Source organism: Robinsoniella peoriensis (genome assembly GCF_000797495.1).
GTDB classification, from domain to species: domain Bacteria; phylum Bacillota; class Clostridia; order Lachnospirales; family Lachnospiraceae; genus Robinsoniella; species Robinsoniella peoriensis.
In genome coordinates this window covers 1-57671 of the sequence record NZ_JTGN01000024.1, presented here as the reverse complement: position 1 = coordinate 57671, position 57671 = coordinate 1, and the positions used below count along the sequence as shown (strand labels likewise).

Here is a 57671-nt window from a genome sequence, read left to right as displayed (position 1 = left end):
CCACTTATGAAGCCGGCAATTGCCACCATGGCTATTATTAATTTTATTAATACCATGAATGAGTTTATGATACCGCTGGTTTTTACCAACAGGAAAGCAACACCGCTGAGTGTGGGGCTGACATTGATCCCAAGAATAAACCAGTATAACGTACCATGGGAGAAAATCAGTGCTCTGGCAACTATTATGATGATCCCCATTGTATTATTTGTTATATTGTTTGAAAAAAATATTATAGACGGTCTGACTGCGGGCAGTGTAAAGCAATAGCGGGAGTGTGAGCGGTAAATGCCCGGTAAAGGTAGTAAAGGTAGCAAAAGCAAAGGCAGTAATTAAATGAGATAAAAGTCAGGAGGATGGTATCATGAATGGAAGAGAGCGGGTATTGGCGGTGGTGAACAGAAAGGTTCCGGATAAAATTCCAAAGGATTTAAGTTGGGGATTGTGTCCGGCGCTGGAAGCAGAATTCCGTAAAAGAACGGGATGTGATGATTATTTTGAATACTTTGGCTTAGATATCCGGTTTTTGGATTTTGCACCAACAGAAGTAAAAAGGGATTTCTCGGAATATTATGCGGGCAGAGACCAGGAACCAGGATTTTCTGTCAATGAATGGGGCGTGGGAAGCGGAAAATCCAGGGATACGAATTTACATTTTGAACATATTATCTCCCCTTTTAAGGCCGGCATGACAGAGCGGCAGGCAGAAGAATTTCCGTTGCCGGACTTTTTAGAACCAAGGAGAAGTGCACATTTTAAGTCTTATGTGGATAAGTGCCATGAAAAAGGGCTTGCAGTGTGCGGAAGCCTGACCCAGACAATTTTTGAAAAAACCTGGGCTATCCGGGGATTTGAAGAAACTATGATGGACATGTTAACAGAGCCGGAGGCGATTACGATATTAATGGAGCGCATCACCCGGATGCGTATGGAGCAGGTAGTACTTATGCTAAAGGCCGGAATAGATGTGCTTATGCTGGGGGATGATGTGGGGATGCAGACAGGAATGCTGATTGGAGTGGATACCTGGCGGGAGTTCCTTAAGCCCAGACTGGCACGGATTATTGCGAGAGCAAGGGAGATAACCCCTGATATACCGGTCTTTTACCATTCCTGCGGTAATCCGTGCCAGATTATTCCGGAATTAATTGAGATAGGGGTCAACATTTTAAATCCGATCCAGCCTGAATGCATGGATTTGCAGAAAATAAAGGATACCTATGGAGATAAGCTGGCGTTTTGGGGAGGGGTTAGTGCCCAGACCAACCTTTCTTTTGGTACGCCGGAGCAGGTGAAGAAAGAGGTTAAACGTTGTATTGAAATCCTTGGAAAAGACGGTGGATATCTCATTGGACCCAATCATATGGTGGAGCCGGAAGTGAGCTGGGAGAATCTGATTGCTTTCTTCGAGGCAGTGGAAGAATATGGGGCTTATTAGGGGAGATATCATAAAAGGGGGCTTAAAATGATTCACATTGATAACTTTGATAAGATCAAAAAACGCTATGATGCCTATTGGGCAAAGGAAAATCATGATAGGCCGCTAATGGACATACGGGCGCCGCGATATGATTACCGATCTGTATTTTCAGAAAAAAGAGAAAATCTGTATGATCAGTGGATGGATACTGAATATGTGGTAAGAAGAGAGCGGGCACTTCAGGAATCCTTATATTTTGCAGGAGAAGCATATCCATTGGTATGTCCAAACCTGGGACCTGACGTATTTGGCGCATACTTTGGATGCGGCATTACTTTTGGGGAAGATACCAGCTGGGCATCCAGCCATGTTGAAAAACTGGAGGATATTGATGTAAGCTGCATAAAGGAAGACAATATCTGGTTTCGTAAGACTGTGGAACTGACGAAAGCGATGCTGGATGACAGCCGTGGAGATTATCTGGTTGGAATTACAGATATCCATCCGGGATTAGATGGGCTGGTATCATTACGGGGACCACAGGAATTGTGCTTTGACATATTTGAAGAGCCGGAGCTGGTACAGAAATTGAATTTTGAAATGTGCATGCGGTTTAAGGAGGTATATAACAGTCTGAATGATATTCTGCAAGAAAAGCAGCAGGGGAATTCCAACTGGATGGGGATTTACCATCAGCAGGGCTGGTATGTGACATCCTGTGATTTTGGAGGAATGATTTCTGAAGAAATGTATCAGAAATTCGTGATTCCTGAGTTAAAAGAAGAAATCGGGTTCCTGAAACATACTATTTTCCACCTGGATGGACCCGGCGCATTACGGCAGCTGGACAGCCTGCTGGAGCTGGAGGGGCTGGATGGCATTCAATGGGTATACGGAGCTGGTCAGCCTACGGCGGCTTACTGGATTGAAACGCTGAAAAAGATACAGAATGCGGGGAAGATGATCCACATCGATATTGTTAAGGAAGATCTGCCGGTACTGTTGGAGCAGTTAAGGCCAGAGGGTGTATTATACCGCATGAACTGCAGTACTCCTGAGGAAGCGGATTATCTGATAAAGACAGCCGAGGAGTACAGAGGCAAAAAAGTATTTTAATGGAGAAATCATAAAAATCCACTTGCTTTTATGCGCTGCTTTGGTACAATAAGAATAACAAAGAGGGAAACACAAATAGCTGTTTTCCCGGATAATGAGTCTGTAAAACAGACGATGACAATGGGGGATTTTACATGAGAGATCTGGAAGAAGTATTAAGCAAATGCAAGGAAGCGGGGGTACACGAGGCAGCGGTGGTACCTGTGGAGAAGATTGTATTTTCGGATGAAGTGAGAGAAATGTGCGCAGTCAACCAGTGCGGGCAGTATGGGAAGACCTGGGCATGTCCTCCGGGGGTTGGAACACTGGAGGAATGCAGGGAACGGGCTATGAAATACAAAAACGTGGTAGTTTTTTCTACGGTTTCAAATCTGGAAGATTCCTTTGACTGGGATGGGATGATGGATGCGAAAAAAAGGCATGAAGAGGTGAGTAAAAAGGTAAGGGAAATCTTCCTGGAAGACAGGGATGATATCCTGATGCTGTCATCGGAAGGGTGCCAGAATTGCAAATCCTGTACCTACCCGGATGCACCGTGCCGATTCCCGGATCAGATGTTTCCCTCAGTGGAAAGCTTTGGAATCTATGTGAATAAAGAAGCCTCTGCGGCAGGGATCCATTACATAAACGGCGCAAATACAGTGACTTATTTCAGTAATATATTTTTTTAAATATAGAAAATGCCTGAGAAGATGAATCAGGAGATTATATAAGCCCCCGGAGTATTGGATAAATCGGATACTTCGGGGGCTTATAATAATATGGCACTGCAGATAAATGAGTGCCTCATTAATCATTCATTTTAAGCAATTGGTGTTGCTTCTTCCAATCCTTTCTGAAGCCGTGTAAGTTCACGCATTTCCCGGATCAGGAAGTAAATGCAGACAACCGCTGCAGCCGCATCTGCTATGGGGCCGGCATACATTACGCCGTCGATTCCCAGGAAGATAGGAAAAATGACAAAAAGCGGAAGCAGGAAAATAATCTGTCTGGTAAGGGACATGAATACACCCAGTACGGATTTCCCAATGGAGGTAAAGAAATTGGAAGTAACCGGCTGTATGCCATTTATAAAAGTCAAAAACAAAAAGATTCTGAAATACCGTTCCGCGAATTTAAAATAGGTCTCGCTTCCGTTTCCAAAGATGGAAATAATCTGCCGCGGGAAAAACTGAAAGCAGAGGAATGCCAGAATAGAAATTAGCGTTGCACTGAAAACTGCCAGTTTATAAGTCTCTTTGACGCGTCCGTATTCTTTTGCTCCGTAGTTGAATCCTACAATGGGCTGGGTTCCCTGAGAGATACCGATGACAAGCGCCATAAAAATCATATTTACTTTTATGATAATACCTGCGCAGGCAAGGGGAATTTCGCTTCCATATATAGATCTTGCACCATAATAGGAGAGCACGTTGTTCATGACAATCTGAGTTACGGTCATGGCAATTTGATTAAAACAGGCGCTGGCTCCAAGGGCAAAAATATTTCTGCAGTATTTATACTTTAGCTGAAAGCTTTTGCGTGTCAGTGTAATATGATGAAAATGGAATGCATATTTTACGCTGATGCAAAAGGAAATGATCTGTCCGATTATGGTTGCAAGAGCTGCGCCTGCCATACCCATATCGAATACAAAGATAAAGATAGGGTCCAGGATGGTATTGATAACGGCGCCAACCAGCATGGAGGTCATGGAATATTTGGGACTGCCGTCCGCCAGGATCAGTTTACTGATTGCAGTGTTGATAATCAGAAATGGAAATCCAATGGAGGTAATCCGGGTATAGGTCTGGGCATAAGGAAGAACATCATCCGTGGCACCAAAGAATTTCAGCATGGGAGTCAGGAAGATTGTTACAATCACAAAAAGTGCGATTCCACATACTGCCATCATGGTGATTGCATTTCCAGCGGACTTCGCCGCATCATCCTTCCTGCCGGCACCCAGTTCCAGTGAAAAATTAGAGGCGCCGCCGATACCAAGCAGCAGAGCAATTGCAGTGCAGGTAGTGGACAATGGAAAAGCAATGTTTGTTGCGGCGTTTCCTAAAACGCCCACACCCTGCCCGATAAATATCTGATCCACTATGTTATAAAGTGCGGTAACCAGCATGGAAATGATACAGGGAATGGCATATCCGGTCAAAAGCCTGGATACTTTACGATATCCCAGGGGATTATTTGCTTCTTGTGAAACTGGCTTCATTTTGGTTCCTCCTTTTTCTTTTGTTTTATCATAATATCTCTGAATAGCTGTGATTAACACAATTTCTCCATAGTATTCCCGGACTTTTACTGTTGGATACCATATAAAAGGCTGGAATTAGCGGGATGTGAGATTTCGTGTTTAAACTGAATAGGCTATATGATAAAAATTGCGCACGCAAATAACCATTTGCGTGCGCAATTAGTATAGAACTTATTTTAGAAAAAGTCAAGATGATACTTTTGGCATTCCGACAAAATATTCCTTTATTTTTTTACGGTTGATGTCTTTTCCAATAATATTCAGCAATGCATCTCGGGGACGGCAGGAAGTGACGAGTAATTCGTTTGCGGAACAATTCACTTCGTAACAATTGCCGTCCAGAGTGGGAATATAGCCTTTTATGCGGAGTATATAGCCACAGCGCCCACTCATAATCTGTTTCAATGCATGAAGGAGGTCTGCCTCATTCTGACAGAAATCGGCAAGGGTAGTGCTGGAATAGAGGCGGCTGTGGTCAAAGCGTTTCTCTTCGTGCCAGTGAGCCTGACAGCCGACGTTTCGAAAACTTTCAAAATCATCATCCGTAAAATCAGACCAGTTTTTGATACAGACGTCCGTTCCAAATATCCGGTCACTTTTGTAATGCTTCATGAGATCATTTAAATCTGCAATAGAAGATAAGATCTCTTCGGGAGTTACATTCCCCGTTTTACTTAAAATTACCTTTCCGGTATTCAACAGCTGGGAATACATAATATACATTGCATCCTCCGACAGGTCAGTCAGAGGATGCGGATCAGCAATGGTCAGAATGCTTCCCACTTTGCAGCAGGACCGGACGGCAGGGCTGTTCACAATATCAAAAAATTCGTCCATATTATATATGCCAGAGGGTTCCACAATAATATGGGAGCAGCCTTGATGGGACAGTTCCAGCAGCATATCATGAAAATTGACTTTCTGGGAACAGCAGATACAGCCACCTGTAAGCTGATTGATTTTTAACCCCCGGCCCTGGAGAAAAGCGGTATCTACCCCAGCAGCACCAAATTCGTTTTCTATAATTGTCACAGATTCCCCGATGCGGATCAGGTAATCGGCATAGTATTTAATAAATGTAGTTTTACCGGCGCCTAAAAATCCGGTGATCAGATCAATAACGGCCATAAGTTTTTGCAATATCTACCATGCGCTTTGCCCGGTCAAATGAGGCATTTGCGGGGTATTCACAGCCGGTCGCCAACATAAAGCCGCCGCCTTTTGCCATGGCATCAATGTTGTTTTTACATTCCAGATCCCACTCCTCATCGGTTCCGATAACCGCACTTGCAGGAGTAACGCAGCCGATCAGGGTAACCTTATCGCCGTATTTAGCTTTGCATTCCTGAAAATCTGCACAGTCATCCGGCGGATAAAGGAAGGAGATTGCCGTGGGATTCATTGTTTCTATCTGAGCGTCAAAATATATTTTCTGCCCGCAGTTGTGAATCATTACCAGACATTCTCTGGCATGAACCACATCAGCCAGTTCTTTTACAAGATCCCCTTCCATTTCCATCCACATGGTTTTACTCATAATTGCCCCGGATGAGAACAGCGTGTCGAACATAATACCGTTGACTCCGGTGTCCATGAGTGCGTTGCAGTAATCCTTCAGGGTTTCGTTTACTTCCCTCGCAGCATCATGTACGGCATCCGGATCGTCATAGAGATCCATATACATATCCTGCTGGTTACGGAGCATGGAAAGCGTTCCCAGTGGACCGAAGACAAAAGCGACCACCGGGTATTCGCCGTTAGCAGCTTCTACCAGTTTCTTACAGGTATCAATGTGCATCATCATACGTTTTGATGTACGGTAATCCACTTTTTTTATCTTGGCATAGTCCTCGATTTCCTGAACGACACAGTTGTTGTAATTAGGATGTGCCGCTTCGTCCTCCGGATAGACCAGTTCCTGTCCCCATGCATCACATTCAATGGAGAGGTCAATGAGTGTTACGATACAATCCAGGTCAAATTCTTCCTTTGCTTTTAACAATGCTTCCGCACAGATATCAGCATCGTTGGACCAGTCCTTATAAGATGCACCGATCAGCCTTCTGGAAGCTCCGCTGATGATGGGATAAACCGGTACCCGGTCTGGTTCTTTGTGCTGCAATGCAGTGACTACACGTTCCATAGAATTCATAATAAATACCCCGCTTTCTATTTGTTCCGGTTCAGGTGCTCTATCCAGCTGTGATTACGCTGGTAACAGTACTCGCCGTTTCATTTTCATGAGCAAAGTATAGAATATTTCAAAACAAAATTTTAGAAAAAAACATAGAAAATTTGTAAAAAATATGGAATTCATACTGAAATGATAATATACTATAAAGGGTATAACTTTGGATTATCGAAAAAAATTACTAAATACAATCATTGAAAGGTTATAGGGAAATAATTCTGCCTATGGCATGGCCCACAATCATTTCACCCAGGAATAAGTTGTTTTCCCCAATTGCAGCCTCAGAAATGCTGCTTTCGTAAGATGTTGTGATTTCTCCTACAGCCCCTCTCTGGTAAGCTTCTGATCTGGCGCCATCCAGTGCTTCTTCAATGGCTGTTTCCCTGGCGGCATCGTAATCTTTAAAGCTCAGGCATCCGCTTCGCGTGAAGACCTGGTAACCGGTCAAATCGGATGAGTCGTAAAGTGGTTTGATCTCTACATCGTAAGATGCAGATACATTACCTACCACGGCACCCAGTGCATTTGCTACGGCTGCATTTCTGGGAATGACGGCTTTTGTGCCCAGCAGTTTTGCCACGTCCTCTAAGAAGATGTGGATCGGGGCACCAACGCCAATCAGCGTAGCATGGGTCTGAAACTGTGTGGAAAAGAAACTGGACGTTTCATGGGTTACGGCATCTTCGTAGCTTTCTTCAATCAGGCTGTTCAGCATATCCGGGTTCAGGTGTTTATGCTTTGTGGAATTATGGTCGCTTAGCAGGATGCGTACAAGGTTGCAGTAAAGTTTCTTTTTTACCAGATGGTAGACTTTATCGGTCAGACGGTCCGCTGTAATCTCCACGGAGCGGGCTATGAACTCTGCGCCCAGCACGGAAGCCTTCCGGTCAAAGGGCGTGTAGTCCTTTCGGATATGCATAATATCAGTTGGCGTAAGACCGGAACGCATGACAATTCCTTCCTGTTCCAGCCGTTTCATACTGAAGTTATAAGTATCCTTATGAATGGCTGCGGCCGCTTTTGTAAAAATCAGGGGACCATCTGACAGAGCAGAGCAAAAGTCCAGTTCTACCTGTGTGTAGCTGCTTTTGTTCCTGGGTTCTTTCATTAATACAAAGAACTCGTGGAGGAAATGGCTGTGGGGCTTGCCCGTCTGATTTAATTCTTCCAGCTGTGCCAGCACGCCAGGGAACTGGGAAGAAAGGGTACAAAGGGGGATAACCCGTTCCGTATCCAGATAGAGCCTGCCGTTTTCATAGCGGATGGCACTGTCGCCGCCCAGGCCGAAAGTATCTACATACAGGCCCTTCACAAAGGTTTTATAGATCCCGATCTGGATTCCTTCCCGGACGGTAACGGGGGTATGGTTTTTCACAATGGCGATATCAGAAGTCGTACCCCCCATATCCACGATCAGGGCATTTTCTTCATCCGCCAGTTCCACGCCGCCCATTACGCTGGCAGCCGGACCGCATAACAGCGTTTCCACCGGCCTTGTGGAGGCAAATCCCTGGGACATGAGCGAACCGTCGCTTCTAACAATTACGATAGGAAGAGACAGCCCCAGATTTTCAAGTGAAACTTTGATTGCCTTGAAAAATTCCTTCATTACCGGCATCAGCCGGGCGTTTAACAGGGCACTGGCACCCCGGCGCAGGACGTTTAGGTCATGGAACAGTTCGTAACCTGTAATACATGGGACATCCAGTTCCTCCGTAATAATCTGAAGAGCCGTTTTTTCATAAGCAGCACCGTTGTCTTTGGGATGAATCTGCACCACGGCTATGCTGTCACAATCGGTAAAACAGGTGCGGATATCCTGGCGGAATTTGACCCAGTCCGGCTTTATCTCAGGGCGCAGTGCATCAGCCGGATCACCATCCATAAAATATATTTCCCGGGAGGGAGGCAGCCCGTAAGAGAGATAAGTCTCATCTACCGTTCCGGGATTCACCCCGATAAATACTAGCTTAGCCCGTCCGCCTTTGCCTTCCACGCAGGCATTTGTGGCAAGGGTTGTAGACAGTGCCATAAACGATGCAGACTGAAGAGCTGTCTGTGATAACTTTTCCAGTACATTTGTAATGCCTGTTTCCAGGCGGCTTTTTGTCGTCAGGGATTTTGCGCTTTCTAATATCTGTTTGTTCTCCAAATCATAGATGACAGCATCTGTATAAGTGCCCCCTGTGTCAATGCCAATTCCAATCATGATAATCTCCTCCATTCATGAGCTTGTTTAAAATTTATTCCTGCATCAGTAAGCAGGGTTAAGTTTGTCAGGATGTATATAAACCTGATCCTAAACGGAATCTGCTGTTTCTACATATATTATAGCGTTTCCGGCAGCAGGGATATTTTCATAATTTTGGATTTTTAGTAAAATTTCTATGAATTTAAAATAAGATTTTGATTATCTCTTTATAACTTTTTATATGTCCGCTAATCCTTATTCTATAGGATTTACGGGCATTTTTACTATCCGTTGATATTTGCCTTTGGAAAGGAACGCTTGTAATTGTTGATGGTCTGATAGGCGTAGCCGTTCTCTTTTATTCTGACAGCCCATTCTATAGCGTCTGACGGTTTTATTGTGTCAATGCTCCTGTGCCCAGTTTGTCCGCTTTTAGTATCTCCATGAGTTGTTCACGCTGTTTCTGTGTGCTTTTCTTCACGTTGCCCCTTGGGCGTTCTGTATGGCGTAAAGCTGGCACAGCGTCATTTTCTTGCCTACAGCGTCTATGCCGTCCTCAAGGTCTTTGCGTATCTCCGCTTCTTTTTCCCGAAGCGATACACAGTCACGCTTTCCTTTCGGCACCCTGTCCGTAGCCACCAGTTTCCATGAATATACCGATTGCTGTTCTCCAAAGTTATCTATGATTTTCTCAAACTATTTCCGTTTAATCTGAATGCGGTTGCCGTTCTGAATGAGCCAATTTGCATGTTTGTTTTCATCTGCCAGTTTCCGCAGTTTGTTTTCCCCCTGTTTCAGCATATCCTCCACTCGTTCCAAATCGCCCAATGCCTGATTGACTTCTAGGAATAAAATATCACGATGTTTTCAAATATGTTATTTTAATGTTATAGCATTGGTTTAAAATCAGACGGTAAAATTTGTAGAGATTTTCTAGCTAAAGATTGGGGATTAATCTTCATTTCAGAGTCAAACCATAATAAAAAAGTATTGAATATTCCACCTGTATGATAATATATTTCAAAATTATCTCTTACATTGATTGGATTGAGATTCGGATTTTGGATAGCAAAAAAATTATTAAGAGATTCCAATAATAAATACGATAAACTATTTTTATGTAAGCAGAGTAAATCATCTTTATATAATAGGAATTGTTCAAAAATATTGATTAAATGCTGTTCAATATTATTATCAGTTTTGTTAGAAATACAATTTTCAAGGATCTGATAATAAAAAAATTTGATAATATCTTCTTTACAGTTGAAATTGCGATAATATGTTGAACGGTTTACCCCTGCTCTTGCTGTTATTTCACCTATTGTAATTACATTAAACGGTTTATTATGCAGTATCAAAAGAAATGCTTCTACAATATATCCTTTCATAGTTTCTGAAATTTTATTTTTTTTCATTAGCAACAATACCTCCTGTTTTGTTGCAATTAAAGGTTATAAACTTGACCAATTCATCTTATTTAGATATAATCCAAGTGCAACAAATGTTGCACTTACTATATTATATTTTTAATTATATGTCAAATGGAGGATAAAAAGATGTTTAAAGATTTAAGACGTCAAGATAGGGTTTTGAGTAGTGAAGAAGCAAAGGCAATCCTCAAAAGAGGAAAGTTTGGTGTTCTTTCTGTTATTGGAGAAAATGGCTATCCTTATGGAGTACCTGTTCATTATATCATGTTGGAAAATTCTTTATATTTTCATTGCAGTTCAGCAGGTGGACATAAAGTTGATGCTTTGAAGAATAATCCTAAAATATGTTTCACGGTTATAGAAACAGAAGATGGAATAAAAAGCCAAAGTGTGATTTTTTTTGGTACAGCCAATGAGGTTAATGAAAAACGAAAAATGGTCTTAGAAAAACTTGTAGAAAAATTTGTTCCAGAAATTGCATGGGAAAATGCGAAGCAGGGAATACCACATGCCCTTAATAATATATTTGCCTTTGAATTAAATATAGAGCATTTATCAGGAAAATGGATTGATAAACCAGAAGGACGCTAATGTATTCATTTACCACTCCACTTCAAGAAGGAATAATTTTGAAACGCAACAGTCAGTTTACAATGGATGTTTTATTAGATGATAAGATTGTGAAATGTCATTGTCCGACAACAGGGCGTATCGGTGATATAGATGTAAAAAACATTTCTTGTTTAGTATCTCAAAGTAATAATACTAAAAGGAAATTACTATATACTGTGGAAGCAATTTCTTGTGATGAACTTGATACAAAAGAAAAGAACTGGATAGGTATAAATCAAATTTTATCAAACAAGTTAGTGGAATATTTTTTAATCACTCATCAATTAGGCAATATGATTTCTGGATATGAAAATATAAAACGTGAAGTTCCTCTTGGAAATTCCAAATTAGATATTCTTGTTGATAATACATACATTGAAGTTAAAACACCATTAACTACAATTCATGCAAAATATGGAACAGGTATCAAAACGAAGCCAATTACACCTTTTTCATCTACAGAGCGTTTTACAAAACACATTAATGCGTTAGCCAATTTATTAAAAGAACAAGAGAGAGCAATTTTGTTGACTGTTTACCAATACAAAATCACTTGCCCCAAATCACATCAAAAAAGCACACACTACAGAGAAGTGTATAATGCAATGAGCAATGCTATTGAAAAGGGAGTAGAAACATGGGATATGGAATTATCGTTTACACCGTACGGTGTTTCGTTGATTAGATGTGAAAACACATCTCAATTACTAAAATAATTTGTTTGTCTGAAAATTTAATCTGTGTTCCCTCTATTCTTACAGAGCAAAGCCATGAGTTTTCCATAGACCCATTTACTAGAATCTTTACGAATAACAAAGGACAAGAGATATATCTGACTGCTAAAAAGTTTGACCTGTTCTATTTCCTGTATTCGCATCGAGGGCAGGTATTCAGCAAAGAGCAGATAATCAGCTTTTCTGTTTTAAATTTATCTTAAATCTAAAAATTTTCCCAATAATCCAGGTTTTTTACTTTTTTAATCCGGGCAGTGAGTTTATAATAAATACAGAAAGGGCAGGATAGCAGGACGCGTGCTATATGCAAAGGGTAAAGTATATGGGAAATTACAGTGAATTAGATGTTTATTATGATAAGATGACAGAGAAACTAATTACATATTATGAATCAGATGAAAACAAGACAATCTGGGAGCTGGCGGAAGAACTGATGGATCTTGATGGACTTCCCATGCACTGCCCGCCCCACCACTATCTCATGCCGGGGGTGCTTTTAACCGCCTGCCATAAGGAAGAAGGGGATGAGATAGAGATTCTCAAAGAGGATTTAAGGGAAGCGCTGTCCAGGGCTAAAAATGTACTTGGCGGGTTTTGCGGACTCTATGGCTCCTGCGGTGCTGCTGTGGGAGTGGGAATCTTCCTGAGCATTTATACCCAGACAACACCACTGTCTAAGGGAACCTGGGCATGGACCAACCATGGAGTAGGCAAGGCTCTTCTTGCTATCTCCGGTGTGGACGGACCCAGATGCTGCAAGCGGAATACTTATCTGGCTTTAGAAAGTGCGGCGGAAAGTATCCGGGAATACCTTGGGATTGAACTGGAAAAGCCGGAAAAGGTTACTTGCAAATACTATAAAAACAATAAAGAGTGTAAGGGAAAAGCTTGTCCATATTTTGAGTAGGCATTCCAGCCATCTGCACACCCCGCTTCGCGGTATATTAGCACCAAATTCAGGTTACATAGCCCGCTATGTGCCCTTCATTTGGTACTTATCTCTAATAAAGTGTGGCGCAGTTGTCATCAATCAATTTTAATACACGTTCCAGGAGGAAATTATGTCAAGAATTGAAATAACCGTACCGAAAAAGGCAATGCCAAAAAAGGATCCGGTGCACCCATGTCCGTGTCAGGACCGCCCGGTGAACCTGACTTTTAAAACGGGTACGCTGACCTGGCTGAAAGAGATAGGGGAAGCAGTTGAAGAAGGGGAGACTGTATGCGAGGGAGAAGTAGAAAAAAAGGCGTTGGAATTTACGGCACCCTGCAGCGGTATCCTGTGTGAGATTTGTATCGAAGATGAAGAAGAGTTTGCATACCAGGAGATACTGGGCTATATCGAGGATGGAAAGGAGCAGGAATGAAAAAAGAGATTGATTTATATCTGATATCAGGATTTCTGGGGGCGGGAAAGACAACCTTTTTGCAGAAACTCCTGCAGGCATTGCCGGATAAGAAGATTGGAGTCATTATTAATGAATTCGGCAGCCTGGGAATTGACGGCATGCTGGTAGAAAAAGAGGGCATTCAATTAGTAGAGATCAACAACGGCTCTATTTTCTGTGCCTGCTTAAAAGGGGGATTTGTAAAGACGCTCATTGGGTTTTCTAAGGAAGAAATTGATATCCTGCTCATTGAGAATTCAGGAATGGCGGATCCTTCTAATATGCATTTACTGTTGCAGGAGATGGAAAGTATGGTGAGCCATTCCAGGGAAGATTCTAAATTCCGCCCCTATCAGTACCGTGGAGCAGTCTGCATTACGGACAGTGTTACGTTTCTTAGGCATGTGCAGGTATTGGCACCGGTGCAGAACCAGATTGCAACCAGTAATTTTATTGTGATTAATAAAGTGGATCTGGTGAATCAGGTGACTATAGAAAAAATAAAAGAAAAAATACATGAATTAAATCCGGAAGCATACCTGTATGAAACGATGTTTGCACAGGTCCCGCTGGGGCTACTGGATGAAAAACTGATTGATAACGGATATGTGGGTGAGACCAGTAATCAGCCATGGAACCGGCCGGCTACTTATTCCCTGGAATGCGGGACACAAGTAAATAAGACAGCTTTAGAGCAGTTCGTGAAGAAAATGCAGCCCCTGGCCTTGCGGATCAAAGGTATTGCAGAAACGCAGGAGGGATGGATACAGGTAGATTCCGTAGGGGATTATCTGGACATAAAACCTTTTAAAGCCGGTAAAAGGGATGTGATCACGCATACAAAACTGGTAGTTATCGGCAGTGGACCGGAGGAATTTGAAGAGAGACTGGAAGATACCTGGAAATCAACCTGTATGGAAGCGTGTGAGATATATGAATAATGATACCAGGCAGTTAGGAAATGGTATGTTGTATGTGGAAAGTCCATTTACGGACCCCTATAAAAATCTGGCGCTGGAAGAGTATTTGTTTTATCAAAACATAGCAGGGGATCCGGATGCTGACATTCTGATGTTATGGCAGAATGAAAACAGTATCATCATTGGCAAACACCAGAATACTCTGGAAGAAATAAATGAAGAAGCAGTAGAGAAGCACGGCACAAAAGTAGTGCGCAGAAATACCGGAGGGGGAGCCGTCTTCCACGATCTGGGGAATATGAACTTTTCATTTATTACCACTGCGAATGAGGAAGTGGATATATCCTATGAGAGATTTCTGAACCCAGTCATTCATGCACTGCAGGCATTGGGAATTCCGGCTGTGAAAAGCGGCAGAAACGATATTACCGCAGATGGGAAAAAGATATCCGGCAATGCCCAGGCTCAGCATCGAAACCGGATACTTCATCATGGTACGCTTTTATTTGATGCAGATCTTGCCATGGCAGGGGAACTCTTAAAGGTCAGTCAGGACAAGTTATCTTCAAAAGGTGTGAAGTCGGTGAGAAGCAGGATTGGAAATATAAGGGACTACCTGAATGATCCAAGGATGAGTGTACTGGAATTTCGGGATTACCTGCGCACATATTTTGAAAAGGAAGCAGGAGGGATCACAAGGGTAACAATTACACCGGAGATCATTGCCGCTGCGGAAGAACTGGCACTTCATAAATATGTCTCCAGGGATTGGAATTACGGCAGGTCCCCTATGTTTAACCACAGAAAAGAAAAGCGGTTTACAAATGGAAAAGTGACGGTGGAGATGCTGATAAAGAAGGGCAGGATTACCGAATGTAAAATCAGCGGTGATTTCCTTGCACTCTGTCCGGCCTCTGATCTTGAAGATCAGCTAAGGGGTTTGGAATACAGGCGGGAGGCGGTGGAAGGAATTTTGGACCACACACCTCTTGTAAAGTATTTTGGCAATATTACAAAAGAAGAACTGATGGAGTGTTTTTACTAAAATAATTACCAAATTACTATGATTATTTCAAAAAATATTTTGACATGCTGGTATAATGAGTGTATGGTTGATGCCGTTAATCCGCAGGCGGCATCAGAGCGTATGAAGCGCACAACTGTCAGAAAGGATTTTTAAATAAATTCTGACAGACGGTATAATGGAACAGTAGACAATAAATTACAAAAAGGAGAATTAATAGAATGAATTCAAGAGAATTAGTTTTTCGTGCAATGCAGTGCAAAGAAGTTGACCGTATACCCTGGGTTCCTTTTGTAGGATGCCATGCAGCAAGTCTGATAGATGTAAATTGTGAGGAGTTTTTTAAAAGCGCAGACCATATCGTAAATGGTGTATTAAAAGCAGTAGAATTGTATCAGCCGGATGGCATTCCCGCGTTATTTGACCTTCAGCTGGAAGCAGAAGCAATGGGATGTAACCTGACGTATGCAAAAGATAACCCTCCGGCAGTATCCAGCCATATCTTAGAGCAGGGTAAGACCTTGGAAGATTTGAAGATTCCTACAGAGGAAGACGGACGTTTCCCTATAGCAATGGAAGCCACAAGACGTATTGTGGAAGCAATTGGTGATAAATGTGCAGTTTACGGATTAATCACAGGTCCGTTTACCCTGGCACTTCATTTAAAAGGAACCGACATCTTTTATGATATGTTAGATGAACCGGAAGAAGTGGAAGAATTGATGGAATTCTGCCAGAAGGTAGCAATCAATACTGCTAAAATGTATATTGATGCAGGTGTGGATATCGTGGCAATCGTAGATCCTATGACATCCCAGATTTCTCCGGATAACTTCGAAGAATTTGTAACGCCTTATGTAACTCCTGTATTTGATTATATCCGTGAAAGAGGCAAATTAGGCTCCTTCTTCGTATGCGGAAATGCAAAACGTAATATTGAAGCGATGTGCCAGACCCATTGCGACAACATCTCCATTGACGAGAATATTCCGTTGGAGTACGTAGTGGAAACCTGTAAACCATACAATGTATCAGTTGGAGGAAATATCAAGCTGACGCTGACCATGCTGTTTGGTACTCCTTATGACAACGTGCGGGATGCTACAAACTGTATGAATATCGGTGGCAAAAAAGGATACATTCTGGCTCCTGGCTGTGATATGCCTTATGCAACCCCGGTTGCCAACGTTCAGGCTGTTACCAGCACTGTGCACGGCAATATTGAAGAGATTTTTGAAGGCGAAGACGTTATGGCTGGTGTAGACTATGAATTACCGGATTATGCAAGTGAAAAACAGGTTATTATAGACTGTATTACACTGGATTCTGAATCCTGTGCTGCATGTCAGTACAATATGGAAGCAGTTTATACTGCAGCTGCACCACTTGGTGATAAAGTAAAGATCATCGAGCATAAGATCAAAGAAAAAGAGGGCGTTGCCTGTATGATGAAATTAGGTGCTAAGAATGTACCGACGATCTGCGTGGACGGCGAAGTGAAATACGAGAGTATTCTGCCGGATAATGCGGAGCTGACCGCATGTTTCCAGGCAGCAGTGGATAAAAAAAGCTGTTAATATTCCATAAAGTGTGGCGTAAAGCTGTCAAAAGACAGTTTGATAACACACTCTGAGTAGAAGATAAGTGAGAGCTGTTCCCCCGAATGAATATGGGGAGGAGCTCTTATTTTTATGGAAATTTATATCCGGACATGGTAAACTGGTTGGGAAAGAGAAGATAGAGAAGATAGAGAAGATAACTGCAATTTTATATTATATAAGGAGGTCAAAGGTATGGAATACAGATTGATAGGAGAGGTTATGCCGGCAGTTGAAATGCGCCTCAGACAGGGAGAAGCAATTTATACCCAGTCAGGCGGCATGTCCTGGATGAGCGAAGGAATTGAGATGTCTACAAATGCCCGTGGAGGGATTATGAAAGGATTGGGACGGATGTTTTCCGGGGAGTCCTTTTTTATGACCACTTATTCTGCCATGCAGGATGGCGTCACCATAGGGTTCTCGGCTACGGTTCCGGGAGAGATCCTGCCTGTGGATTTAAGTACATATGGAAGCCTGATCTGCCAAAAGGGTGCATTTTTGTGCGCACAGAACGTGGTGGATGTCAAAGCTGTCTTCACGAAAAAAATGTCAGCCGGTTTCTTTGGCGGCGAAGGATTTATCCTGCAGGAAATGTCCGGAAATGGCATGGCATTTTTAGAAGTGGATGGCAATAAGGTGGAAAAAGTGCTGGCACCAGGCGAAGTTCTTAAGGTTGACACCGGCAATTTAGTGGCATTTGAGAACACAGTGCGGTATGAGGTGGAAATGATGCGCGGCGGTATGAATATTTTCCTGGGTGGGGAAGGCCTGTTTATTACAAGGCTCACAGGACCTGGAAGAGTCGTGCTGCAGACACAGAATTTTTCGGAATTCGTGGGCAGGATACGAACTTATATCCCGAACCAGAGCAGCTGAAGCTGACAGGAAGATACAGAGAATACAGAGAATAAAGATAATACAGATGATACAGATAATACAGATAATACAGAGACAAAGCAGCAGTTATGTTATTGCAGATGAAAGCCCCGGTTTTTCTGCTGTTCCAAGGGAGTTTTGGAACAGAAGAAGATATCCGGGGCTGAATTTATGAAAATATTTATGAAAATAAATGAACCTCTAAAAGAGTTGTGACGATTATATAATAGCAGGGTAAAAAGGAGGTGTGGATGTGCTTGCAGATCAGGTAGAGGTTTTGATTGAACAATATGGAACGGATATATACCGGTTTTGTTCCAGACTATGCAGAAACAGGTCAGATGCGGAGGATTTATATCAAAAGACTTTTTTAAAAGTTCTGGAACTTTCCATGGAATTGAACCGGGATGGAAATCCGAAAGCATTTTTGTTTTCTGTTACAAATGGACTGTGGATGAATGAGGTCCGTAAAATGGCAAGGCACAGCCGGATTGCACCAAGTGTTTCCCTTGATGATGACAATGAAAATCTGGCGGCTGGCCAGGTTGATCTGGAAAGTGAAGTACTGGCACGAATCAGAGATGGAGTGCTGAGAAGGATCATGGAGGAGCTGCCGGAGAAATTCCGGATACCGGTTATTCTCTATTATACCTGTGATGTTACACTGGAGGAGATCAGTAAGATTATGAAAAAACCCGTCGGTACTATAAAGAGCAGGCTGCATAAAGCCCGCAGTATCATTAAGAAAAGATTGGAGGAACAGGGATATGAATAAGAAGGATAATAGTAGCCAGGATAATAGCCAGGATAATAGCCTGGAATATGAAATCCGGGATAATCAAGAGCCGCAGTTAGATGACCCTTTGGGACAAGGGATTAAAAATGTCATGGCTTCTTATGAAACACCGGATGAGAATCTCAATAAAATCCTGATGAGGCAGATCCGGGAAAAAGAAGCATATCTAAAAGAGTCTTCCGGTGCCAGAACCATTTCACTGTGGTATCTTCCCATGCTATTAAATGGACTGCTATTTGGCATGCTGGCTTTTCTGGGGTACTATCTGATTCCAAGCGTGTTACTGGCAAAGCTGGTTATGAGTATCTGCATCTACATGGCAATAGCAGGTGTGGCGCTTACAGCTGCAGGTATGTGGTTTTCTGATTTAAAAGAAAAGATGGTTCTGGTATTTAAAAAAGGAGGGAATAAGGCATGACTTCTGATAAAAAGAAAAAGTATATGATCATTGGGATTGTGGTTTTATTTGCAGCAATTGTGATACGGGCCGCAGCATGGGGAATGAAAGAAGGGATAGGAGGCATTAGTTTACTTGCAGCAGGACTTCTGATTGTAGGGCTTCTATGTGCTCTTCTGGTCTATGTGTGCATCTGTATCTGGATCTACCGGGATTGTGCAAAAAGAGGAGAGAATGGACTGCTTTGGATGATCATCGTGTTCATTGCAACTCCCATATTAGGAATAATTATCTATATGATTACAAGAGGGGAAAACAGGATTTTGTGCAGGTATTGCGGATATCGGATCAAGGCGTCAGCCAGATATTGTGAAAACTGCGGGGAAGAAAACCAGGGACGTCAGGAGGAAATGGCAGTGCAGAAATCAAGTAAAGGATTTGGATTTATGATAGCGGCTATTCTGTCAGGAATCCTGATGATTGGATGTTTTATTTCCTTTGTCGTTCTTGCATTTACCACAGATGATTTCCTGGATAAAAACACCTGGAATACTGGTATTATCATGGCATCCATTGAAAATAAGTGGGGTGATGACTGGAACTTAAGCTTTAAATATGCATCGGAGGGATTCCGCAAAAGTGCAAAATTCCGGATTGATGACAATCAGGCAGTGCTGCACGCCCAGATCAGCTGTGAAGAGGGTCAGCTGCTCATGCATATTATTCAGGATGAGAAAGAAGAAATAATTGATGTGAGTAATTTAAAGGAGCCCCTTGTATATCCGCTTACAGAGTATCAGGCGGGAAAGATTCTGGTTGTGCTGGAGATTAACGGGGCTAAAAATGTGAAGTCAAAGATTGAGATGGAAAATCCCGGCGACAGCTGAACCGGGATAGGTAAACTGCCCCGGAAATAGTCTGTACAGCTTGCTGTGCCTGCCGTTTCCGGGGTAAATCAACATCAGTTTCGTTTATAACGGTACTGATGTTTAAATTCTGTGGGGCTTGTTCCGGTATATTTTTTGAAGATAGATGAAAAATAGGTGGGATCATTATAGCCTACCAGTCCGGCAACCTCATATGAGAGGGTACCCGGATTGATCAGGTATTCCTTCGCCTTTTCAATTCTTGTTTTGTTGATATATTCCGTAAGCGGTTCACTGTATGACTTTCGAAATGTTCTGCTTAAATGGGAAGGAGATATATGTAAGTTTTCCGCTATCGTTTCTAAAGAAAGGGATTCCGATAAATGGCTGTGGATGTACTTGATGGTATCCTCTACAATCTTATTCTGAGAAGTTCCGCTTCCGGTTAAGTGGCTTATGGTAGTATCCAGCATTTCCAGCATGGAAGTTTCCAGGGTGAAAATATCGTTGGAATTATATATTCCCGTCAGGTATTCCGCGCCGCAGGGCGTAATGCCCCTTTTTAGGGATACTCTGGAACAGATATAGTAAATCTGGGAGCAGATATTCTTGGCATCTCTGGATTTCACCAGGTTTCGCTTGAACTTTGTAAAAAGGTTGTGAATAATGTTGCGGGATTCATCAAAGCTAAACTGATTCAGGGTGTTTTCCAGCTGGAGCAAATCCATAGAATTCTCAGCGTTAATGTCGTAATCATCAGGACTTGCCGTCTGGGTAAAACGTGCAATATTGTTTTCTGTATAGAATGCCAGAGAGAGTGCGTAGATCGCTTCCGATACGGCAGTACTGAATTCTGCGGCAGTATCATGACTGCGGCTGATACCGATGGCAGCCTGGCTGGAATCCAAGGTATGGGTGATGGCAGCTATTTCCGAACAATTATCCAGAATCCATCCGGGAACATGATTGCCGCTCTTTGCCTGATAGTATACGACGATAACCAGGTGGTTGTAGCGGAAGCAATAGGCACGTTCAGATAAGATTAGTTTTTTAAAGGAAGAGATATCAGGATTTGGAGGGGTAATCTGAAAAGCTGCAATATAGTATTGTTCCAGACATATTCCATACTGATCAATTCGCTGTTCCAGTGAAGGGGTCAGGAGTGACACGGTCAGTTCCTGAAGCAATTGTTCCTTTAAAAAAGTCAGATCTTCCTCTGCAGCAGAATTATTTTTTTTGGATGTGAGCATTTTTTTCTGTGCCGACTGGACTGCTTCAAATAGATCCTTTTTATTGGTGGGTTTCAGGATAAATGCAGAGACATTGTAATGGATTGCCCTTTGGGCATATTCAAAGTCTGCAAAGCCAGTCAACAGGATGACCTGTACATCAGGCATATTTTCGTATACATATTTTGCTACCTCTAGCCCGTCTGAGACCGGCATTCGAATGTCGGTTATCACAATGTCCACGTGATTTTTTTTGATAAAATCTATGGCTTCTATGCCGTCACTGGCAGTCCCTGCAACTTCACATCCTATGGATTCCCAGTTCATAAAATTAGAAATGCCTTTTCTCATGGTGGATTCATCATCCACAATTAATAGTTGAAATATCATAACTTCATCTCCTTTTTTACTGTCAGATATAACGATGCAGCGTTCTGGCAGTTAAAATATTTCTGAATCTAAGCAATTTCTGTTAAAGCCCGGCATTACAATTCCGGTACATCCGTATGAATTGGAATGCGAAAAGATATGGAAGTACATACATTTGGCGTACTCAGAATATGTAACCTCGACTCTTCCCCATATAAGAGCTCCAGGCGTTTATCCAGATTTTTAAGCCCCACATGGGTGTGGGATCCATCGTTCTTGGAAGCAATCTGCCGTATATCAGGAATGGTTTCAAATCCAATGCCATTATCATTGATGGATATTTCCATATACCGTTTTGTTTCAATAATATTGATGGATAACTTTCCATTCCCTTTCTTTGGCTCCAGCCCATGTACGATTGCGTTTTCCACCAGAGGCTGTATGCAAAAGCCGGGTATCTTACATTGCAGGAGAGAATCTGGTACCTGGATATCAAAGGAAATTTTATCCTCAAACCGCATCTGCTGCAGGTAGATATAGAATTTCACATATTTCATTTCCTGCTCCAGCAGAGTGTAGGCAGATTCTTTTGATATGGTGTTGATTCTGAGCAGTTCCCCGAGAGAGATAATCATATCATAGATCTCTTCATTATCGCTCATCTGGGCTTTCCAGGCAATGGTATTTAACACATTAAACAGGAAATGGGGATCCATCTGGGACTGCAGAGCCTGGATCTCAGCATTTTTTAGAAGCAGCTGCTTCTGGAAATTATCATTATAAGAGATGTCCAGCTTTTTCAACATTTCATTGAATGCGTTCATCCATATTTGAAACTCATAATGCATCTTAAGCGGTGGCAGGCTGTCCTGGCGTCCCTGGGAAATTTCATTAATATGAAAGACCATTTTATTAATCGGCCTTGTCACTGCACGGCTTAGAACAACAGCTGCCGCCAGGGCGATTAATACGATTCCGGACATTAAAAGCAGGTAAGATTTTAAGGTCTGGTTCAAATCACTCATCATTAAAAGTTTCGGTGCAGCAACGGCTGAAGTGATATGCAGTCCCTGTAATTCCTGGGCTGCCACAAAATAGGGTTCTCCCGAAAGGGTTAGCTCCTGGAAGGAAACGGTGGAATTCTGGGGAGCGATCTGTGTTAGCAGCTGAGCGCTTTGGACTTCCATATCTTCATTGGAAAGTATACTCATTTCATTATTATATAAATAAATGAACCATGAGGGATCCAGCCCTTTGGCACAGAACTGAATCCAGTTGACAGGAGCAACGTCTACTATAAAGATGCCTATATGCCTGCCGGTATTGCTGCTGAATATGTTTCTGGCAAAAAAGATACTTTTATATTCGGAGTAGAGTGACATACAGATCAGTCCGGGGTCGGAGGGATCTATATTATCCAGCAGTTTCTGGTTCAGGTCAATATCCCGCTCCGATTTGCCGGAGGTGGGAATGTAAAATTCCGTACCGTCATCGCTGAATATGTGGATCCCGTTTATAAAATTTTTGCTGGACAGCGAGGTACTGTAATAGGTGTGGGACATTTGTTTTTCAATGCTGATTTTGCTGTCGTAGGTTACCGAATTATAGTTGATGGATTCCAGTGTGTTTGATATCAGTGAATTGGAAAGAAACATGGGAATAATGGAATCCAGGGCATCGATCTGTTCACTTATCTGCTGGTTTACCTGGCTTAGCTGAGCCGTTATGGACTGCTCATATTCATTGATCAGAATATAAGACGTTCCTTTATAAAAGAACAAAATCGATAACACCAGTATTACAGTAATCGTCAGTGAAATGATAACGGTGATAAATGTACGCAAGGACAGCGTTTTGCTGGTAACAGTTCCTTCTTTGGACATATGCCATCTCCTTAAAAAGCGTTATTCAGGTTCTGTGATAATAATAGGAATTATGCCATATTTAAAGAAGGGTATCAATAAGTTTCAGCAGGATGACCGGATTTTTAAAGAAAAGGTCAAAATTTTCATAGTTTTTGTCAAAATAATGAATTGTAAAAAAAATATGGCGGGAATGGGATCTGAAAGTTCAAGTCATGAATCTCATATTTTATTCACTATTTTGAAATTTAAAGTTATAATTTAGCCATAAGATGACAAGGAGGATTCATATGAAAAGAAAATTAACAAAAAGAGTGATTGCTACAGCATTGGCAGGTATTATGGTTTTCGGGCTCACTGCATGTGGAGGAAATAGTGAGACAGCAGGTAAAGCAGATGAGAAGACAACTGATGGACAGACGACGGAAGGTAAGACAACAGATGCTGCAACAGAGGGACAGGCATCTGATGACGGCAGTGGGGATGCATCAGGCGAAGAAGGTAAAAAAGTAGAGTTAAATGTAATCAACTACCATGTTGGTACGGATTATGCAGCTGAATATTACAAAAATTTATTTGAGGAATTCAAAAAGACCGTTGCCGGTAAAAATGTAGAGTTTAATTTTGAAGAGATTCCCACAACAGATGCTTATAATCAAAAGATTAAGCTGCTGATATCCAGCGGTGACCTCCCGGATATTGTATTCAACGGAGGAAATAATATTACAGAGCTGGCTGCAAAGTCAGGAAAAGTTACAGATTTAACACCTTATTTTGAGGCAGATCCGGAGTGGAAGGCACTGTTTGATGAAACTTCCCTGAACTTTAATACAGTAGACGGTAAAATCTACGGAGTGCCGGTTTCTAAGGAAATCTCTTATATCTATTATAATAAGGAATTATTTGAAAAAGCAGGAGTTGAAGTTCCGGAAACATCTTTTGCAAACTGGGATGAATTTTTTAAAGCCTGCGATAAGCTCAAAGCAGCTGATATTACACCTCTTGGCATGGATACCGCAGACAGCGGATGGCTTACTAATCTCTGGATGAGCGCATTGATAGGCACAGATGGAGATGCGGGAAATAAATGGATGAATACACTTTATCCTACTGATTTTAATACGCCGGAAGTAGAAAAAGCAGCAGAAAACATTCAAAAAATGTTTGAGAATTACACCACTGCTGATGCAATAGGCGGAAAATATGATCCAATGGCAACCCATTTCTTCAATGGAGAAGTAGCGATGTTCCCAAATGGCCCATGGATGATTCCTGACTTTTCCCAGACAGAAAAGGCTCCGGAAGGCTTCTATGACAAAGTTGGAATTATGCTGATGCCGGGTGACGGTATGGAAATGGTTCCAACACCAGGAGATATGGTGGGAGCAAAGGACAAAGATAAAATCGAAGCTGCAGTAGCATTTTTAAAGTTTGAGACAAGTCCTGAAAATCAGATTAAAGCACTGGAGATGACGGGGCTTCAGCCGGTATCCAACAATCTGGACATTCCTTCTGATTTAAGCGAAAAAGATCCACTGATGGCTCAGGTTCTGGAGATTCAGAATAAAGCTAAATTAACATATGGGCAGAACCAGGCATATTGGTATCAGAATGCAATCGATACATTTTCTACAGAACTTCCGGAACTGGCATATGGCAATATTACACCAAAAGAATTCTGTCAAAAATTATCTGATTCTGCAGCTAAAAATCAGGAATAGATTAGAGCGTGTTTGAAAATTCATTCCTGCCATCTGCACGCCCCACTTTGCGGTGTATTTGCCCCGAATTCAGGTTACGTAGCCCGCTACGCGCCCTTCATCCGGGACAAATCTCCCACAAAGTGTGACGCACAGCTGCCAGAAAGCAATTTTAGAATACGCTCTAGAGTGTGTTGAAAATTCAAGGATTTAAGACACGCTCCGGGATAAAAAATTGGATTCGCAGGCAGAAAACTTGCGGATCTAATTTTTTAAAGAGAGATGAAAGGGTGTTGATATGAAAGTAAAAAATAAGAAGTTTTGGATCATTATGTTTACGCTGCCGTGTATGGCTTTGTTTGCCCTTGTGTACGCAGCGCCTATCGTTACCGTTATTTATACCTCACTTTGTGATTATACGACTTTTTCAGGCCCGGCTTTTACCGGTTTAAAAAATTTTATGGTCATCTTTCAGGATGAGACGTTTTTAGCAGCAATTAAAAATACGCTTGTTTGGGTTTTACTGCAATCGACCTTCCATGTGTGCCTGGGATTGGCTATGGCACTGGTGTTGAGACGAAAGCCAAAAGGATGGAAAATAGTGCGGACCGCATATATGATTCCCAATATTATACCTACGGCGGCAACTGGCGTTATGTTCACTTTATTGCTGAATCCTTCCTTTGGTGTGGTGAAGCCCATCGTTGAGGCTCTTGGATTCAATGCATCCCAGGTGCCTAACCTGTTCGGAAACTCCAAGTATGCATTCTGGACCGTAACACTTACCTGGATACTCTATGCGGGATTTAATACCATTATATTCCTGGCTGAGATGGGCGCCATAGATAAAGAGATATACGAGGCAGCACGGGTGGACGGAGCAAAGCCCTGGCAGGTTGACCGGTTTATAACGCTTCCCCTCATGAGAAATATTTTTGGCACCTGTGTCATACTGGCATCCGTTGCAATGGTATCACAGTTTGACATCATCTATGTGACAACAAAGGGCGGGCCCGGAAGTACCACTTTAAACCTGCCGATGTTTTTATATAAAGCGGCGACGCTTGAGAATAACTACGGAAAGGCAAATGCTGTGGGGGTTGTACAGATCGTGCTGGGGCTGGTTTTGGTGGTTCTGATTCAGCAGCTGTTCCGTGAAAAAAAAGAGATAAGGGAGGGGAAATAATTGAAGAAAACATCAAAAGTATCAACCGTCTGTGCCGTCATAGGTAAATATATATTTTTAATATTCTTTGTATTTATTGCAGTAGGTCCGATTGTATGGGCATTTATAAGTTCCTTCAAGAGCTATTCAGAGATCAATTCCTCTGCACTGTCCTGGCCGTCCACATTTAATCTGGACAATTATAAAGCAGCTTTTAAATATGCTCCTATAGCCAAATATTTTCTGAACAGCGTAGTTATTGTAGGCTGCAGCGTACTGGTAACTCTGGCATTTGTAGCTATGTGTGCCTACATTATTTCAAGATTCGAGTTCAAAATGAAGCCGTTAATTGTGCTTTTGATTTCGGCATCGTTAATGCTTCCGGCACAGGCCATATCCCAGCCCTTATTTTCCATCTTCCAGAAGCTTGGGATCTTCGATACGAAGCTTGGACTTGTTATTGTTTACTCTGCTATGGGTATTCCTATGTCATTCTTTGTTATGACGAGCTACTATAAAACGATTTCCATGGCACTGGAGGAATCGGCTTATATTGACGGTGCAACATTTTTGCAGACCTTCTGGCATATTATTCTGCCTCTGGCAAAACCGGGGCTGGTTACCATAGCACTTTTGCAGTTCATCAATACCTGGAATGAATTTTACTTTGCTTTAATGCTTACCAGCGGGGATACGGCAAGAACGATACCAATTGCATTGAATTACTACATGGGGACATTTGCCAATAATTATTCGGCTCTTTTTGCTGCTGTAGTCATGACTGTTCTGCCAACAATAGCCGTATTTATCATTTTGCAGAGACAGGTAATGGAAAGTTTAACCGCAGGTGCGGTGAAAGGATAATCACAGGATGGAATTACATAATAAAAAAATATATCCCATAGAACCCTGGAATATTACAGAAGACAGGTTCTGTATGGAGAACAACTACAGGAATGAGACAACATTTGCCTTGTCTAACGGTTATATCGGAACAAGGGGAACCTTCGAGGAAGACTATGATTTTTCCGTGGATGAGGGCCTGGAAGGGAATTTTATCAACGGCTTTTATGAAAGTGAAGATATACGTTACGGGGAATGGAATTTCGGATTTCCGCTAAAGAGCCAGTCCCTCTTGAATCTTCCCAACGGAAAACCCGTAAAAATATATCTGGACGATGAGTTATTTGATATGAGGCAGGGGTGTCTGGATTTTTATCAGAGAACGCTGAACATGAAGAATGGGACGGTAGTGAGGTCGGTGGACTGGACATCTCCCAAGGGGAAAAAGATCCGGCTTTTATTTGAACGCATGGTGTCTTTTGCAGATAAAAATGTAATGGTGCAAAGACTCAGCCTTTTGCTGCTGAATCAGGACTGTGAAGTGAGGATATGTTCCTATATAGATGCCGATGTGGAAAACCATACGAGAAAGACAAACCCCTTAGTGGATTACGGTCCGTTTGGAAAGCGGATTACACAGAATCGATGCAGTGCCTCTGAGGAACTGCTGTATTTTGAAGGAAAGACGAAAAAAAGCGGATTGACCGCTGCCTTTGGAGTGGGACACAGCTGCCACGGTTCTATGTCTTTTCAGTCCATATCTGCAATGCAAAAAGATGCATATGCAGAGCTTGCATGGACATACCGCGGACAGCGGAGTGAGAAGCTAATACTGGATAAATTTATCATTTGTACATCCTCCCTTGATATGCCGGAGGACAGTCTGGCTGGATTTGTGGAAGGAAAGTGCCGGGAGTGTACCGCACTGGGGTACGATTACTTCAAAGAAAAACAAAAGGATTATATGAAGGCATTTTGGGACATTGCAGATGTGAGGATACAGGGAGATGAAGCGCTGCAGCAGGGAATACGGTTTAATCTGTTCCATATTATGCAGGCTGCGGGCAGGGATGGACGTACTTCCCTGGGAGCAAAAGGACTTTCCGGAGAGGGGTACGAAGGCCATTATTTCTGGGACACAGAAATGTATGTGCTGCCGGTGTTTGTCTATACGGCGCCCAAACTGGCGAAAAAGCTGCTGGAATACCGTTACCATACCCTGGATCAGGCAAGGGCGCGGGCGAAGGTGCTGGGTCATGAAACAGGCGCACTCTATCCCTGGAGAACCATTAATGGGGAGGAGGCATCCACTTATTTTCCACTGGGAACGGCGCAGTACCATATCAATGGAGATATCGCCTATGCATTCCAGCTGTATGTGGATGTTACAGGGGATACACAGTTTTTAAAGGAAATGGCGGCTGAGGTACTCTGCGAGACAGCCAGAGTATGGGCGGACGTGGGATGCTTTGCAGAAAGCAAAGGGAATAAGTACTGTATCTGTGCAGTGACCGGTCCAGACGAATACAATGCAATTGTAGACAATAATTTTTATACCAACCTGATGGCGAGAGAGAATATCCGGTATGCGCTGAATGCACTGAGCCGGCTTAAGGAAACAGAACCTGAATTTTATCAGGAGTTTGTCAGAAGGCTGTCCATAACAGACCAGGAAACGGAGTATTGGAAGCGGATTGTAGAAAATATGTATTTTCCATATGACGAAAAGCGCAAGGTTTATCCGCTGGATGACGGATTTATGATGAGAAAGCCATGGGATGATTCGAAGATTCCTGTGGAGAAGCGGCATCTGTTATACGAGAATTATCACCCGCTGTTTATATACCGCCAGCGGATGTCCAAGCAGGCAGATGCGATTTTAGGTATGTATCTGCACAGCAACCTGTTTACCAGAGAGGAACTGAAGCGTAATTATGACTTTTATCAGGAGGTGACGCTGCATCACTCTTCTTTATCCACCTGCATATTTGGAATTCTGGCAAGCGAAATCGGATATCATGAGGAAGCATATGAGTATTTTTCCCAGTCAGCAAGAATGGACCTGGATGATTACCATAATAACTTTTATGCAGGTATACATGCCGCTAATATGGCCGGCACCTGGCTGGCTATCGTAAATGGTTTTGCCGGGCTTCGGACAAATGCGGGAATTCTTCAGTTTAACCCATTTGTGCCAGACGGCTTTGAGGGATATGCCTTCCGTATTAATTACCGGGGAAGCATACTGGAAGCCAGCATGACGAAGGATCAGTGTACCTTTACTTTAATAAGCGGCGAAGGATTAGAGTTATCTGTAAATGGAAAGAAAATAAAGCTATCAGAAAAGGAGGCAAGCTGCTGTGAAAAAATATAAAGCGATTTTTTTTGACTGGGATGGTACGGCGGTGCTGTCCAGGAAGGCACCGGTAGATGATGTGGTGGCACCCATGAAAAACCTCCTTGCCCAGGGGGTAAAACTGGCGGTCATAAGCGGTACAACCCTGGAAAATATTGCGGAGGGAAAACTGCATGAATATTTTACGGTAGAAGAGCGTAAGAGCCTGTTCTTAGGACTTGGCAGAGGGGCATATAATTATGCTTTCGATGAAAACGGCAGCCCTTACCTGCTGAGCCACCGGATCCCGGCTAAGTCAGGATTAATCCGGATTCATGATATCTGCTATGACATACACAGGTGCTTACAGGAGGATTATGAAATTCCTACCGATATTGTATTCAGCCGTCCAAATTACTGCAAGATCGATCTGATGGTAGAAAACAGCAGGGGAGAATCCCTGTTTTTACAGGAAGGGGAGAAGGAGCAGCTTATTGCAAATCTGAACAGCCATGGATTTACCGGAGGAATTAGGGGATTGATTGACCTGGCAGAGGATATGGGAAGAAAACACGGCATAACGGTATGTGCAACTACAGATGCCAAATATCTGGAGGTGGGAATTTCCAGTAAGAGCGATAATGTGAATGATTTCATGGATTACTTTGGTAATCAGTATCAGATCCGGGAAGAGGAATGCAGCTTCTGGGGTGATGAATATATCGGTTTTGATGAATGCTTATTTGGAAGTGACAGTTATATGATAACGGAGAAAACAAGACACGGGGAATTCTTCGATGTGTCAGACACAGAAGGCTTACGTCCAAATGAGGTAAAGCAGGTGGGAGGAGGTGTCGGAAGCTTTATAAGGTTTCTCACGGAACAAAATAACAGTTAATGGAAGGAGAAAGTTATGCTAAAAAAGAGCAAAAGATGGATTAGCCTGGGGCTTAGTGCTATGCTGGTATTAGGAAGCCTGATCATGCCGGGGGTAGAAGTTCAGGCAGAGGAGTCAGCCGGAACTACGTATTATATTGATTATGACGGAGGGGATGACGGGAATCCCGGAACAAGTGAAGAGGATGCATGGTCATCTCTGGAGAAGATAAACAGCACTACCTTTGAACCCGGTGATAAGATACTCTTCCAAAAGGGAGATGTCTGGACTGGTCAGTTAAGTCCAAAAGGCTCCGGGGAAAAAGGAAACCCCATCGAGATAGGTGCTTATGGAGATTCAGAAGCAAGGCCTCTCATACAGGGAAATAACTGGTGCGGTGAAAACGGAGATGACCTGGAAAACAGGATTTTTAATGCGGCAGTGTATTTCTATAATCAGCAATACTGGGAAATTACCTCACTTGAGGTGACCAATCGGATTCCCGGCGACAATCCGGATGACCATATTAAAAAATATGGCGTACTGATTATGGCGGAAGATGCGGGAACCTTAGAGCAGATAAACTGCAGGGATCTCTATGTGCATGATATTGTGTCACATCCCATTGGCCAGCAGGCAGGTATCGGACGCGGCGGAATCATTTACAGTATCAGAGGCAATCAGGTTCCTACCAGATGGAATGATATCACCGTGGAAAACAATATTGTAGGTCCTAATATCAACCACTATGGAATCAATTTTATGTCTACCTGGGGAAGCAGCCGCTTTGAGCATGAAACGGGAATTCCAGACAGTGAGTATGCAGGTTCAAGATATAACAGCACGAATCTGGTAATCCGCAACAATTATTGTGAGGATATTGGAAACGCGGCTATCTGCCCTACGGCATACTCCAATGCAGTGATTGAATACAATACCTGCAATAGCTGCAACAGCGGGCCAAACGGCAATGTGCCGATCTGGTGGGAGAATGGCGAATACACAGTCGCACAGTTTAATGAGGTATTCGGTTCAGGCGCTTCGGAGTCTAAAGAAGATTCCCAGGCATTTGATGCGGATGTGAATGCAACACTGAATTACATACAGTATAATTATACACATGACAATCCTTCCGGAGCTTATTTTGAATGTGCACTGGGCACTACATATACCACTCATATACGATATAATATCAGTCAGAATGACGGTTATGGTACAAACAGCTATGGTGGAGGTGCCATTGTCACAATGGGCGGCTGGTCCACCGGCGATAATAACAGGATGTATGTATATAACAACGATTTTTATCTCAGTGAGGGGCATAACAGCTATATCACCAATAACTGGGATGGAACTCCTGTTAACAAAGAGAACTTCCGTTTTACCAACAATGTAATTTACAGCGATGCCACTTCCAAAGGCTGGCACGAGGATTTAATGGGAACGGCTGAAAACAATGCATACGGAGGCAGTGATGCCAGCATCTTAAGAAGCGATGACGAGAAGGCAGTTACCGTTACTGCGGATGATTTTGTAAATATAGGCACAGGATCTCTGGGGCTTGACAGTGTAGGCGGTTATCAGCTGAGCGAAAATTCCGGCTGTATAGAAGCTGGAACATTAATTGAAGATAATGGCGGACGTGATTACTGGGGCAATCCGGTATCGGCTGTAGGGGCACCAAATATCGGAGCTGACAACAGCAAAGCAGCAAATCAGGTACCGGAGGGTACGATTGATTTTGAGGACCGCCCGGAGGATGAAACTCCATTTACGGAAATGTACAAAAACTGTATCTTTTCCGGAGAGTGGAGAACAGGATCAGCAGACGGACTCAAAACCCTTTATCTGGCTGACGGAGAGACCAGTGGAGTAATTTCCCTGCCTAAGGGCCAGAAACTGAAAAGCTTTCAGGCACAATGTGAAGGGACTGCATGGGTAACTCTGGAAGCAGAGGGATATAAGAAATCATTCCTGATAACCTCCGCAAATAACTATTTCAATACAGGGCTTACATCAGCAATTGATAATCTCACCGTAACGGTGGAAGGCAGTGCAGGAAGCCGGGTATATTTTGATAACCTGCTTCTGGAAAAAGGAGAATATGAACCGGTAAACATTGCCCTGAACAAGCCTGTCACCACAAGCGGCAATGACCAGTATCCGGGATCCTGCGGAAACGACGGAAATGAAGGAACCATGTGGGTTCATGCAGGAGATGAGTTAAACGAATGGTGGATGGTAGATCTTAGACAGGAATATGATTTAAATAACTTTGAATTGGTATTTGAACAGGATGAAGAAGAGGCCTGGGGATATCAGATTGAGGGAAGGAGAGGTCCGGACGATGAATTTGAAATGTTATTTGACAGGTCAGATAATACAGACGGTTCCAGAGTACAGACCGGAACCTTTGGGACAAACGGGACTTACCGTTATCTGAAAGTAATCCTGACGAAATTCCCGGGATACGATTACTGGCCTGGATTTGCAGAATTCAAAGTATATGAAAAAGCTGCTCCCGAAGAAATTCCGCCAACGGGTATCACCCTGAACCAGGAGGAAGCATTGCTTGCAAAAGCAAATGAAACCTTACAGCTGGAGGCAGTCGTTACTCCGGAGGATGCAGATAATAGAAATGTCATCTGGGAGTCATCCAACCAGGGTGTGGCTGTGGTAAACCAGGAAGGTGTGGTGAGTGCCAAAGCAAATGGAACATCTGTAATAACAGCCACAGTAGAAGGTACAGATCTAAAAGCAACCTGTCTGGTAACCGTGGAGATTCCTGCTCCTGTTATACCGGTCAGCAAAGTAGAACTGGATAAAACTGCGGTAACCCTGACAAAAGCAGGAGAACGGGTACAGATAAAGGCAGTAGTATCTCCTCAGAACGCAACGGATAAAACCGTCAGCTTCCGGTCTACCGACAGCAGGGTGGCTACAGTGGATGCAAGTGGAATGATCAGCGCAGTGGGCAATGGTAAAGTGGATATTATTGCTGCTACAAGGGACGGAAACAAGACTGCAGTCTGCAAGGTAAATGTTGCAATACCTGTGAAAGTAACCGGAATTACCTTAGATAAGTCAGACCTTAAGATTACCAAAAAAGGTGCATCCGTTCAGCTCAATGCACAGGTAATCCCGGCAAATGCCAGCGAAAAAACCCTGACCTGGAGTTCCTCCCAGCCAAAAACCGTATCGGTATCCAACACCGGCAAAATAACGGCACTGAAAAATGGCAGATCCGAGATCACCGTTAAATCGGCAGACGGCGGATTTGTGAAGAAGTGTCTGGTGACGGTAGAATATAAAGATGCAAAAGTGAAAAAACCAGGGAAAATAACAAATGTTAAAACATCAGCTATTTCCAATAATTCATTGAAAATATCCTGGAAAAAGAATAAAGACGCCGATTATTACAAGGTTTACCTCTATAATAAAAAAGGTAAGAAGTGGAAAGAGGTAAAGCGTACCTACGATAATAGCGTGAAGATAACCGGACTGAAGGAAGGCACTGCTTATACTTACCGGGTTGCAGGCGTAAATGCAGGTGGAACCGGAAAGAATTCTGCCAGCCTGACTGGGGTAACAAAGCCAAGTGCTGCAAAGCTGAAATCAGTAAAGAAATCTACCCGGGGCAGAGCGGTACTGAGATATACCAGCGTGAAGAATGCAACATATGTGATCCGTATGAAAACCGGCAAAGGCTCCTACAAAAAAATCGGAGAAACCACCAAGACAAAGCTGCAGTCTCCAAAGCTGAAGAAAGGAAAAACATACAGCTTCAAAGTACGTACCTATATCAAGTATGGCAAGGAAAAGATCTGGGGTAGCTATTCCAATACAATAAATTATAAGGTAAAATAGAAGAAAACAGCAGAGCGTGCCAACATCTTAGGATGCACGCTCTGGAAGGGAGAAAGAGCTATGAGAGAAAAACAATTGATAGCAGTATTTGTATCAACAGCACTGATTCTGGGAGGAATCACCGTTATACCGGCAGAAAGGGTTAATGCGGCAGAAGTAGTAAATGCAGCAGAAGAAGTAAATGCAGCAGAAGAAGTAAATGCGGCAGAAGTAGTTAATGCGGCAGAAGAAGTAAATGCATCAGAAGAAGTAAATGCGGCAGAAGAAGTTCATGTATCAGAAGGAGTAAATGCATCAGAAGCCGATATCCAGCAGACGGTCATCGATTTTGAAGACAGGGGTGGTGAAGAACAGGCGCTTACCGGGATCTATGGAGGATGCGATTTTGGAACCGGTGGTTTTTTTACAGGAGCTGCCGGCGGAAATGTAAAACTATGGTCGGAGACTTTGACGAAGGATGCCCAGGTAAGTAAAATTGCCATTCCCTATGGGAAAATATTCCGTGGATTTTCAGCTTTTTCAAGCAGTGGGGCAACAGTGAAAGTAGTTTCGGGATCCGAGAGCAATACCTTTTCTGTGGGGACTGAGGAACAGGATTTTATCACCGATTTTAACAACGATGAAATGGCTGTTTATCTCGTGATGGAAAGCCAGGGGGGCTCCAGTGAAATAAAGCTGGACAACCTGATCTTAGAAGATGTGGATATCACGAAGTTAAACGTGTCACAGAACAAACCGGTAACTACATCCGGAGATAATCAACGTCCGGCATCCAATGGAAATGATGGGAATTATGACACTATGTGGATCAATAACGGACCTGGTGCGGATAAATGGTGGCAGGTTGACCTGGGTCAGGATTATGATCTTCTGGATTTCGAATTAACATTTGAAAAAGATGAGAGCAATCCGTGGAAATACAAAATTGAAGGTTCTTCAGATGGAGTGAATTTCACCATGCTCACTGACCGGACGGAAAATACCGATGGGAATAAGACCCAGACCGGAGTATTCCCGGAGAATACCAAATTCCAGTATGTGAGAGTGACCATTACCGGCCTTCCGGCTGAAACCTATTGGTGTGGATTTGCAGAATTCAAGGTGTTTACCGACAATCAATTAAGCAATGTAGCTTTACACAAGAATGCGGAACAGTCTGGAGGAAGTAATGCGCCCGGACTGGCGGTGGACGGAGATACAAAGACCTTCAGTGGAAATACCGGTTCCTTCCCCTATTGGTGGACAGTGGATTTAGGGAGCATTTATAACGTAAAAAAACTGGAGATCGAATGGGAAGATTTAAAGGACAAGGATATTGATCTGGCGGAAGACTGGAAGTACACAATTGAGTATTCCGGTGACGGAGGAGAAAACTGGGTTACCGCAGTGGATTATTCACAGGAATCACCCTATACTGATCCGGCTTCTTCGCTGGTACAGACAGCAGACGTGGATATTGAATGCAGCAAAATCAGGGTCACAATCACAGGCAAGCCTTCCCAGCGTCCGTTTGCGTGGGCAATCATTCCGGAGTTCAGGGCTTTTGCAGTGGATACAAGTGTGCCGACAGAGGCGGGACAGGACTTGAATCTGGACCTTGCTTTTGGACAGCCGGTGGAGGCGTCAAGTACAGCAGAAAATTATAAGGGAGAAGCGGTAACAGACAATGATCCTGCAACTTCCTGGAAACCGGCGGCTTCAGAAGAACCGGCATACCTGCAGCTTGATCTGGGCAGAGAATTCAATATCAGAAGCCATAAGGTGGAATTTGCAGAAAATACATCGAAAAATGATTATCAGTTCATGGTATCTTCCGACAATGAGAACTGGACTATCCTCTCTGAGGTATCGGGCCAGACAGCGGAAGAGAAAATTAAAATACCGGAAACACCGGCTAAATATGTAAGGTTTTTATTCACAAATCCTTCAGCTGACCTGGAAGTTACGGGCATCCATTTTGATGGACTGGATGCAGGCGTGCCCAGCGGGAAAAATATATTAATACTGGCACCACATCAGGACGATGAGATGCTGATGGCAGGCGGAATCATCAAACGGGCGGTAGACGCAGGCGACAATGTAAAGGTACTCCTTGCTACCAATGGCGACTACAACGGACAGGGAAGCGGACAGGGCAGAATCGTGGAATCGATCAATGCGCTGAATGCACTGGGGCTTACCAAAGATAATATCATGTTCCTGGGATATGCAGATACGGGCGGTCTTGGCGGCACGCAGACTTACTGGGACAGCTTTCTGCATAAATTATATACGGCTGAAGATGATACTGTTTTTACCAGCAGATTCGGCAATCAATACAGTTATGGCAATCCGGACATCAAGCAGGACTACCGCTTTGAATTAACAGGAGAGCACTCCTTATATACAAGGGCAAATTTTGTGAATGATTTAAAGGATGCTATTATTAACAGCAATGCTACAGACATCTATGTTCCATCCAGATATGATATGCACTTTGACCACGCCTATCTGGACTTGTTTGCAATAGAGGCAATCCAGAGTATAAAGAGAGATAATCCGTCCTATAATCCGACTCTGCATGAAAGTATTATTCACTCCTGCGCAGGAGACGGTAACTGGCCGGTGTTAAACAGTGATGAAGCAGGCATCCAGGCATTTAATATGCCTCAGGGGCTTGAGGATCTGACCATGTTTCAGTGGTCAGAGAGAGAAAATGTTAACGTACCTTATTCCATGAGGCAGACACCATTTTCTTTTAACTTAAAAGACCAGGCGCTTCGTCTATATACCTCACAGTATTATGGCTACATTGGATCCTTTGCTAAGGTGAATGAGATATTCTGGACCAGGGATTTTACCAGTTTCGCAATGAATGCTGTAGTAACGGCTTCATCAGAAATGAGCAATACAGACAGAAAGCTGGACCAGAGTGCCGTTAAAGCAGTAGATGGCGTCCTGGATGGAGAAGCAGGAGGACTGCCCTATGGCCACATGAGATTTGCACATGCAGAATGGGTAACAAACCAGGAAACAGCAGGGGCATGGATCAACCTGGATTTCCAAAATAAAGTAGATATGAGACTGATTAAATTATATGACAGACCGGATATGGATAACCAGATCACAGGCGGTAAACTGATATTCGATGACGGTTCCGAGATTGAGGTGGGAGAACTTCCCAATAACGGAAGGCCACTGGAGATTCCGGTAAATAAAAATTCCAGGAGTGTTAAATTCGTAATAACCTCCGTATCTGGCAGTACAACCAGTACCGGTCTGGCGGAAATAGAAGTGGAATAATATGAAGTATATACGATGGAGCGTTGTCTGCATCCTGTTCCTGGGATTGGCAGCAGGTATTATTTACATATCTTTAAAGGATACAGATACGTATATTATGAAACTGGATCATGTAGAAATATCAAACGAGCAGTTTCAGTATTATTTAGATAAAAATAGAACAAATATCATCAGCAGATATCAGAAACCGGGGGAAACAGTTGACCGGGAATTCTGGAACAGAGAAGCCGAAGAAGGTATGTCTGCAGCCACGTTGTTAAAGGCAGAGGCAAAGCAGGACTGCCTGAGGGAACAGATGATTTTTATTCTGGCAAGGGAAAGAGGGCTTAGCAAAGCAGTTCAATTTGACGAGATAAAAGAAGAGATGGAAAAAGAAAATGCAGACAGGGAGACTTCTGTAAAAAGTGGAAAAATCGTATACGGAAATAAGAACTACAGTATGTCCACATATTTAAGTTATTCCATCAGTAATTTATCCAGGGAATTGATTAAAATCATGGAAGACAATGAATTAAAATATACAGATGAGCAGATTCTCTCATTCTGCCAGGAAAACGGAAAAGATGTCAATGGACTTAGCAGCGGAGAAATCCGGAGCAAATACGGTTTGGTTTACCGAAATGAATTACTGGTCAGATACGTAGACAGGTGTATTGAAAAACGGGGTGTTGTATTGAAGCAGGAAGAATTTGATGGGGTTACGGTTCAATAGATGTGAACCATCTTTGCGGAAGTATTTCATCAGTTCCCCGGATACCGGATTACCAGCATTATCACAGCATTAAGAAAAGGTGCAGAGCCATAAGGGAAAGAGTTCCCGGTGCTGCACCTTTTCTTGTATGTTTTACCGGTATTGCTTTGGAGTCAAACCGGTATATTTTTTAAATACTTTAGAAAAATAACTCTGATCCTCAAATCCTACAGCTATAGCAATATCAATAACGGAATAATCCGTATTCGCCAGAAGCCGTTTGCTTTCTTCAATCCGCACCATATTCAGATATTCTTTAAAAGAAGAACCGCAGGACTGCTTAAAGACCGTAGAGAAGTAGGCAGGATTTAAATGTACATCATTTGCCACTTCTTCTAAAGTAAGATTTTTAGAATAATTTTTGGAAATATAAGCAATTGCTTTCTTCATCAGTTCATTGTTTTTTGAAGGAATATAGTTAAACATGGATTCGGTGAATACTTCCACGCTTTCCTGGAGCTTATAGCACAGTTCATCCAGATTGTTTATGTTCTGAAGGTTCTGTAAAAAGTGGTTATTTATTTTTAAAATACTGTCCGTTGCTGCACCGCCTTCAATAGCAGCCCTGGATAGCAGGGAGCACAGCTCTATTGCCCTGGATTTTAAGATATCCATGCTGTTTCCGCCGGAAAATAGTACATAACCTAACAGGTCGTTGAGGATTCCTTTTGCCTCCGGTACATTTTTTGTCTTCACCTTGGTAATCAGTTCTTTCTCTTTTTCATAAGGATAGCTGACTTTTTCATCATCTCCAAATGATTTGTACATCTGAATCGACTCATTTATTTTTGACTGCTGATGTAATTTCCCCTGGTTAATGATCAATTGCTGCCGGCTGTCTGAAATCAGGCTTGAGAACAGATAGTAGAGCAGCTTACTGATCTGGGTCACATGTGCAGGTGTAATTACCTTAATGGAATTCGATTCCTCATACAGCTCCAAAAGAGATTCGGTAGGGATCTCATAGCGCTTTGCGATATCCAGAATCATAAGGGAATCCGGAACATCCATTAAAAAAGGTCCTACGAGAATAGAACCGAAGAAGGCGTTTTTATTCAGCAGAGGAAATACAATATGGTTCAGATTTGCATGGCAGGAAAATATATAGGTCTCCCCTAGCGTTATGGCTCGCTTACTGGCGTTAATATGCAGCAGTTCGCAGCTATCATCCTTAGGCAGATGTTTTTTAAAAGTGTTGCAGAAACAAGTCTCTGCGCCACAGGATTCCAGGATCTTACCGTTTTCATCGATTACCTGAATAGGAAGATTAACGCATGCCTGGAATGCTCCCAGCATTTCTGTCAAATGTTCTTTTTCAACCACAGTATAGAGATATGGCGTCATGTTATTACCTCCCTGCCATTAAATGGTAAAATTTTTGTGAGAGTGATATCTAAAGTAAAAAATATACAAATTCCAAAGAGACAATTTGTGTATTATAGACAATTCGCAAATAAATCCCTTATTTTTCTTCATTATAGCATACATAATGCAAAAAAAATACATTGAATCTAAAATAATTACAAAAAAAGAAATTGGAAATGAATTATACTGTGGACATACAAGTTACAGAAGCTTTGCGGAGAGCTGATGTAATAAAAAATGTAGTGGCAAATAAAAGGAGGATATTAGTCATGGCAATTATTGAAGAAATTTCAGCTTTTTTACAAAAAGGAAGAGCAAAAAATGTAAAAGCATTGGTACAGCAGGCAATTGATGAAAATTTAGATCCAAAGGCAGTATTAAATGAAGGTCTGTTATCCGGAATGATGATCATCGGTGAAAAGTTCAAAAATAATGAAGTTTTCGTACCGGAAGTACTGGTAGCAGCCAGAGCAATGAACGCAGGATTGGCAATTCTGGAACCAAAGCTTGTAGAAGTTGGAAATGAACCGGTTGGGAAAGCCGTTGTTGGTACTGTAAAAGGTGATTTACATGATATTGGTAAAAACCTTGTAGTAATGATGTTAAAAGGAGCAGGTCTTGAAATTCATGATATCGGCGTAGATGCAGAGCCGGCAGCATTTATTGATAAGGCAGAAGAAGTTGGAGCAGATTTAATCTGTATGTCAGCACTTCTGACTACAACAATGCCGAATATGCAGACTGTAGTTGATGAGTTAAAAGAAAAAGGACTCCGTGATAAATATATCGTAATGGTTGGTGGGGCGCCAGTAAATGAAAGCTTTGCAGAACAAATTGGAGCAGATTATTATACACCGGATGCAGCAACCTGCGCCGAAGTTGCTAAAAAAGCTGTATTAGCCAATTAAAGTCATAAAAAACAAAAAAATTTACATAGGCTGTCGCATACCTGAGAGGTTATGTGACAGCCTTGATTGTATTTATCAGCGTACATAAGATGTGTGAGATTGGCGATACGTGAGGGACAAGTGTGAAAGAAAATCGCTTTCACACTCTTTATTAGTGCAGTACCGCAGACAGGTCTGCGGTATGCGGGAGGGACAGATATGCAGATAACAAGAAAGGGTGAGATTATCTGTCTGGATGGATTCGATGTCAGGATAGATAAAAAGGTAGTCCTGCAGTTGCTAGACTGTAAGGAAGATAACCCTATATATGAAGAGGTTGAGGAAGAATATGAGGAACTTCAGGAGATCGTTTATGGGAAAATAGATCCTCATGCTTTAATTAAATTCGATGAGGTACCAAAAGAGATAGCAAAGCAGATAAATCTAAGGGAAAAACAGGCGGCATATGTTCTGACGACCGTTGGCAGGGAAGTAAGTGCCTACAGTACCCTGATGTTTCAACAGGGAGACTATCTGAAAGGGATGCTGATTGATGCCATGGCTGACAGTTTTCTGTTTCAGATGGAAGATGCGCTGCAGGATGTTTTGCGGGAAGAATGTGCGAATCGAAAAGCGGGTATAAAGAAGCGTCTGGAAGCGCCTCACGATATCCCTATGGAAATGCAGCAGGTAATGCACCGCCAGATCAGGGCGGAAGAAATGCTGGGGATCGGCATCACATCAGGATATATGTTTGATCCGGTAAAAACCTCCTGTCTGATACTGGTCTTAACCGATGATGAAAAGGAATTCCGGATGCAGCACGATTGTAGAAAATGCAGTGCACTGCATTGTAAATTAAGAAAGGTGGCACCTGTTATGATTGAAGTAATTGAGAATGGAAAAAGCTACCGGATACCATGTGCAGAAAAGCAGAGTATATTAGATGCACTGATAGCCCATGATGTATATTTCAGTGCGGTATGCGGAGGAAAAGGAATCTGTGGTAAATGTAAGATTCAGCTTCTGGAAGGCAGCCTTGATGTAACCCCTTCCGATGAAAAAAAATTCACAAAAGAGGAGCTGGAAAAAGGTTATCGGCTGTCATGCAGGGCATTTCCCAAGGAAGACTGTAAGATTGCGTTAGACAGAAATGATGAGTCAGACTTTGAAATAGTATCGGATTATTCAGGAAAACAATCTGATTCAGGAGCATCAAATGACACTGCTTTTGGCATTGCCATTGACATTGGAACTACTACAATCGCCCTGAATCTGATCGGAAAACAGAGTAAGGAGGTGGTATACTCCTTTTCTACCATTAATAAACAGAGAAGTTTTGGAGCAGATGTAATATCCCGTATCCAGGCATCCAATGACGGGAAGAAAAAAGAACTGCAGGCTTCCATCCGTCAGGATCTGTTAACCGGCATCCGCGAGATTATAAAAGAAACGGGAATTTCCCCAAAGCAGGTGGAGCAGGTAGTAATCGGATGCAACACAACCATGGGGCATCTTCTGATGGGCTATTCCTGTGAAACACTTGGAGTAGTGCCTTTTACACCGGTTAACATTAAGATGATAAAAGAACCTTTTGAAAAAATCATGGGGAGTGGGCTGCTGGATTGTGAATTAGCAGTGCTGCCTGGAATTTCTACTTACGTTGGCGGGGATATTGTATCCGGGATGTACTTTTGTGACTTTTTTAAAAGCGAAGATATCTGCCTTCTGGTTGACCTGGGAACCAACGGAGAGATGGCTCTGGGAAATAAGGATAAGATACTGGTTTCTTCCACAGCGGCAGGACCGGCTTTTGAAGGCGGTAATATTACCTGGGGAATGGGCAGCGTAAAAGGTGCGGTCTGCGGTGTCCGTCTGGATAAAGAAAAAGCTGAGGTGGAGACCATTGGAAACGAACCGCCCATCGGCCTGTGCGGTACGGGGGTAATTGAGATAGCAGCGGAACTTGTACGGGAAGAATTTGTGGATGAGACAGGGCTTTTGGATGAAGATTATTTTGACGACGGATTTCCAATTGCTAAAACACCGGATGGGAAAAACATAGTATTTACCCAAAAAGATGTAAGGGAAATCCAACTTGCCAAGGCAGCTGTCAGAGGAGGAGTAGAAACGCTGCTCCTGCGCTATGGTGTAACTTATGATCAGGTAAAAACGGTTTATCTGGCAGGAGGATTTGGTTTCCATATAGATACGAAAAAGGCGTTCCAGATCGGTATGCTTCCCAGGGAATTTGCAAATAAGATTCAGACGGTAGGAAACAGCAGTCTGGGCGGTGCCATTCGTTATTTTATATCCGAAGATGGTGACAGGGATATGGAACGTATGGTAGATCTGTCGAAGGAAATTAATCTATCCAGTGACAAAGAATTTAACGATTTTTATATGGAGCATATGTTTTTCGAGTAAAGCATATATTGTTGTTAAGACTTCAATGGATTGTGGATATATATGGAGAAGTGGAAACAATATGTGGAAAGAGGATTGATCCTCGGTGGAATTGTGGTTTTTGTATTATGTATGGTAAATCTGTGGCAGTCCGGTTCAGGTCCGGCAGAGAGTCTGGATGCAATGGATACAAAGATTTATGAAGATTCCGGGGAGACACCGTTAACAGAAATAAAAGAAACTGAAGCAGGACGGGGACCAGATAAAGAGACAGAGGCAGAGGCCGCAGATGATGTGAAGCCGAAGATAGCTCTGACTTTCGATGATGGTCCCCATCCTGTTTTTACGCCAAAGCTGCTGGATGGTCTAAAGGAGCGGGGGGTAAAAGCCAGTTTTTTTGTTATGGGAGAAAATATCAAAGGACACGAAGATATTATTAAAAGGATGGCAGATGAAGGTCATGTGATTGGCAATCATACATATTCTCATGTGAATCTGAACCAGCTGTCAGCGGAAAAAGCCTGTGGCGAACTTGCCAAAACCAGTGATCTGGTGAGAAAACTTACCGGAAAAGGGACAGAGTATGTCCGTCCTCCGTTTGGTGTATGGAATGATCAGTTAGACTGCCGCATTACCATGCTGCCGGTGATGTGGAATATCGATCCACTGGACTGGAAAACCATGAATGCTTCCACAGTTACAAATAGGGTAGTGACGAAAGCCAAAGAAAATGCTATTATTTTATTACACGACTATTATCAGTCTTCCGTTGATGCAGCGTTACAGATTGTAGATCAGCTGCAGGCGAAAGGATACCGGTTTGTAACCGTTGAGGATATATTGTTAGAATAATAGATTTAAGAAACGGACAGGAGAAAAGAATATGGATTTATTTGATTATATGCGAAGCAATACCATGGAAAACGAAGCGCCCCTGGCTTCCAGAATACGTCCCAAAACCTTAGAAGAGGTGGTGGGACAGCAGCACATCATCGGAAAAGACAAGCTGCTGTATCGTGCCATTAAGGCGGATAAGTTAAGCTCAATTATATTCTACGGACCGCCCGGTACCGGGAAGACGACGCTTGCAAAAGTTATCGCGAATACCACCAGCGCAGAATTTACCCAGATCAATGCAACGGTAGCAGGTAAGAAAGACATGGAAGAGGTTGTAAAGGGTGCGCAGGATAAGATTGGGATGTATGGAAAAAAGACGATTCTGTTTGTAGATGAGATCCACCGTTTTAACAAAAGCCAACAGGATTATCTGCTTCCCTTTGTAGAGGACGGAACTCTGATCCTGATAGGGGCAACCACGGAAAACCCTTATTTTGAAGTAAACGGTGCTTTGATTTCCAGATCCATTATTTTTGAGCTTAAGCCTCTTGTAAAGGAAGATATCCGTACGCTAATTGAGCGTGCTGTTTATGATGTGGAACGGGGAATGGGCGCTTATAACGCTGTTGTGGAAGAGGATGCCCTGGAATTTCTGGCAGATATAGCCGGAGGGGATGCCAGATCAGCACTAAATGCAATTGAATTAGGCGTTTTAACGACCCAGAAAAGTGAGGATGGCAAGATTCATATTACCCTGGATGTAGCATCGGAATGTATTCAAAAGAGGGTAGTAAGATACGACAAAACCGGAGATAATCATTACGACACCATTTCGGCATTTATTAAAAGCATGAGGGGATCAGATCCGGATGCGGCGGTATATTATCTGGCGCGGATGCTCTATGCGGGAGAGAGCGTTACTTTTATTGCAAGGCGTATTATGATCTGTGCATCGGAGGACGTAGGGAATGCAGATCCCCAGGCGCTTCAGGTGGCAGTAGCAGCGGCTCAGGCAGTGGAGCGTATCGGTATGCCGGAATCCCAGCTGATCCTGGCGCAGGCGGTGCTCTATGTGGCTGCGGCACCAAAGAGTAATTCGGCTACCAATGCCATATTCCACGCCACAGAGGCAGTAAAGAATAAAAAGGTAACCATACCTCCTTATCTCCAGGATGCCCACTATAAAGGTGCGGCAAAACTGGGTCATGGCATAGGTTATGAATATGCCCACGATTTTCCAAAACACTTTTCCAGACAGCAGTATCTGCCCGATGAGCTGGTGGGACAAGTCTTTTATGAGCCATCAGAAAATGGATATGAGAAAAAAATACAGGAACATATGAAATGGTTGAGGGAATAGAACTGCTGTCCCAAAGTACAGAAGTAGTTAAAGGAACAAATTTTATAAGAAAAGATATTGGGGGACCTAATGGTTCTCCCAATATCTTTTTTTAAAGTCAGAAGCACTTATGGGTTTTGAAAAGTAAAATCCCTGGATGCTGTCCGGATGAATGGAACGTATGGTTTCCAGTTCTTCCGGGTATTCAATGCCCTCAACGCATACCTGGATATCAACACTGTGGCATAGCTGTATCACGGCGCTGATGAAGGAATAGTTAAAAACCTCCCGGTTAATTGCAGATATAAAGATCCGGTCTATTTTTACAATATCAGCCGGTGACTGAGCCAGCATACCAAGAGAAGAATATCCGGTTCCAAAATCATCCATGGCGATCTTAATATGCTCGTTTCGCAGCTGGGCGAACGTATATTTCAGAGCCTCCATATCGGTGACAAAATAACTCTCTGTCAGTTCCAGCACAATATGACGGGGTTCCAGCTGATACTGTGTCAGAAGGTCACGAATGTATGAAAGGAATGATACATCCAGCATCTGCAAATACGAAATATTAATATTCATTACGAAATCAGGAGCATAGGAGATCCATTCTTTGCAGGTTTTGACGGCCTGCTCCAAAACCCACTTGCCGACGGGTACAATAAGCCCGCCGGATTCCAGCACAGGAATGAATTCTATCGGACTTACGGATCCGTAAGTCTCGCTGGACCAGCGAAGCAATGCCTCGGCCCCTCCGACTGCAAGTGTATCATTACTGATTAAAGGCTGATATACCATATGGAAATGCTCCATGTGATTCATAATGCTTAACTGCAGCTGGTTCGTAATTTCCAGGGTACGAAGTTTTGCTTTAATTAAATCAGGAGAAAAAAACGTACAGGTATTTTTCCCTTTCTGCTTGGATACTTCAAGAGCGCTTGCAGCAAATTTAATTAAATCAAGATAATTATCCCCGTCCGCGCCGATCATTGCGATGCCCCCTGAGACTGTACAAAAGTAAGAAATTCCATCTGTAATCTGTCTGCGGTTAGCATATGCATGTATTTTTTGATAAAGCTGGTATAAATCCTGCCCGGAAGCATTTTTATATACAATAGCGAATTCATCCCCGTCAAAACGGAACAGATCCGCATCCGGAGGAAGAAATCGCAGGATTGTCTGGGCAAATTGACGCAATACCGTATTACCAAATATATGGTCATTCAAAGCATTGATTCTGGAGAAGTCATCCAGTCCGAGCAGGAGTATGCCGCCGGGATGGCATTCATTCTGAATCAGCCTGGTAATTAATTTTTCGCATTCCCGCTGGGCAAACAGACCTGTTATATAATCAATTTTCCCTTTACTGCCAAGGTTCGTCACTACTCCGGCAAAAAATAGCGGATTTCCTTTCTGATCCCTTTTTAGCAGACCACGGCAGATAACCCAGACATATTCATTTTTACGGTTACGGATTTGATATTCTACATTATGTTCATCGGTCTCTTTGTTCAGCATCTTTTCGATGGAATCAAAGTAGCGTTGTCTGTCCTTTTCGTGTACCAGTTCACCCCAAAGAGGAACAAGTCCATGCACCTTTCTGCCCGGAAGATCAAAATCATGCAGCATATTTTTAGAGATAAGGGAGATATCCCGAGTCATATCTACTATATAAATATAGTCATCTGTACTGTTTTCTATGGCTTCATAGAATAGATATGGGTCAATCGTAAAATCATGAAATATTTGTTCATTATCAGTCATCGGTACACCTCTTTTCGTCAGAAGATAAGAAAGGAAATATTTGTTGAGAAATATCGTTTTTAGTAATGTATAAACCTATTATACATTAAATGGAAGGTTTTTAAAATGAAAAAATTCTTTTTTTGCATCCCGGATACTTTTGTGATAAAGTAGCTTTGAGTAAAGAATACCAGGGAAGATAATAATGAATGAAAATTAAATGGAAAATAATCGATAATAATAATGGAAAAGGAGTGAATATGGTGAGTAATAAAAATAGTTATGCGATAAAAGGAAATATCATATATAGTACCACACCGGATCAGCTGATCCTTATAGAAAATGGTTACGCTGTCTGCGAAAATGGTATTTGTGGAGGAGCTTTTGCAAAACTGCCGGAGAAATATAATGGTATTCAGGTAAAGGATTATGGTGACAGGCTGGTTATACCCGGTCTTGTGGATCTGCATATGCATGCGCCCCAATATGGGCTGCGTGGTTTTGGAATGGATCTGGAACTCCTCGACTGGCTGAATACTTATACATTTCCGGAAGAGGCAAAATATGCCAAAGAGGAATATGCTAAAAAGGCATATGGTATGTTTACGGAAGAGTTGAAGAAGAGCCCTACTACCAGAGCCTGCATATTTGCAACGATTCACAGGGATGCCACAAAGATACTGATGGATCTGCTGGAGAAAACGAAGCTGCGCACGATGGTAGGAAAAGTTAATATGGATCGGAATGCTCCGGAATATTTATGTGAATCAACAGAAGAATCCGCAGCGCAGACGCTGCAGTGGCTTAAGGAAATGCAGGGGCAGTATAAATATGTAGAACCTATATTAACACCCAGATTTATACCAAGCTGTTCAGACAGTCTGATGAAGACGCTGGGCGAAATTCAGAAATCACAGCATTTGCCTGTTCAGTCCCATTTATCGGAAAACGAAGGGGAGATTGCATGGGTAAAGGAATTGTGTCCGGCTGCAGGATTTTACGGAGAGGCATATGAACATGCAGGCCTGTTCGGGAATGGATGTAAGACAGTCATGGCGCACTGCGTATCTTCTGTAGAAGAGGAGATAGCATTGATCAAAAGAAACGGAGTATATGTGGCACACTGCCCACAGTCCAATATGAATCTTTCTTCCGGTATAGCCCCCATTAGAAAATATCTGGATGAAGGCCTGCATGTGGGGCTGGGATCCGACCTGGCAGGTGGAAGTTCAATGTCCATGTTCCGTGCTATGTCAGATGCAATACAGGTATCAAAGCTCTATTGGCGTATGTGGGATCAGTCAGCATCACCGCTTAATGTAAAGGAAGCCTTTTATCTGGCGACAAAGGGAGGCGGAGAATTCTTTGGAAAAATAGGCAGTTTTGAATCCGGCTATGAGTTTGATGTTCTGGTTATAGAGGATGAATCCATCTGGCATCCCCAGGAACTGGGGCTTTTGGAAAGACTGGAACGTGTCATCTATCTGGGAGATGCAGACAACATCGTTGAAAAAATTGTGGCAGGAGAGATCATCTGAAAATCCACAGCAGGGAAAGAAAAGCAGCAGCTTTTTGCCGGGGATGGAGCTACATTCTTCATTTAAATAATTTCAGATAAAATACTTCGCTAAAATCAAACCGCATGTCACAGCTTTCGGTGTACCCATATCTGCCGCCTGTCTCCAGATACATCTGGGATAAAAGGGAATCGGGAACAACGTAGCCCAGTATAAAAGTATGGTCTTCCCCCGCCTGAATGGGATAATAGCCTTTTTCAGGCAGAATCCGGGATTCTATACTTCTTAGGGGCTGCGTACCATCTGAGACCCGGTTAAAGCGTATCTGGCGGTTTGCAGGTACAAATTCAACAATTTTTCCTGGATCATTGTTATGAACTTTTAAGGTTACCCAGACATAGGAATGGGTATCGTCAGCAGAAGCTATCCCATCCGCAGCATCATTTGGCGGTTTTATGTCCATGGCAGGATGAGAACCGGGTATTTTTGCTATCTCTACCTGTTCTACAGTGTACGTAACGCTTCTTTTCTGGTTCTCGGTCACGGTTACAGGCGTATTCAGATTGATGCCGTCCGCAGCCTGGATATCTGCTTCGGTTTCTTTTTTGGTTTGTTCTGTCTTTGCATCGGAATGTATAAATATCGGATTTGTTTCCACTTCAGGAGGAAGTGTAAAGGTCTCCTGTGTAATATTGCCGGAAGACGCCGTTGAAGGCTCGGTTGAAGTTTGGGTTACAGGAGCACATCCTGCCAGCAGGAAACAGATTCCTGCATATGTATAAAGAAAGACTTTCTTCTTTGTCATAGCGGTTCCTTTCATAAGATGTATTTTATGGATGACGGATTGTTAATAAATATATTCTAGCGTAGTTCTCAATTGAATGCAATGGGGCTTTCCTGATGGATAAAAACCAGTATTTTTGCATATTTTACTTTACGGCTGTGTTTTCCTGTGATATTATAAAAAAGTGGTTTACATAATATTACAAATATTTTTAAGAGAGGTGATGCGATTGCTCTACATTTTAGCTATTTGCAGTGCAGTTTTGCTGCTATGTGTTTTCCTGGGAAAGATATCCGGTCGTCTGGGAGTCCCAAGTCTGTTGCTTTTTATGATTCTGGGAATGTGTTTTGGATCGGATGGATTTATCAAAATCCCATTTGATAATTTCGGTATGGCGGAGTCCATATGCTCTACCGCATTGATTTTTATCATGTTTTCCGGGGGGTTCGAGACAAACTGGGCAGCGGCAAAGGCTACCAGTATACAGGGAATTCTGCTCTCTGTCTTTGGTGTTTTGATTACTGCCGGTATAACAGGACTGTTTTGCCATTTCGTACTTGGCATGACATTGCTGGAAGGTATGCTGATAGGTTCTGTAGTCGGTTCTACGGATGCGGCATCTGTCTTTTCCATTTTGCGTTCTAAAAAGTTAAATCTGAAAAATGGCCTTGCTTCCGTACTGGAATTGGAAAGTGGAAGTAATGACCCGGTTGCCTATACCATGACTCTTATTCTTTTATCCTTTATGTCCGGAGGTTCTTCCGTTCCGGTGATTTCCATTTTTTTTAAGCAATTGATGTTTGGTCTTCTTGCCGGCGTACTGATTTCGCTGCTGGCGGTACTGATTCTGCAGAGAGTCCGGTTTGAATCTACCGGAATGCGGACGATTTTTGTTGTAGCCGCAGCTTTGACTGCTTATACACTTCCGTCCTTTATTGGTGGAAATGGATATCTGAGCGTGTACGTGGCAGGAATTATTATGGGTAACAGTAAGATGGTGCAAAAGGTGGAACTGATCCAGTTCTTTGACAGCTTATCAGGACTGATGCAGATTCTTCTGTTCTTTCTTCTTGGTCTTCTGGCATTTCCTTCCCAGATTCCGGGAATCCTTTTGACTGCATTATTAATAGCGGGCTTTATGAGTTTTATAGCACGTCCGGCAGCAGTGTACTGTATCATGAAACCATTTGGACGATCGTTCCGGGAAATTGTATTTACGTCATGGGCAGGGCTTCGGGGAGCGGCATCGATTGTTTTTGCAATCATGACAGTAACGAATCAGGCAGACCCGCAGAATGATATTTTTCATATTATCTTCTGTATTGCCCTTCTTTCAGTAACATTCCAGGGAAGTTTTCTCCCGCTGCTGGCTAAAAAACTAAATCTGGTATACGATGATGAAAATGTTATGAAGACCTTCAATGATTATCAGGATGATACGGATATGGTGCTGATTGAAACCTGTATCGATGAACACAGCCCATGGAAAGACAAAATGATCAATGAAGTATGCCTGCCTTCAGATTCTCTGATTGTAATGATTAAAAGAGAAGGCAATACCATTATTCCAAAAGGCAATACGATTATATCCGAAGGCGATATTCTGATCTCCAACAGAATTGCATCCAGAAGCAGTTCGGATATTCCACTGGTTGAAGTGCCGATTTCCAGTGAACATGAATGGACAGATAAACCGCTGAATCAGATTACCCTTCCCAAAGATTCTCTGATTGTGATGATCAAGAGGAATTCAGAAATTTTAATACCCAGTGGAAATACAAAGATACAGACTGGAGATATATTAGTTATGAACATGTAAGAGCCAAAAGTGGGAATAATTTTGCGACATTTGCCGAAAAATGAAATTTGGGAGTAAAAAGCCTTGTATTTATCCGTAAAAAGTCTTATGATATAACATAAAATCAGATGAAGGAGAAGATAAAATGGCATTCTATTACAACGAACCATCCCACACTTTTAGCGAGTATTTATTAGTACCAGGATATTCTTCAGCCCAGTGTATTCCGGCAAATGCATCCTTACGTACCCCGATAACGAAATTCAGGAAGGGTGAGGAACCGGCGATTTCTATGAATATTCCGCTTGTATCTGCGATCATGCAGTCGGTTTCCGATGACAACATGGCAATTGCATTAGCCAAAGAAGGTGGTATTTCCTTTATATATGGTTCACAGACAGTTGAACAGCAGGCAGAGATGGTAACCAGGGTTAAAAATTATAAGGCAGGTTTTGTATCCAGTGATTCCAATGTGAGACCGGATCAGACGCTTGCAGATATTCTGGTTTTAAAATCTGAGACCGGACATGCAACTGTAGCAGTAACCGATGACGGTACTGCAAACGGCAAGCTGGTAGGTATTGTTACAAGCAGAGATTACCGCGTGAGCCGTATGGATCCTGCAACCAGAATTTCTGAATTTATGACCCCGATTGAAAATGTAATCTATGCAAAAGAGGGTATCAGCCTGAAAGAGGCAAATAATGTGATCTGGGATCACAAATTAAATGCTCTTCCAATTCTGGATAACAACCAGAGACTGGTGGCTTTTGTATTCCGTAAAGATTATGATTCTCATAAAGAAAATCCATTAGAACTCCTTGATACTTCCAAACGTTATATTGTAGGTGCGGGTATCAATACAAAAGATTTTGCAGAACGTGTTCCAGCTTTAGTAGAAGCAGGTGCTGATATCCTTTGCATTGACTCCTCAGAAGGATTTTCCGAATGGCAGAAGCTGACCATCGAATTCATCCGTAAAAATTATGGAGACAGCGTAAAAGTAGGTGCAGGAAATGTAGTTGACCGTGAAGGATTCCGTTTCCTGGCTGAAGCAGGTGCTGACTTTGTTAAAATAGGTATCGGCGGCGGATCGATCTGTATCACCCGTGAAACAAAAGGAATCGGCCGTGGACAGGCAACAGCCGTTATCGAAGTGGCAAAAGCAAGAGACGAATATTTTGAAGAAACAGGAATCTATGTACCAATCTGTTCGGACGGTGGAATTGTACATGATTATCATATCACCCTGGCACTTGCTATGGGCGCAGATTTCTGTATGCTGGGCAGATACTTCTCCAGATTTGATGAAAGCCCGACAAATAAAGTTATGGTAAATGGTAATTATATGAAAGAGTACTGGGGTGAAGGTTCCGCAAGAGCCAGAAACTGGCAGAGATACGACATGGGTGGAGCATCCAAGCTTTCTTTTGAAGAGGGTGTTGATTCCTATGTACCATATGCAGGAAGCCTCCATGACAACCTGAGCATAACACTTAGTAAAGTACGTTCTACCATGTGCAACTGTGGTGCCTTAAGCATACCGGAATTCCAGAGCAATGCAAGACTGACCCTGGTATCATCCGTAAGTATTGTAGAAGGCGGAGCCCATGATGTAGTATTAAAAGATAATAATATAACTCCTGTGAAATAAGAAATACGAAATATAAAAAAGATTAAAAGTATCATTATTAATGTTATAAAGATTAAAATTGAGAATTTCAAAAATACCGGAGAATTGCCAAAAAATTGGCGATTCTCCGGTATTTTTATATCTGTTCATTTTGAACATACAGCCTCATCCTCATATTTAGAAAGAACTTTGTTAAACAGAAAAGAATTACAATAAGCAATGAAAGCAAAGCCCACAATTACCATGAACAGCTTTGTCTGAGCTGTCGTGAAACACAAAAGAATGACAATACCCTGTATGATGAGCAGGGCAATGGTCTGCAGCCGATGTTCCAAGGCAATCCGGTAAGAATTTTTGATTGTTTCGGTGATATGGTTTTGAAATCTTGTAATCAATGGAAAGGTATACAGAAAGGATATTACCAGCATAACGCTGAGCAGTGTCAACACCAGCAATATTACATTAGCAGCCATTGTACCGATTGCATTCCAAAAGACCAGATTGAATAAAAGAATAGCTCCGGTTAGGAAATAAAACAAAAAAGCCAGAGTGGCAGCTTTAAAATTCTCCCGAAACGCATGGAAGAAAGTTTTCAAAATATAACCATGATCTCCCCTGGCTTCCTGTATAGTGACCTGATACAGTGCGCTTAAGGAGGCACCGGTCGTGAACAAAGGCAGGCAGCAGATCAGAAATACGATATTTAGCAGAATGAATTCACATAGGGTATTGATAAATTGAAAAATTGGACTGTTGATATTGAATTTCATAGGTTTTCTCCTCTATTTATTAAATAAGTTATTAGCCCTATCTTATATGGGAGCAGGTAAAAGGTCTACAGGAGAAATGATAGAAAAAATACGGATAAAATTAGAGATTTTTTCTCCAGAACCACAAAGGTGTAATTTTTACAGGATCCATGTGAAATTTTGAAGGTATCCGTAAAATCCTTGGGATGATAACATAAATGCAAGTAAACGCACCATGTGAATTGATAGGAGGAAATAGAGTGAAGAAGAATTTAGCATCTGCCACAGTTGGTGACAGACAGAAAAAAGCGAAGAGCAGACAGGGGAAAAAGTTATTTTTTTGGGTACTGCCCTTTATTATCCTGTGCTTTTTGTTTTCGTATTTTCCGTTACACGGTTGGATCTACGCATTTTTTGATTATAAACCACCCCTTCCGCTGTCTAAATGTGAATTTGTAGGTTTGCAGTGGTTTCAGACGTTATTTGCAAATAAGACCCAGATGGAACAGCTGATGCAGGTAATGAAAAATACATTTGCAATGAGTTTATTGGGGATAGCAACATCCATACTGCCAATCGGATTTGCGATTTTTTTAAATGAGATCAAATGCAAGTGGTTTAAAAATCTGGTACAGACCCTCACCACGCTGCCCAATTTTATCAGCTGGGTACTTGTCTATTCTGTGGCATTCAGTCTGTTTTCCAACAGTGGTATGGTGAACACCATGCTGCAGCATATGGGGGTAATCACAGATCCTTTAAAATTTTTAGACAGTGATTCTCATACCTGGCTCTGGATGATTTTGTGGAATACTTGGAAAGGCCTGGGCTGGGGCTCCATCATGTATCTGGCATCTATCGCAGGTGTGGATACGGAATTGTACGAAGCAGCCAGAGTGGACGGTGCAAACCGTTTCCAGCTGATGCGCAATATTACCCTTCCCGCTTTGATGCCTACATTCTTTGTACTGCTTATGCTGTCCATTGCCAATTTTCTGAACAATGGAATGGACCAGTACTTTGTGTTCCAGAATTCGTTCAACAAAGCACATATTCAGGTATTAGATCTTTACGTTTATAACATTGGCATGACAGGTAACAGTTTATCCCTTGCCACTGCCATCAGTATGCTGAAAAGCCTGGTGAGTGTAACGCTTCTGGTAATTGTCAACTTTGTTTCAAAGAAGACCAGGGGAGAATCTATTATTTAATGTTGGGAGGAGAAGAGATGAAAGAAATAAAAAAGAAAAAACATCTTACAAAAGGTGATGTAACATTCAATATATTTAATTATCTGATTTTCGGGCTGCTGACGCTTATTTGTGCTTACCCCTTTTATTATCTTATTATAAATACAATCAGTGCCAATGACCTAAGTGCCAACGGGATGATTAATTTTCTGCCGCAAAAAGTACATTTAGAGAATTATATTCAGGTTTTGCAGTTAAAAGGCCTGCCGCTGGCGGCATTGATCTCTCTGGCACGAACCGTGCTTGGGACAGCACTGACTGTTTTGGCATCGGCTTTTCTGGGATTTATGTTTACCCAGGAAAAAATGTGGCACAGAAAACTCTGGTATCGTTTTTTAGTCATCACCATGTATTTTAATGCAGGGCTGATACCCATGTTTATCACGATGAAAACCCTGCATCTTACCAATACCTTCTGGGTATATGTGATACCGGCGATTGTACAGCCGTTTAATATTATTCTGGTTAAGACCTACATTGAATCTATACCCAAATCCCTGCAGGAGGCAGCGGAAATCGACGGCGCCGGAATTATCAAAATTTTCTGCAAGATCATACTGCCCACATGTACGCCGATTCTTGCGACAGTGGCAATATTTGCAGCAGTTGCCCAGTGGAACTCCTTTCAGGATACTCTGATTTATATTACGGATCAAAAGCTCTATTCCCTGCAATATCTGTTGTACCAGTATATTAACCAGGCAAATTCCCTGGCGGCAATGGTAAAAAATAATGCAGGATCGGCATTGAATATGGCAGCCCTGGCAACCCAGCAGACACCTACTTCGATCCGGATGACGGTTTCTGTGATTGTAGTACTGCCCATTTTATTTGTTTATCCGATTTTCCAAAAATACTTTGTAAAGGGAATTATGATCGGATCGGTAAAGGGATAATAAATAGTGCCCCGGCAGCTATTGCCAGGCGGACCGGCAAGCGTGCCGCGTGCCCATCAGGCTCGTTGCCCGCGGGAATAAATGAAGTTTATTTGCGCTTAAATTAAATATAAAATATAATAAAAATATGGAGGTAGGATATGAAAAAGAAATTAATCAGTATACTCTTATGTATGGCTATGACAGCATCTGTGTTAGCTGGCTGCGGTGGCAAAAGCAAGGAGACGGCAGATTCATCAGGAGGCAGTACGGCAGCAGGAAAAGAAGCAGTCTCAAACAGTAAATATGAAGATTTTATTACCGTTGATGTATTTGACAGTCTGGCTAATTACCAGGGGATACAGTCGGGATGGTTTGCAAAGGTGGTCAAGGATAAATTTAATATGGAACTGAATATCATTGCACCAAATGTTGCAGGCGGAGGAGATACCCTGTTTCAGACACGTTCCGCAGCAGGGGATCTTGGGGATTTAATTATTACGGGAACTGGAAATGGAAAATTACAAAATCTGGTTACGGCAGGACTTTTAATGGACATGTCGGATTTACTGAAGGATAAAGATGTTGTTAAAAATTATCAGCCGGCAATTGACAAAACCAATAAACTGGTGAAGGAAGAAGGAACCTGGGCGATTCCAAGTGAAATATCCACACAGCCGGCGGATACACCAAGTGAAGGCCTGGATCTTACGTTTGGACCGTATTTCAGATGGGATGCATACAAAGAGGCAGGATATCCACAGATGAAGACCCTAGAGGATATGCTTCCTGTTCTGCAAAAAATGCAGGAGGTATGCCCTGCCAGCGACTCCGGTAAAAAAACGTATGCTATATCTTTATTCAAGGACTGGGACGGCAATATGATGAATAATGCAAAACAGCCAACCTGTTTCTATGGTTATGACGAGCAGGGATTTGTCCTGGCTAAAGCGGATGGTTCCGACTACCAGAGTATAATTGATAATAATTCCATGTATGTCCGTGTGTTAAAGTTCTTCTTTGATGCAAATCAGATGGGGCTTGTGGATCCGGAATCCACGACACAGAATTACGATACCCTTGGAACAAAATATAAAGACGGACAAGTCTTATATGCCCCATGGCCATGGCTTGGACAGAATATGTACAATACTCCGGAGCGTAAAGAAGAGGGAAAAGGATTTATGCTGGCACCAATCGACGACATGAAAATCTTTTCTTACGGATGTTATGCAGAAGGCAATTCCAATAGTGTAATGGCTATCGGCAGTAAAGCAGAAGATCCACAGAGACTGGCGGACTTCATTGACTGGTTATATTCTCCGGAAGGTATAGAGATTAACGGACAATCATCCGGCGCAGCAGGACCGGAAGGTCTCACATGGGAAATGAAAGATGGAAAGCCATGCCTCACAGATTTTGGAAAGCAGGCGCTTCCCAGCAATGATGTAGCGGTGCCGGAAGAATGGGGCGGCGGTTCCTGGAAGGACGGCGTATCTGCCCTGAATTATAAAACAAATTCATTAGTAGACATCGATCCCAATACCAATGCGGCATACAATTATCTGTTATGGGACTCCGTACTGGAAGAGAATAAAACAAAACTGGATACAGACTGGCAGGAGAAGATGGGTGCGAAAACAACCTTAGACTATCTGGAGAGCCATGATCAGATTATGGTAGCGCCGGGAAGCAGCTATATTGCACCGGAAGAAGATTCCAACATTACAACGCTGAGAAGCCAGTGCAAAGCATCCATTGTGGACTATTCCTGGAAGATGATCTTTGCATCAGGGGAAGAAGAATTTAACAGCTTGCTGAAAGAAATGCAGGATACGGTTCTGGGACTCGGATATGAGGATGTGCTTGCCGTGGATATGCAAAATGCAAAAGACCAGGCAGTCACCAGAACGGAAATTTTAAATGCAGCACCGGTGTCTGAAAAATAGTATGGGACTTATTAAATTTGGGTTTAGCTGAGGAAGGGGACGCTTTGTAGATGTAGGTAGTGTACGGAAAGATGGGTGTGGGAAACTGGCATGGGCTCCGTCAGCTGGCCGCAGAACTGGTATTTTCTAACCTTTCCGAAGCGCTTTTTGGCGGCACGCGGGCATTCACCGAGAAATCCTGATGCATTTCTCGGTTCAGTACCCGCTTAGTATCCGATGGGAGCCAGTCGAATACTATCCGCCAAAAAACACTTCGAAAAGCTAAGTAAATGAACTGTACCCTTTGTCAAGGACATTTTAAAAAGTGGGGCACTTTTTTCGCACCTTTACTTCCAAAGTATCCTGCATACAGGTACACCTCTTTAAATGTCATGGTATTCTATGAAATTTTTTAACTATCCGTATTTTTCTGATATAATTGGCATCCAAGTTCTTCCGGTTTTTTGGCT

At 42.6% G+C, this 57671-nt stretch carries 50 protein-coding genes and 1 pseudogene (1 of these 51 running past the window's edge); 38 read left to right on the top strand and 13 right to left on the bottom strand.

The window, feature by feature from the left end; translation table 11 throughout:
- The 4 genes from QR40_RS28580 to QR40_RS28565 form a co-directional block, all read left to right on the top strand.
- Positions 1 to 270, top strand: the 3' portion of a protein-coding gene (locus tag QR40_RS28580) for a carbohydrate ABC transporter permease (protein WP_044297831.1). 564 nt of this gene lie to the left of the window's left edge; the window shows 270 of its 834 coding nt (coding positions 565-834); its start codon lies off the left edge, out of view; it ends in the stop codon at positions 268 to 270.
- Between the two features lie 94 nt (positions 271 to 364).
- The gene (locus QR40_RS28575) at positions 365 to 1438 is read left to right on the top strand and encodes a uroporphyrinogen decarboxylase family protein (protein WP_027293353.1); all 1074 of its coding nucleotides are present in this window, start codon (positions 365 to 367) and stop codon (positions 1436 to 1438) included.
- A 27-nt stretch (positions 1439 to 1465) separates the two neighbouring features.
- The gene (locus tag QR40_RS28570; protein WP_044297830.1) at positions 1466 to 2536 is read left to right on the top strand and encodes a hypothetical protein; all 1071 of its coding nucleotides are present in this window, start codon (positions 1466 to 1468) and stop codon (positions 2534 to 2536) included.
- A gap of 134 nt (positions 2537 to 2670) precedes the next feature.
- Positions 2671 to 3207, top strand: a complete 537-nt coding sequence (locus tag QR40_RS28565) for a DUF2284 domain-containing protein (protein WP_044297829.1) — start codon at positions 2671 to 2673, stop codon at positions 3205 to 3207.
- A gap of 131 nt (positions 3208 to 3338) precedes the next feature.
- On the opposite strand, the gene QR40_RS28560 is transcribed toward QR40_RS28565, so the two are convergent.
- The 7 genes and pseudogenes from QR40_RS28560 to QR40_RS28535 all read right to left on the bottom strand — a co-directional run bounded on the left by QR40_RS28560 (position 3339) and on the right by QR40_RS28535 (position 10581).
- Positions 3339 to 4742, bottom strand: coding sequence for an MATE family efflux transporter (locus QR40_RS28560; RefSeq protein WP_044297844.1), 1404 nt, complete (start codon positions 4740 to 4742; stop codon positions 3339 to 3341).
- Between the two features lie 228 nt (positions 4743 to 4970).
- Complete coding sequence (locus tag QR40_RS28555) at positions 4971 to 5912, bottom strand: GTP-binding protein (protein ID WP_044297828.1); 942 nt, start codon at positions 5910 to 5912, stop codon at positions 4971 to 4973.
- Positions 5899 to 6936 (bottom strand): uroporphyrinogen decarboxylase family protein, encoded by a 1038-nt coding sequence (locus QR40_RS28550; protein WP_044297827.1) that lies wholly within the window; start codon positions 6934 to 6936, stop codon positions 5899 to 5901. Before QR40_RS28550 ends, QR40_RS28555 begins: the two co-directional genes overlap by 14 nt.
- 241 nt (positions 6937 to 7177) lie before the next feature.
- The gene (locus QR40_RS28545) at positions 7178 to 9184 is read right to left on the bottom strand and encodes a hydantoinase/oxoprolinase family protein (protein WP_052431113.1); all 2007 of its coding nucleotides are present in this window, start codon (positions 9182 to 9184) and stop codon (positions 7178 to 7180) included.
- Positions 9185 to 9477: 293 nt separating this feature from the next.
- Positions 9478 to 9853 (bottom strand): annotated as a pseudogene (locus QR40_RS28540) (integrase DNA-binding domain-containing protein); the annotation flags it as partial.
- 9 nt (positions 9854 to 9862) lie between these two features.
- A complete protein-coding gene (locus QR40_RS31585) occupies positions 9863 to 9994 on the bottom strand; it encodes a MerR family transcriptional regulator (protein WP_465231378.1) in 132 nt (43 codons plus the stop codon).
- A 59-nt stretch (positions 9995 to 10053) separates the two neighbouring features.
- On the bottom strand, positions 10054 to 10581 hold the full coding sequence (locus QR40_RS28535) for a TetR/AcrR family transcriptional regulator (protein ID WP_044297826.1): 528 nt from the start codon (positions 10579 to 10581) through the stop codon (positions 10054 to 10056).
- 141 nt (positions 10582 to 10722) lie between these two features.
- Here QR40_RS28535 and QR40_RS28530 point away from each other — a divergent pair, with 141 nt between their 5' ends.
- The 14 genes from QR40_RS28530 (at position 10723) to QR40_RS28480 (ending at position 19831) form a co-directional block, all read left to right on the top strand.
- Positions 10723 to 11187 carry a pyridoxamine 5'-phosphate oxidase family protein gene (locus QR40_RS28530; protein WP_027293360.1) on the top strand — a complete coding sequence of 155 codons (465 nt, stop codon included), beginning with the start codon at positions 10723 to 10725 and terminating at the stop codon, positions 11185 to 11187.
- Positions 11187 to 11924 (top strand): DNA/RNA nuclease SfsA, encoded by a 738-nt coding sequence (locus QR40_RS28525; RefSeq protein ID WP_027293361.1) that lies wholly within the window; start codon positions 11187 to 11189, stop codon positions 11922 to 11924. The genes QR40_RS28530 and QR40_RS28525 overlap by 1 nt, the downstream gene beginning before the upstream one ends.
- 5 nt (positions 11925 to 11929) lie before the next feature.
- Positions 11930 to 12145, top strand: coding sequence for a winged helix-turn-helix domain-containing protein (locus QR40_RS32765; RefSeq protein WP_242849072.1), 216 nt, complete (start codon positions 11930 to 11932; stop codon positions 12143 to 12145).
- A 101-nt stretch (positions 12146 to 12246) separates the two neighbouring features.
- Complete coding sequence (locus QR40_RS28520) at positions 12247 to 12849, top strand: DUF5714 domain-containing protein (RefSeq protein ID WP_052431112.1); 603 nt, start codon at positions 12247 to 12249, stop codon at positions 12847 to 12849.
- Complete coding sequence (locus tag QR40_RS34010) at positions 12755 to 12982, top strand: DUF6783 domain-containing protein (RefSeq protein WP_465231377.1); 228 nt, start codon at positions 12755 to 12757, stop codon at positions 12980 to 12982. Before QR40_RS28520 ends, QR40_RS34010 begins: the two co-directional genes overlap by 95 nt.
- 21 nt (positions 12983 to 13003) lie before the next feature.
- Positions 13004 to 13309 (top strand): biotin/lipoyl-containing protein, encoded by a 306-nt coding sequence (locus QR40_RS28515; protein ID WP_052431111.1) that lies wholly within the window; start codon positions 13004 to 13006, stop codon positions 13307 to 13309.
- The gene (locus QR40_RS28510) at positions 13306 to 14271 is read left to right on the top strand and encodes a CobW family GTP-binding protein (RefSeq protein WP_052431110.1); all 966 of its coding nucleotides are present in this window, start codon (positions 13306 to 13308) and stop codon (positions 14269 to 14271) included. The genes QR40_RS28515 and QR40_RS28510 overlap by 4 nt, the downstream gene beginning before the upstream one ends.
- A complete protein-coding gene (locus QR40_RS28505; RefSeq protein ID WP_081999088.1) occupies positions 14264 to 15295 on the top strand; it encodes a lipoate--protein ligase in 1032 nt (343 codons plus the stop codon). The genes QR40_RS28510 and QR40_RS28505 overlap by 8 nt, the downstream gene beginning before the upstream one ends.
- A 200-nt stretch (positions 15296 to 15495) precedes the next feature.
- Positions 15496 to 16851 (top strand): uroporphyrinogen decarboxylase family protein, encoded by a 1356-nt coding sequence (locus QR40_RS28500; RefSeq protein ID WP_044297825.1) that lies wholly within the window; start codon positions 15496 to 15498, stop codon positions 16849 to 16851.
- A gap of 216 nt (positions 16852 to 17067) precedes the next feature.
- Complete coding sequence (locus QR40_RS28495; protein ID WP_027293364.1) at positions 17068 to 17751, top strand: TIGR00266 family protein; 684 nt, start codon at positions 17068 to 17070, stop codon at positions 17749 to 17751.
- Between the two features lie 46 nt (positions 17752 to 17797).
- Positions 17798 to 17926, top strand: coding sequence for a hypothetical protein (locus tag QR40_RS32760; protein ID WP_276325470.1), 129 nt, complete (start codon positions 17798 to 17800; stop codon positions 17924 to 17926).
- Positions 17927 to 18004: 78 nt separating this feature from the next.
- Positions 18005 to 18526 carry an RNA polymerase sigma factor gene (locus QR40_RS28490; protein ID WP_044297824.1) on the top strand — a complete coding sequence of 174 codons (522 nt, stop codon included), beginning with the start codon at positions 18005 to 18007 and terminating at the stop codon, positions 18524 to 18526.
- Positions 18519 to 18965 (top strand): hypothetical protein, encoded by a 447-nt coding sequence (locus QR40_RS28485; RefSeq protein WP_044297823.1) that lies wholly within the window; start codon positions 18519 to 18521, stop codon positions 18963 to 18965. Before QR40_RS28490 ends, QR40_RS28485 begins: the two co-directional genes overlap by 8 nt.
- The gene (locus QR40_RS28480; protein ID WP_044297822.1) at positions 18962 to 19831 is read left to right on the top strand and encodes a zinc ribbon domain-containing protein; all 870 of its coding nucleotides are present in this window, start codon (positions 18962 to 18964) and stop codon (positions 19829 to 19831) included. Before QR40_RS28485 ends, QR40_RS28480 begins: the two co-directional genes overlap by 4 nt.
- Before the next feature lie 74 nt (positions 19832 to 19905).
- Here QR40_RS28480 and QR40_RS28475 read toward each other — a convergent pair whose 3' ends face one another.
- Together QR40_RS28475 and QR40_RS28470 are read right to left on the bottom strand one after the other, a co-directional pair.
- On the bottom strand, positions 19906 to 21429 hold the full coding sequence (locus QR40_RS28475; RefSeq protein ID WP_044297821.1) for a response regulator: 1524 nt from the start codon (positions 21427 to 21429) through the stop codon (positions 19906 to 19908).
- A 95-nt stretch (positions 21430 to 21524) separates the two neighbouring features.
- Positions 21525 to 23291, bottom strand: a complete 1767-nt coding sequence (locus QR40_RS28470; protein WP_044297820.1) for a sensor histidine kinase — start codon at positions 23289 to 23291, stop codon at positions 21525 to 21527.
- Between the two features lie 269 nt (positions 23292 to 23560).
- On the opposite strand from QR40_RS28470, the gene QR40_RS28460 reads away from it, so the two are divergent.
- The 9 genes from QR40_RS28460 to QR40_RS28425 all read left to right on the top strand — a co-directional run bounded on the left by QR40_RS28460 (position 23561) and on the right by QR40_RS28425 (position 38051).
- Positions 23561 to 24991, top strand: coding sequence for an ABC transporter substrate-binding protein (locus QR40_RS28460; protein WP_044297818.1), 1431 nt, complete (start codon positions 23561 to 23563; stop codon positions 24989 to 24991).
- 12 nt (positions 24992 to 25003) lie between these two features.
- Positions 25004 to 25168: a DUF6783 domain-containing protein gene (locus tag QR40_RS33920; protein WP_416389866.1), complete on the top strand. Its 165-nt coding sequence runs from the start codon at positions 25004 to 25006 to the stop codon at positions 25166 to 25168.
- A 100-nt stretch (positions 25169 to 25268) separates the two neighbouring features.
- Positions 25269 to 26156, top strand: coding sequence for a carbohydrate ABC transporter permease (locus QR40_RS28455; RefSeq protein ID WP_044297817.1), 888 nt, complete (start codon positions 25269 to 25271; stop codon positions 26154 to 26156).
- Positions 26157 to 26999 (top strand): carbohydrate ABC transporter permease, encoded by an 843-nt coding sequence (locus QR40_RS28450; protein WP_027293372.1) that lies wholly within the window; start codon positions 26157 to 26159, stop codon positions 26997 to 26999.
- Between the two features lie 7 nt (positions 27000 to 27006).
- Positions 27007 to 29352: a glycoside hydrolase family 65 protein gene (locus QR40_RS28445; protein ID WP_044297816.1), complete on the top strand. Its 2346-nt coding sequence runs from the start codon at positions 27007 to 27009 to the stop codon at positions 29350 to 29352.
- Positions 29339 to 30211, top strand: a complete 873-nt coding sequence (locus tag QR40_RS28440) for an HAD family hydrolase (protein ID WP_044297815.1) — start codon at positions 29339 to 29341, stop codon at positions 30209 to 30211. Before QR40_RS28445 ends, QR40_RS28440 begins: the two co-directional genes overlap by 14 nt.
- 15 nt (positions 30212 to 30226) lie before the next feature.
- Positions 30227 to 34057 (top strand): Ig-like domain-containing protein, encoded by a 3831-nt coding sequence (locus tag QR40_RS30470; protein ID WP_052431109.1) that lies wholly within the window; start codon positions 30227 to 30229, stop codon positions 34055 to 34057.
- A 60-nt stretch (positions 34058 to 34117) separates the two neighbouring features.
- Positions 34118 to 37339 (top strand): discoidin domain-containing protein, encoded by a 3222-nt coding sequence (locus QR40_RS30465; protein WP_052431108.1) that lies wholly within the window; start codon positions 34118 to 34120, stop codon positions 37337 to 37339.
- Position 37340: 1 nt separating this feature from the next.
- Positions 37341 to 38051: a hypothetical protein gene (locus QR40_RS28425; RefSeq protein ID WP_027293375.1), complete on the top strand. Its 711-nt coding sequence runs from the start codon at positions 37341 to 37343 to the stop codon at positions 38049 to 38051.
- A gap of 132 nt (positions 38052 to 38183) precedes the next feature.
- On the opposite strand, the gene QR40_RS28420 is transcribed toward QR40_RS28425, so the two are convergent.
- A complete protein-coding gene (locus tag QR40_RS28420) occupies positions 38184 to 39434 on the bottom strand; it encodes a PocR ligand-binding domain-containing protein (RefSeq protein ID WP_044297814.1) in 1251 nt (416 codons plus the stop codon).
- A gap of 290 nt (positions 39435 to 39724) precedes the next feature.
- On the opposite strand from QR40_RS28420, the gene QR40_RS28415 reads away from it, so the two are divergent.
- From QR40_RS28415 to QR40_RS28400, 4 genes are all read left to right on the top strand, one after another.
- Positions 39725 to 40363: a corrinoid protein gene (locus QR40_RS28415; RefSeq protein WP_044297813.1), complete on the top strand. Its 639-nt coding sequence runs from the start codon at positions 39725 to 39727 to the stop codon at positions 40361 to 40363.
- 198 nt (positions 40364 to 40561) lie between these two features.
- Entirely contained in the window at positions 40562 to 42769 is a 2208-nt protein-coding gene (locus QR40_RS28410; RefSeq protein ID WP_052431107.1) for an ASKHA domain-containing protein, read from the top strand.
- 42 nt (positions 42770 to 42811) lie between these two features.
- Entirely contained in the window at positions 42812 to 43600 is a 789-nt protein-coding gene (locus QR40_RS28405) for a polysaccharide deacetylase family protein (RefSeq protein ID WP_027293378.1), read from the top strand.
- Positions 43601 to 43631: 31 nt separating this feature from the next.
- On the top strand, positions 43632 to 44945 hold the full coding sequence (locus QR40_RS28400; RefSeq protein WP_027293379.1) for a replication-associated recombination protein A: 1314 nt from the start codon (positions 43632 to 43634) through the stop codon (positions 44943 to 44945).
- A gap of 66 nt (positions 44946 to 45011) precedes the next feature.
- Here the strand turns inward: QR40_RS28400 and QR40_RS28395 are convergent, their stop codons facing one another.
- Positions 45012 to 46688, bottom strand: a complete 1677-nt coding sequence (locus QR40_RS28395) for a bifunctional diguanylate cyclase/phosphodiesterase (protein WP_044297812.1) — start codon at positions 46686 to 46688, stop codon at positions 45012 to 45014.
- Positions 46689 to 46927: 239 nt separating this feature from the next.
- On the opposite strand from QR40_RS28395, the gene QR40_RS28390 reads away from it, so the two are divergent.
- The gene (locus QR40_RS28390; RefSeq protein ID WP_044297836.1) at positions 46928 to 48205 is read left to right on the top strand and encodes an amidohydrolase family protein; all 1278 of its coding nucleotides are present in this window, start codon (positions 46928 to 46930) and stop codon (positions 48203 to 48205) included.
- Between the two features lie 58 nt (positions 48206 to 48263).
- On the opposite strand, the gene QR40_RS28385 is transcribed toward QR40_RS28390, so the two are convergent.
- Positions 48264 to 48989 carry a hypothetical protein gene (locus QR40_RS28385; RefSeq protein WP_044297811.1) on the bottom strand — a complete coding sequence of 242 codons (726 nt, stop codon included), beginning with the start codon at positions 48987 to 48989 and terminating at the stop codon, positions 48264 to 48266.
- Between the two features lie 202 nt (positions 48990 to 49191).
- On the opposite strand from QR40_RS28385, the gene QR40_RS28380 reads away from it, so the two are divergent.
- Positions 49192 to 50787, top strand: a complete 1596-nt coding sequence (locus tag QR40_RS28380) for a potassium/proton antiporter (protein WP_044289263.1) — start codon at positions 49192 to 49194, stop codon at positions 50785 to 50787.
- 124 nt (positions 50788 to 50911) lie between these two features.
- Positions 50912 to 52420 (top strand): IMP dehydrogenase, encoded by a 1509-nt coding sequence (locus QR40_RS28375; protein ID WP_027293384.1) that lies wholly within the window; start codon positions 50912 to 50914, stop codon positions 52418 to 52420.
- A 125-nt stretch (positions 52421 to 52545) separates the two neighbouring features.
- Here the strand turns inward: QR40_RS28375 and QR40_RS28370 are convergent, their stop codons facing one another.
- On the bottom strand, positions 52546 to 53169 hold the full coding sequence (locus QR40_RS28370; protein ID WP_044297810.1) for a YesL family protein: 624 nt from the start codon (positions 53167 to 53169) through the stop codon (positions 52546 to 52548).
- 239 nt (positions 53170 to 53408) lie between these two features.
- Here QR40_RS28370 and QR40_RS28365 point away from each other — a divergent pair, with 239 nt between their 5' ends.
- The 4 genes from QR40_RS28365 to QR40_RS32755 all read left to right on the top strand — a co-directional run bounded on the left by QR40_RS28365 (position 53409) and on the right by QR40_RS32755 (position 57404).
- Entirely contained in the window at positions 53409 to 54359 is a 951-nt protein-coding gene (locus QR40_RS28365) for an ABC transporter permease (protein ID WP_027293386.1), read from the top strand.
- A 17-nt stretch (positions 54360 to 54376) separates the two neighbouring features.
- Positions 54377 to 55294, top strand: a complete 918-nt coding sequence (locus QR40_RS28360; protein ID WP_027293387.1) for a carbohydrate ABC transporter permease — start codon at positions 54377 to 54379, stop codon at positions 55292 to 55294.
- A gap of 140 nt (positions 55295 to 55434) precedes the next feature.
- Positions 55435 to 57222 carry an extracellular solute-binding protein gene (locus QR40_RS28355; RefSeq protein WP_044297808.1) on the top strand — a complete coding sequence of 596 codons (1788 nt, stop codon included), beginning with the start codon at positions 55435 to 55437 and terminating at the stop codon, positions 57220 to 57222.
- A 59-nt stretch (positions 57223 to 57281) separates the two neighbouring features.
- Entirely contained in the window at positions 57282 to 57404 is a 123-nt protein-coding gene (locus QR40_RS32755) for a hypothetical protein (RefSeq protein WP_255348072.1), read from the top strand.
- Positions 57405 to 57671: the final 267 nt, after the last annotated feature.

Bases quoted from the DNA above. Each gene is read 5' to 3' on its own strand.
- QR40_RS28510 (WP_052431110.1), top strand. From the start codon at position 13,306: ATGAAAAAAGAGATTGATTTATATCTGATATCAGGATTTCTGGGGGCG.
- QR40_RS28475 (WP_044297821.1), bottom strand. From the start codon at position 21,429: ATGATATTTCAACTATTAATTGTGGATGATGAATCCACCATGAGAAAA.
- QR40_RS28405 (WP_027293378.1), top strand. From the start codon at position 42,812: ATGGAGAAGTGGAAACAATATGTGGAAAGAGGATTGATCCTCGGTGGA.
- QR40_RS28390 (WP_044297836.1), top strand. From the start codon at position 46,928: ATGGTGAGTAATAAAAATAGTTATGCGATAAAAGGAAATATCATATAT.
- QR40_RS28380 (WP_044289263.1), top strand. From the start codon at position 49,192: ATGCGATTGCTCTACATTTTAGCTATTTGCAGTGCAGTTTTGCTGCTA.
- QR40_RS28420 (WP_044297814.1), bottom strand. From the start codon at position 39,434: ATGACGCCATATCTCTATACTGTGGTTGAAAAAGAACATTTGACAGAA.
- QR40_RS28500 (WP_044297825.1), top strand. From the start codon at position 15,496: ATGAATTCAAGAGAATTAGTTTTTCGTGCAATGCAGTGCAAAGAAGTT.
- QR40_RS28565 (WP_044297829.1), top strand. From the start codon at position 2,671: ATGAGAGATCTGGAAGAAGTATTAAGCAAATGCAAGGAAGCGGGGGTA.
- QR40_RS28515 (WP_052431111.1), top strand. From the start codon at position 13,004: ATGTCAAGAATTGAAATAACCGTACCGAAAAAGGCAATGCCAAAAAAG.
- QR40_RS30470 (WP_052431109.1), top strand. From the start codon at position 30,227: ATGCTAAAAAAGAGCAAAAGATGGATTAGCCTGGGGCTTAGTGCTATG.
- QR40_RS28570 (WP_044297830.1), top strand. From the start codon at position 1,466: ATGATTCACATTGATAACTTTGATAAGATCAAAAAACGCTATGATGCC.
- QR40_RS28545 (WP_052431113.1), bottom strand. From the start codon at position 9,184: ATGATTGGAATTGGCATTGACACAGGGGGCACTTATACAGATGCTGTC.
- QR40_RS28525 (WP_027293361.1), top strand. From the start codon at position 11,187: ATGTATTCATTTACCACTCCACTTCAAGAAGGAATAATTTTGAAACGC.
- QR40_RS28505 (WP_081999088.1), top strand. From the start codon at position 14,264: ATGAATAATGATACCAGGCAGTTAGGAAATGGTATGTTGTATGTGGAA.
- QR40_RS28415 (WP_044297813.1), top strand. From the start codon at position 39,725: ATGGCAATTATTGAAGAAATTTCAGCTTTTTTACAAAAAGGAAGAGCA.
- QR40_RS28485 (WP_044297823.1), top strand. From the start codon at position 18,519: ATGAATAAGAAGGATAATAGTAGCCAGGATAATAGCCAGGATAATAGC.
- QR40_RS28575 (WP_027293353.1), top strand. From the start codon at position 365: ATGAATGGAAGAGAGCGGGTATTGGCGGTGGTGAACAGAAAGGTTCCG.
- QR40_RS28375 (WP_027293384.1), top strand. From the start codon at position 50,912: ATGGCATTCTATTACAACGAACCATCCCACACTTTTAGCGAGTATTTA.
- QR40_RS28410 (WP_052431107.1), top strand. From the start codon at position 40,562: ATGCAGATAACAAGAAAGGGTGAGATTATCTGTCTGGATGGATTCGAT.
- QR40_RS28370 (WP_044297810.1), bottom strand. From the start codon at position 53,169: ATGAAATTCAATATCAACAGTCCAATTTTTCAATTTATCAATACCCTA.
- QR40_RS32760 (WP_276325470.1), top strand. From the start codon at position 17,798: ATGATACAGATAATACAGATAATACAGAGACAAAGCAGCAGTTATGTT.
- QR40_RS28355 (WP_044297808.1), top strand. From the start codon at position 55,435: ATGAAAAAGAAATTAATCAGTATACTCTTATGTATGGCTATGACAGCA.
- QR40_RS28445 (WP_044297816.1), top strand. From the start codon at position 27,007: ATGGAATTACATAATAAAAAAATATATCCCATAGAACCCTGGAATATT.
- QR40_RS28550 (WP_044297827.1), bottom strand. From the start codon at position 6,936: ATGAATTCTATGGAACGTGTAGTCACTGCATTGCAGCACAAAGAACCA.
- QR40_RS28385 (WP_044297811.1), bottom strand. From the start codon at position 48,989: ATGACAAAGAAGAAAGTCTTTCTTTATACATATGCAGGAATCTGTTTC.
- QR40_RS28520 (WP_052431112.1), top strand. From the start codon at position 12,247: ATGCAAAGGGTAAAGTATATGGGAAATTACAGTGAATTAGATGTTTAT.
- QR40_RS28460 (WP_044297818.1), top strand. From the start codon at position 23,561: ATGAAAAGAAAATTAACAAAAAGAGTGATTGCTACAGCATTGGCAGGT.
- QR40_RS28560 (WP_044297844.1), bottom strand. From the start codon at position 4,742: ATGAAGCCAGTTTCACAAGAAGCAAATAATCCCCTGGGATATCGTAAA.
- QR40_RS28495 (WP_027293364.1), top strand. From the start codon at position 17,068: ATGGAATACAGATTGATAGGAGAGGTTATGCCGGCAGTTGAAATGCGC.
- QR40_RS28425 (WP_027293375.1), top strand. From the start codon at position 37,341: ATGAAGTATATACGATGGAGCGTTGTCTGCATCCTGTTCCTGGGATTG.
- QR40_RS28395 (WP_044297812.1), bottom strand. From the start codon at position 46,688: ATGACTGATAATGAACAAATATTTCATGATTTTACGATTGACCCATAT.
- QR40_RS28470 (WP_044297820.1), bottom strand. From the start codon at position 23,291: ATGTCCAAAGAAGGAACTGTTACCAGCAAAACGCTGTCCTTGCGTACA.
- QR40_RS28530 (WP_027293360.1), top strand. From the start codon at position 10,723: ATGTTTAAAGATTTAAGACGTCAAGATAGGGTTTTGAGTAGTGAAGAA.
- QR40_RS28535 (WP_044297826.1), bottom strand. From the start codon at position 10,581: ATGAAAAAAAATAAAATTTCAGAAACTATGAAAGGATATATTGTAGAA.
- QR40_RS30465 (WP_052431108.1), top strand. From the start codon at position 34,118: ATGAGAGAAAAACAATTGATAGCAGTATTTGTATCAACAGCACTGATT.
- QR40_RS28400 (WP_027293379.1), top strand. From the start codon at position 43,632: ATGGATTTATTTGATTATATGCGAAGCAATACCATGGAAAACGAAGCG.
- QR40_RS28360 (WP_027293387.1), top strand. From the start codon at position 54,377: ATGAAAGAAATAAAAAAGAAAAAACATCTTACAAAAGGTGATGTAACA.
- QR40_RS28455 (WP_044297817.1), top strand. From the start codon at position 25,269: ATGAAAGTAAAAAATAAGAAGTTTTGGATCATTATGTTTACGCTGCCG.
- QR40_RS28480 (WP_044297822.1), top strand. From the start codon at position 18,962: ATGACTTCTGATAAAAAGAAAAAGTATATGATCATTGGGATTGTGGTT.
- QR40_RS28555 (WP_044297828.1), bottom strand. From the start codon at position 5,912: ATGGCCGTTATTGATCTGATCACCGGATTTTTAGGCGCCGGTAAAACT.